The 57671-nt window shown below is 78.0% G+C and carries 44 protein-coding genes (1 of these 44 running past the window's edge); 31 read left to right on the top strand and 13 right to left on the bottom strand.

The features are described from left to right. Positions 1-596 carry the 5' portion of a glycosyltransferase family 2 protein gene (locus tag ACRYR7_RS04955; protein ID WP_432570960.1) on the bottom strand. Its footprint begins 52 nt before the window's first position, so the window shows 596 of its 648 coding nt (coding positions 1-596); its start codon is at positions 594-596; its stop codon lies beyond the left edge, outside the window. A 254-nt stretch (positions 597-850) separates the two neighbouring features. On the opposite strand from ACRYR7_RS04955, the gene ACRYR7_RS04950 reads away from it, so the two are divergent. The 16 genes from ACRYR7_RS04950 to ACRYR7_RS04875 all read left to right on the top strand — a co-directional run bounded on the left by ACRYR7_RS04950 (position 851) and on the right by ACRYR7_RS04875 (position 23997). Beyond that, positions 851-2653, top strand: coding sequence for an ATP-binding cassette domain-containing protein (locus ACRYR7_RS04950; RefSeq protein ID WP_432570954.1), 1803 nt, complete (start codon positions 851-853; stop codon positions 2651-2653). Between the two features lie 56 nt (positions 2654-2709). Beyond that, on the top strand, positions 2710-3885 hold the full coding sequence (locus tag ACRYR7_RS04945; protein WP_432570953.1) for a glycosyltransferase: 1176 nt from the start codon (positions 2710-2712) through the stop codon (positions 3883-3885). A gap of 35 nt (positions 3886-3920) precedes the next feature. Further along, entirely contained in the window at positions 3921-5837 is a 1917-nt protein-coding gene (locus ACRYR7_RS04940) for a glycosyltransferase (RefSeq protein ID WP_432570952.1), read from the top strand. After that, positions 5834-7843 (top strand): DUF6541 family protein, encoded by a 2010-nt coding sequence (locus tag ACRYR7_RS04935; RefSeq protein WP_432570951.1) that lies wholly within the window; start codon positions 5834-5836, stop codon positions 7841-7843. Before ACRYR7_RS04940 ends, ACRYR7_RS04935 begins: the two co-directional genes overlap by 4 nt. A 252-nt stretch (positions 7844-8095) precedes the next feature. Then, a complete protein-coding gene (gene glf, locus ACRYR7_RS04930; protein WP_432570949.1) occupies positions 8096-9280 on the top strand; it encodes a UDP-galactopyranose mutase in 1185 nt (394 codons plus the stop codon). Further along, a complete protein-coding gene (locus ACRYR7_RS04925; RefSeq protein WP_432570948.1) occupies positions 9277-11388 on the top strand; it encodes a glycosyltransferase in 2112 nt (703 codons plus the stop codon). The genes glf and ACRYR7_RS04925 overlap by 4 nt, the downstream gene beginning before the upstream one ends. Positions 11389-11480: 92 nt before the next feature. Beyond that, a complete protein-coding gene (locus ACRYR7_RS04920) occupies positions 11481-12305 on the top strand; it encodes an ABC transporter permease (RefSeq protein WP_432570959.1) in 825 nt (274 codons plus the stop codon). Between the two features lie 3 nt (positions 12306-12308). Beyond that, positions 12309-13046, top strand: a complete 738-nt coding sequence (locus tag ACRYR7_RS04915) for an ABC transporter ATP-binding protein (protein ID WP_432570947.1) — start codon at positions 12309-12311, stop codon at positions 13044-13046. A gap of 8 nt (positions 13047-13054) precedes the next feature. Further along, positions 13055-13639, top strand: coding sequence for a phosphatase PAP2 family protein (locus tag ACRYR7_RS04910; RefSeq protein WP_432570946.1), 585 nt, complete (start codon positions 13055-13057; stop codon positions 13637-13639). Then, positions 13636-14505 carry a decaprenyl-phosphate phosphoribosyltransferase gene (locus ACRYR7_RS04905; protein WP_432570945.1) on the top strand — a complete coding sequence of 290 codons (870 nt, stop codon included), beginning with the start codon at positions 13636-13638 and terminating at the stop codon, positions 14503-14505. Before ACRYR7_RS04910 ends, ACRYR7_RS04905 begins: the two co-directional genes overlap by 4 nt. Continuing rightward, the gene (locus ACRYR7_RS04900) at positions 14502-14978 is read left to right on the top strand and encodes a GtrA family protein (RefSeq protein WP_432570944.1); all 477 of its coding nucleotides are present in this window, start codon (positions 14502-14504) and stop codon (positions 14976-14978) included. Before ACRYR7_RS04905 ends, ACRYR7_RS04900 begins: the two co-directional genes overlap by 4 nt. Further along, positions 14975-16207, top strand: coding sequence for a glycosyltransferase 87 family protein (locus ACRYR7_RS04895; RefSeq protein ID WP_432570943.1), 1233 nt, complete (start codon positions 14975-14977; stop codon positions 16205-16207). The genes ACRYR7_RS04900 and ACRYR7_RS04895 overlap by 4 nt, the downstream gene beginning before the upstream one ends. A gap of 33 nt (positions 16208-16240) precedes the next feature. After that, positions 16241-18094 (top strand): SpoIID/LytB domain-containing protein, encoded by a 1854-nt coding sequence (locus tag ACRYR7_RS04890; RefSeq protein ID WP_432570942.1) that lies wholly within the window; start codon positions 16241-16243, stop codon positions 18092-18094. A gap of 136 nt (positions 18095-18230) precedes the next feature. Next, the gene (locus ACRYR7_RS04885) at positions 18231-20354 is read left to right on the top strand and encodes an arabinofuranosyltransferase (protein WP_432570941.1); all 2124 of its coding nucleotides are present in this window, start codon (positions 18231-18233) and stop codon (positions 20352-20354) included. A gap of 6 nt (positions 20355-20360) precedes the next feature. Further along, complete coding sequence (locus tag ACRYR7_RS04880; RefSeq protein ID WP_432570940.1) at positions 20361-23564, top strand: arabinosyltransferase domain-containing protein; 3204 nt, start codon at positions 20361-20363, stop codon at positions 23562-23564. Between the two features lie 85 nt (positions 23565-23649). Next, entirely contained in the window at positions 23650-23997 is a 348-nt protein-coding gene (locus tag ACRYR7_RS04875; protein ID WP_432570939.1) for a hypothetical protein, read from the top strand. Between the two features lie 194 nt (positions 23998-24191). On the opposite strand, the gene ACRYR7_RS04870 is transcribed toward ACRYR7_RS04875, so the two are convergent. The 5 genes from ACRYR7_RS04870 to ACRYR7_RS04850 form a co-directional block, all read right to left on the bottom strand. Beyond that, the gene (locus ACRYR7_RS04870) at positions 24192-25982 is read right to left on the bottom strand and encodes a family 43 glycosylhydrolase (RefSeq protein WP_432570938.1); all 1791 of its coding nucleotides are present in this window, start codon (positions 25980-25982) and stop codon (positions 24192-24194) included. Between the two features lie 252 nt (positions 25983-26234). Beyond that, the gene (locus tag ACRYR7_RS04865) at positions 26235-28238 is read right to left on the bottom strand and encodes an N-acetylmuramoyl-L-alanine amidase (RefSeq protein WP_432570937.1); all 2004 of its coding nucleotides are present in this window, start codon (positions 28236-28238) and stop codon (positions 26235-26237) included. Positions 28239-28574: 336 nt separating this feature from the next. Next, entirely contained in the window at positions 28575-30368 is a 1794-nt protein-coding gene (locus tag ACRYR7_RS04860) for an N-acetylmuramoyl-L-alanine amidase (protein WP_432570936.1), read from the bottom strand. Between the two features lie 263 nt (positions 30369-30631). Further along, entirely contained in the window at positions 30632-32344 is a 1713-nt protein-coding gene (locus tag ACRYR7_RS04855; RefSeq protein WP_432570935.1) for a hypothetical protein, read from the bottom strand. 31 nt (positions 32345-32375) lie between these two features. Beyond that, positions 32376-33131 (bottom strand): decaprenylphospho-beta-D-erythro-pentofuranosid-2-ulose 2-reductase, encoded by a 756-nt coding sequence (locus ACRYR7_RS04850; protein ID WP_432570934.1) that lies wholly within the window; start codon positions 33129-33131, stop codon positions 32376-32378. A 196-nt stretch (positions 33132-33327) separates the two neighbouring features. Here ACRYR7_RS04850 and ACRYR7_RS04845 point away from each other — a divergent pair, with 196 nt between their 5' ends. Continuing rightward, complete coding sequence (locus ACRYR7_RS04845; protein ID WP_432570933.1) at positions 33328-34278, top strand: AEC family transporter; 951 nt, start codon at positions 33328-33330, stop codon at positions 34276-34278. A 50-nt stretch (positions 34279-34328) separates the two neighbouring features. Here the strand turns inward: ACRYR7_RS04845 and galE are convergent, their stop codons facing one another. Next, positions 34329-35303, bottom strand: a complete 975-nt coding sequence (gene galE / locus ACRYR7_RS04840; RefSeq protein ID WP_432570932.1) for a UDP-glucose 4-epimerase GalE — start codon at positions 35301-35303, stop codon at positions 34329-34331. Between the two features lie 92 nt (positions 35304-35395). Between galE and manA the strand changes: the two genes are divergently transcribed. After that, the gene (manA, locus tag ACRYR7_RS04835) at positions 35396-36601 is read left to right on the top strand and encodes a mannose-6-phosphate isomerase, class I (protein ID WP_432570931.1); all 1206 of its coding nucleotides are present in this window, start codon (positions 35396-35398) and stop codon (positions 36599-36601) included. On the opposite strand, the gene ACRYR7_RS04830 is transcribed toward manA, so the two are convergent. Beyond that, entirely contained in the window at positions 36555-37655 is a 1101-nt protein-coding gene (locus ACRYR7_RS04830; protein ID WP_432570930.1) for an AbrB family transcriptional regulator, read from the bottom strand. The two genes, manA and ACRYR7_RS04830, sit on opposite strands and share 47 nt — an antisense overlap. An 8-nt stretch (positions 37656-37663) precedes the next feature. After that, positions 37664-38392, bottom strand: coding sequence for a TIGR03089 family protein (locus ACRYR7_RS04825; RefSeq protein WP_432570929.1), 729 nt, complete (start codon positions 38390-38392; stop codon positions 37664-37666). A gap of 71 nt (positions 38393-38463) precedes the next feature. Here ACRYR7_RS04825 and ACRYR7_RS04820 point away from each other — a divergent pair, with 71 nt between their 5' ends. Next, on the top strand, positions 38464-40644 hold the full coding sequence (locus ACRYR7_RS04820) for a hypothetical protein (RefSeq protein WP_432570928.1): 2181 nt from the start codon (positions 38464-38466) through the stop codon (positions 40642-40644). A 43-nt stretch (positions 40645-40687) separates the two neighbouring features. On the opposite strand, the gene ACRYR7_RS04815 is transcribed toward ACRYR7_RS04820, so the two are convergent. Then, positions 40688-41446, bottom strand: coding sequence for a class I SAM-dependent methyltransferase (locus ACRYR7_RS04815; protein ID WP_432570927.1), 759 nt, complete (start codon positions 41444-41446; stop codon positions 40688-40690). Positions 41447-41523: 77 nt separating this feature from the next. Here ACRYR7_RS04815 and ACRYR7_RS04810 point away from each other — a divergent pair, with 77 nt between their 5' ends. The 8 genes from ACRYR7_RS04810 (at position 41524) to ACRYR7_RS04775 (ending at position 51255) form a co-directional block, all read left to right on the top strand. Continuing rightward, positions 41524-42525 (top strand): glycosyltransferase family 2 protein, encoded by a 1002-nt coding sequence (locus tag ACRYR7_RS04810; protein WP_432570926.1) that lies wholly within the window; start codon positions 41524-41526, stop codon positions 42523-42525. Continuing rightward, positions 42522-44555, top strand: a complete 2034-nt coding sequence (locus tag ACRYR7_RS04805; RefSeq protein WP_432570925.1) for a glycosyltransferase — start codon at positions 42522-42524, stop codon at positions 44553-44555. Before ACRYR7_RS04810 ends, ACRYR7_RS04805 begins: the two co-directional genes overlap by 4 nt. A 5-nt stretch (positions 44556-44560) precedes the next feature. Beyond that, positions 44561-45523, top strand: coding sequence for a lysylphosphatidylglycerol synthase domain-containing protein (locus ACRYR7_RS04800; RefSeq protein WP_432570924.1), 963 nt, complete (start codon positions 44561-44563; stop codon positions 45521-45523). Positions 45524-45709: 186 nt separating this feature from the next. Beyond that, the gene (locus ACRYR7_RS04795) at positions 45710-47239 is read left to right on the top strand and encodes an ABC transporter substrate-binding protein (protein WP_432570923.1); all 1530 of its coding nucleotides are present in this window, start codon (positions 45710-45712) and stop codon (positions 47237-47239) included. Continuing rightward, positions 47236-48177, top strand: coding sequence for an ABC transporter permease (locus ACRYR7_RS04790; RefSeq protein WP_432570922.1), 942 nt, complete (start codon positions 47236-47238; stop codon positions 48175-48177). Before ACRYR7_RS04795 ends, ACRYR7_RS04790 begins: the two co-directional genes overlap by 4 nt. Positions 48178-48230: 53 nt before the next feature. Then, positions 48231-49118, top strand: a complete 888-nt coding sequence (locus ACRYR7_RS04785; protein WP_432570958.1) for an ABC transporter permease — start codon at positions 48231-48233, stop codon at positions 49116-49118. Positions 49119-49168: 50 nt separating this feature from the next. Beyond that, the gene (locus ACRYR7_RS04780; RefSeq protein WP_432570957.1) at positions 49169-50164 is read left to right on the top strand and encodes an ABC transporter ATP-binding protein; all 996 of its coding nucleotides are present in this window, start codon (positions 49169-49171) and stop codon (positions 50162-50164) included. A 29-nt stretch (positions 50165-50193) separates the two neighbouring features. Further along, positions 50194-51255, top strand: coding sequence for an ABC transporter ATP-binding protein (locus ACRYR7_RS04775; protein ID WP_432570956.1), 1062 nt, complete (start codon positions 50194-50196; stop codon positions 51253-51255). 55 nt (positions 51256-51310) lie between these two features. Here ACRYR7_RS04775 and ACRYR7_RS04770 read toward each other — a convergent pair whose 3' ends face one another. Then, positions 51311-51676 carry a GNAT family N-acetyltransferase gene (locus ACRYR7_RS04770; RefSeq protein ID WP_432570921.1) on the bottom strand — a complete coding sequence of 122 codons (366 nt, stop codon included), beginning with the start codon at positions 51674-51676 and terminating at the stop codon, positions 51311-51313. Between the two features lie 100 nt (positions 51677-51776). Next, positions 51777-52736, bottom strand: coding sequence for a LysR substrate-binding domain-containing protein (locus tag ACRYR7_RS04765; protein ID WP_432570920.1), 960 nt, complete (start codon positions 52734-52736; stop codon positions 51777-51779). Between the two features lie 49 nt (positions 52737-52785). Here ACRYR7_RS04765 and ACRYR7_RS04760 point away from each other — a divergent pair, with 49 nt between their 5' ends. From ACRYR7_RS04760 to ACRYR7_RS04745, 4 genes are read left to right on the top strand one after another with little or no spacing between them, the layout of a single operon-like run. Next, complete coding sequence (locus ACRYR7_RS04760; protein ID WP_432570919.1) at positions 52786-53697, top strand: DMT family transporter; 912 nt, start codon at positions 52786-52788, stop codon at positions 53695-53697. Positions 53698-53739: 42 nt separating this feature from the next. Then, positions 53740-54789 carry a DNA-3-methyladenine glycosylase family protein gene (locus ACRYR7_RS04755; protein ID WP_432570918.1) on the top strand — a complete coding sequence of 350 codons (1050 nt, stop codon included), beginning with the start codon at positions 53740-53742 and terminating at the stop codon, positions 54787-54789. 17 nt (positions 54790-54806) lie between these two features. Next, positions 54807-55745: a polysaccharide pyruvyl transferase family protein gene (locus ACRYR7_RS04750; RefSeq protein WP_432570917.1), complete on the top strand. Its 939-nt coding sequence runs from the start codon at positions 54807-54809 to the stop codon at positions 55743-55745. Between the two features lie 25 nt (positions 55746-55770). Further along, the gene (locus ACRYR7_RS04745; RefSeq protein WP_432570916.1) at positions 55771-56550 is read left to right on the top strand and encodes a class I SAM-dependent methyltransferase; all 780 of its coding nucleotides are present in this window, start codon (positions 55771-55773) and stop codon (positions 56548-56550) included. On the opposite strand, the gene cofE is transcribed toward ACRYR7_RS04745, so the two are convergent. Next, positions 56510-57634, bottom strand: coding sequence for a coenzyme F420-0:L-glutamate ligase (gene cofE, locus ACRYR7_RS04740; protein ID WP_432570915.1), 1125 nt, complete (start codon positions 57632-57634; stop codon positions 56510-56512). The genes ACRYR7_RS04745 and cofE overlap by 41 nt on opposite strands. Positions 57635-57671: the final 37 nt, after the last annotated feature.

Below are 57671 nucleotides of genomic sequence, written 5' to 3'. Positions count from 1 at the left end.
CCCTTGGAGCGGGAGTAGTCGGTGTACAGCACCTGCACCGGGTGCTCCGCCCACCGCAGCCGCGCCCGCCCGACCTGGGCGACGATCTCGCTGGCGTGCGCCATCCGGTTGTGCGTGATGCGCAGCTCCCGCGCGCCGCGGCGCGAGAGCACCCGCAGGCCGTTGTGCGCGTCCGTCAGCCGCACCCCGGTGGAGCGGTTGGTGTAGACCACCGCCGCCCGCAGCACCGCCCGGCGCAGCGGGTCCAGCTCGGTGCGCTCGTCCAGGAAGCGCGAGCCGAACACCACGTCCAGGTCCTCGGCGTGCAGGCGCCGCACCATCGCGGCGGCGTCCTCCACGCGGTGCTGGCCGTCGGCGTCGAAGGTGACGACCGAGTCGGTGCGCTCGTCGCGCAGCGCGTACGCCAGCCCCGTCTGCAGCGCCGCGCCCTGCCCGAGGTTCACCGCGTGGCGCACCACCACCGCGCCCGCCGCCTCCGCCGCCTCCGCCGAGCCGTCCCGGCTGCCGTCGTCGACGCACACCACGTTGGCGAAGGTGCCCAGCAGGTCGGCCACGACGCCGCCGACCACCCGCGCCTCCCGGTACAGGGGCACCACGACCCAGGTGCCCGGGTGGCGCGCGGCGGCGGGTGCGGGCTCGGGGGCGCGCCCGGGCGTGCGCTCAGGCGTGCGCTCGGGGGCGCGCTCGGGCGCCGCGGCGGGCGCGTCGGCGCGGGGCGGGTGCAGGCTCAACGTCTCTCGGCTCTCGGGCGGCGGCTGACGCCCCCCATGATGACGCGCGCCGGCGCGCGGCGGGCACGACCGGCCGCACCGGGCGCGTCGGGGAGGATGGCGCGCGTGGAGACCCGCGCGTGAAGGACCTGCTCAAGACGGTGCGCGACCTGCTCGCGCTGCTGCCCGCGGGCAGCTCCCGCTTCGTCGTCGCCTACTGCGCGGCCCAGGCCCTGCTGTCGGTGCTCGACGTGCTGGCCCTGGGCCTGCTGGCGGTGCTGCTGCCCGCCGCGGTCGCCGGCGGCGGGCGCCTGGGCGTGGCGCTGCCCGGCGTCGGCGCCGAGGTCGGGCCCGCCCAGCTCGTCGCGCTGATCTGCGTGGCCAGCGCGCTGCTGGTGCTCAAGAGCGTCGCGCAGCTGTTCCTGGTGCGCTGGGGCGTGGTGCGCTTCGCCCGGCACGAGGTCGACGTCGCCGACCGGCTGGTGCGCGCCTACCTGTCCGCCTCCTGGGCGTACCGGCTGCGGGCCAGCTCCGCGCGCGCGGTGCGCACCGTCGACGAGTCCCTCAACCAGTCCTTCAACGGCTTCCTCATGCCGTTCTCCAGCCTGGTCGCCGAGGTCGCCACCCTCGCCGCGGTGGGGGCCGTCGTCCTCGTCGCCGCCTGGCAGACCGCGCTGGTGGCGGCCGTCTACTTCGGGCTGGTGGCGGTGCTGCTGTACTCCGTCATCGCCCGCCGCGCCGCCGCCGCCGGGCGCACCGCCACCTCCGCCAGCGTGGAGACGATCCGCCTGGTGCAGGAGTCCTTCGCCGCCGCCAAGGAGATCGCCCTGCGCGGGCGCGGCGAGCAGCTCGCCGGCGTGGCCCGCGACGTGCGCACCCGCAGCGCCCGCGCCCGCGGGATGGCGTTCTTCTACTCCGTCGGCCCGCGCTTCGTGCTCGAGGCGGCGCTGCTCGGCGGCTTCCTCGTCGTCGGCGGGGTGGCGGTGCTCACCCAGGGCGTCACCGAGGCCGTCTCCGCGATCGGGCTGTTCGCCGTCGCCGGCTTCCGCGTCGTGCCGTGCCTGACGCGCCTGCAGTCGGTGTTCGCCACCATGCACGCCCACGAGCCCAACGCCCACGAGGTGCTCGAGGCGCTGCGCGACACCGGCGCCACCGCCGCCGACCCGCCCGCGCTGCCCGGCCCGGTGCCCGAGCGCGACCCCGGCGCCGGCCCCGTCGCCGTGGACGTGCGCGGCGTGAGCTTCACCTACCCCGGCGCCGCGCGCCCCGCCCTGGACGGGGTGTCCCTGCACGTGCCGGCCGGGGCGCGGGTGGCCGTCGTGGGGCGCTCCGGCTCGGGCAAGTCCACCCTCGTCGACGTCGTCCTGGGCCTGCTCGTCCCGCAGTCCGGCGAGCTGCTCGTCGACGGCGAGGCCGTGCGCGGGCCCGCCGGCGGCTGGCGCGGCCGGGCCGGCTACGTGCCCCAGGACGTCGCGCTGCTCGACGCCGACGTCGCCCGCAACGTGGCCCTGAGCTGGCGCGACGAGGACGTCGACGAGCCGCGGGTGCGCGAGGCGCTGGCCGCCGCGCAGCTCGCGCAGGTCGTGCAGGACCTGCCCGACGGGGTGCGCACCCCCGTGGGGGAGCGGGGCCTGCGCCTGTCCGGCGGGCAGCGCCAGCGCCTGGGCATCGCCCGCGCCCTGTACGCGCGCCCGCAGGTGCTCGTGCTCGACGAGGCCACCAGCGCGCTGGACGCGGCCACCGAGGCCGCGGTGACCTCCACCGTGGCGGGCCTGCGCGACGTCACCGTCCTCGTCGTGGCGCACCGGCTGGCGACCGTACGCGACTGCGACGCCGTGGTCCTGCTGGAGGACGGGCGCGTGGCCGCCGTCGGCTCCTTCGAGGAGGTCGTCGCCGCCGTGCCCGACTTCGCCGTGCAGGCGCAGCTGTCCGGGCTGGCCTGAGCGCACCGGGGCGCGCCGGGCCGGGCGGGCCCGCCCGGCCGGTAGGGTCGCGCTCCGTGTCGCCCCTGGTCCGCATCGCCACGCGGACGTACGCGCCGGACGTGGGGGCCGCGCCGTTCCGGCTGCGCGCCCTGGCCCGCGCGCTCGTCGCCGCCGGCTGCGAGGTGGAGGTCCTCACCGCCGCGCCCCGCGGTCCCGTCCCGCCCGAGGACCCCGGCGTGCGCACCCGCCGCGCGCCGGTGCTGCGCGACGCCGACGGCGCCGTGCGCGGCTACCTGCCCTACCTCAGCTTCGACGTGCCGCTGACCGGCCGGCTGCTGCTGGGCCGGCGCCCCGACGTCGTCGTGCACGAGCCCCCGCCCACCACCGGACTGGCCACCCGCCTGGCGGGCCTGGCCCGCCGGGTGCCGTACGTGTCCTACGTGCCGGACGTGTGGTCGCTGGGCGCGGTGGCCGCCGGCGCGCCGCGGCCGGTGCTGGCGGCGCTGCGCACCGCCGAGGCCACCGCCCTGCGCGGGGCGGCGGCCGTGCTGGCCGTCACCGCCGGCATGGCCGAGGAGGTCGTGCGCGCCGGGGTGCCGCGCGGGCGCGTGCACGTGGTCGGCAACGGCGTGGACGTGGAGGTCTTCCGGCCCGCGCCCGCGCTCGCCGCCGAGCCCGCGGCGCCCGCGGCGCCCGGTCTGCGCGCCGTCTACAGCGGCACGATGTCCGAGTGGCAGGGCGCGGAGGTGTTCGTGCGCGCCTTCGCCGAGCTGACCCGCACCGACCCCGCCGCCCGCCTGGTCATGGTCGGCGGCGGCGTGGACGCCCCCCGGCTGCGCGCGCTGGCCGCGCGGCTGGCGCCCGGCGCGGTGGAGCTGCCCGGCACCGTGCCCCCGGAGCGGGCCGCCCGCCTGCTCGGCGAGGCCGACGTGGCGCTGGCGTCCCTGGTGCCCGGCAGCGGCTACGACCTCATGGCGCCCACGAAGGTGGCCGCCGCCGCGGCCTGCGGCACCCCGGTGCTCTTCGCCGGCACCGGCAGCGGCGCCGAGGTCGTGCGCGGGCACGACCTGGGCGCCGTCGTCGCCCACGACCCGGCGGCCGTGGCGGCCGCGCTGCGCACCTGGCCGCGCCCGGACGCCGCCCGGCGGGCGCGGCTGCGCGCCTGGGCCGAGGAGCACGGCTCGCTGGCCGCGGCGGCCGAGCGCGCCGCCGCCGTCGTGCTGCGCGCCGCCGGGGCGGGCGGGGCGTGAGCGGCGGCGCCGCGCGCGCCTGGGAAGCTGGCGCCGTGCCCGACGCCGACGAGCCCGCCGAGGACCGCGAGACCCCCGCCGGCGGGGTGGTGGCCGTGGTCGTCGCGCACCAGCGGCGCGAGCTGCTGCTGGCCGCGCTGGCCGCGCTGGCCGCGCAGACCCGCCGCCCCGACGCGGTCGTGGTGGTGGACAACGCCTCCACCGACGGCACTTCCGCCGCCGTGGGCGCCTTCGCCGCCGGGCCGGGCGCGGGCCTGCGCGTGGACCTGGTGCGCCTGGAGCGCAACACCGGCGGCGCCGGCGGCTTCGCGGCCGGGCTGGCGCGCGCCCTGCGCCGGCACGCCGCGGAGCTGGTGTGGCTCATGGACGACGACACCGTCCCGCGCCCCGGCGCGCTGGCCGCCGCGCTGGCCGCGCGCGAGCGCACCGGCGCCGTCCTCGTCGCCAGCCGCGTGGTGTGGAGCGACGGGCGCGACCACCCGATGAACACCCCCCGCCCGCGCCCGGGCGCCTCGCGCGCCGAGCGCGCCGCGGCCGCCGCGGCCGGGTGCGTGCCGATCCGCTCCGCCTCCTTCGTGGCGCTGCTCGTGGAGGCGGCGGCGGTGCGCGCCTCCGGGCTGCCGCGCGCGGCGTTCTTCCTGTGGAACGACGACTTCGAGTTCACCACCCGCCTGCTGCGCCGCGCCCGCGGCGTCTACGCGCCCGCCAGCGTCGTGGAGCACCGCACCCGCGCCTTCGGCGGCACCGACGCCGACCCCGGCGAGCGCTTCCGCTTCGAGGTGCGCAACAAGGCGTGGCTGTTCACCCGGTACCGCACCCTGGGCCCGGGCGAGGCCGTGCTGTACGGCGGCGCGACGCTGCTGCGCTGGGCGCGCACCGCGCGCGGCTCCTCCGCGCGCGCGGTGCTGGCCCGGGGCCTGGTGCGCGGGCTGGCCGAGGCCGTGCGCGCGCCGGCGCCGACCGCCGAGGTGCTGGCGGGGCTGGGCCCGGTGAGCGAGGACGTGGCCGCCGTGGAGGCCGCCGCGCACCGGGCCGTGTCCGCCGCCGCGCGCCCGGCCGGGCGCGTGCAGCCGGCCGCGCCGCTGCCGGAGGGCCGGCTGCCCGCGTTCTCGGTGCTGCTGCCGGTGTGGGCCGGCGACGAGCCGGCGCAGGTGCGCCGCGCGGTGCGCAGCGTCACCGCCGACCAGCGGCTGCGCCCGGACGAGCTCGTGGTCGTGCGCGACGGGCCGGTGCCGGCGCCGCTGCAGGCGCTGCTGGACGAGCTGGCCGCCGGCGGCGCGCACGGCGTGCCGGTGCGCCCGGTCCCGCTGGAGCGCAACGTCGGCCTGGCCCGCGCCCTGGAGGCCGGCCTGGCCGCCTGCGCGCACGACGTGGTGGCCCGCATGGACGCCGACGACGTCAGCCTGCCCGAGCGCTTCGCCCGCCAGCTGCCCGTGGTGGCCGCCGGCGCCGACCTGGTGGGCACCGGCCTGTGGGAGATCGGCGCCGACGAGGACGACGTGGTGGGCCGGCGCACCCCGCCGACGGGGGAGCGCATCGCCGCCTACGCCCGCTTCCACGACCCGTTCAACCACCCCAGCGTGGTCTACCGCCGCTCGGCGGTCGCGGCGGCCGGCGGCTACCGCGACCTGCCGCTGATGGAGGACTACTGGCTGTTCGCGCGGATGATCGCCGCGGGGGCGCGCTGCGAGAACCTGCCCGAGCCGCTGGTGAAGTACCGCGTGGGCGCCGACGCCGCGGCCGGCTCCTACGCGCGCCGCGGGGGGCTGCGGCTGTGGCGCTCGGAGCTGGCGCTGCAGCGCCACCTGCGCGCCGAGGGCTTCACCACGCCCGCGCAGGCCGTGCGCAACGTGCTCGTGCGCGGCGGCTACCGCTTCGTGCCGGCCCGGGTGCGCACCCTGGCCTACCGCCGCTTCATCGCCCGCTCGCGCCCGGAGCAGCTGCCCCGGTGAGCGCCGCGACCACCGCGGGCCCGGGGGAGTGGGCCGCCGCCGCGCCCGTGCTGGCCCTGGCCGTCGCCGTGCTCGTGCTGCCCGGCCTGCTGGTGGGGTGGGCGCTGCGGCTGCGCGGGGTGCTGCTGGCGGCCTGCTCCCCGGCGCTGACGCTGGCCGTGCTGGCCCCCGCCGCGCTGGCCGCGCCCGCCGCCGGGCTGCGCTGGGGCCCGGCGACGGCGGCGGCGGCCACCGCGGCGGCGGCGGCGCTGGCCGCGCTCGCCGGGCGCGCCGCCCCGCGCGCGCTGCGCCGCCGGACCCCCGCACCGGCTCGGGACCGGGCGGCGGGGCGGGACCGGGCGGCGGGGCAGGGCCGGGCGGTGGCCGCGCTGGTGGCCGGCGCGCTCGCCGGCACCGCGCTGGCGACGGCGACGGCGGTGCGCGCGCTGGGCCGCCCGGACGTCGTCTCCCAGGGCTTCGACACGATCTTCCACCTCAACGCGGTGCGCTGGGTGCTGGACACCGGCAGCGCCTCCCCGTTCGACGTGGTGCGCCTGACCGACCGCGAGGTCGGCGGCTTCTACCCCTCGGCCTGGCACGGCCTGGCCGCCCTGGTGGCCGGGCCCACCTCCCCGGTGCTGGCCGCGAACGCGCTGGTCGTGGCCGTGCCCGGGGTGGTGTGGTCGCTGTCGGCGGGGCTGCTGGTGCGCGCGCTGCTGGGCCCGCGCCCGCTGCCGCTGCTGCTGGCGCCCGTGCTCGCGCAGGGGTTCGTCGCCTTCCCCTGGTACGTCGACCGCGGCGGGCTGTGGCCGTTCGTGCTGGGCACCGCGCTGGTGCCGGCGGTGCTCGGCGCGCTGGCGCTGGCCGCCGGGGCGCGCGGCGCGCCGGGGGAGGCGCTGCCCGGCGAGCGCCCGCGCGCGCTGCTCGTGGCGGCCGCGGCCACCGGCGCCTGCGGGCTGGCGCACCCCGGCGCCTTCTTCGTCGCACTGCTGCTGGCGGTGGTGCTGGCCCTGGTCTCGGCGCTGCCGGGGCTGCTCTCGCCCTGGCGCGGGGACGGCGAGCAGCGCGCGGTGCTGCTGGTGACGGCGCTGGCGGTGGCGGCGGTGGCCACCGCCGTGGTGGTGGCCTGGCCCTCGCTGCGCGGCATGGCCGCGGCGGACTGGCCGGCCACCCGCAGCACGGCGCGCGCGCTGGGCGAGGCGGTGCGCGGGGCGCCGGCGGGCTCGGGGGCGAGCTGGCTGGTGGGGGCGCTGGTGCTGGTGGGCGCGGTGCGCGCGGCGACCCGGCGGCGCTGGCGCTGGCTGCTGGTGGGCCACGTCGTCGTCGGCGCGCTGGACGTGCTGGCCGCCTCGGTGGACTCGCCGCTGTCCTCCCTGCTCACCGGCGCCTGGTACAACGACCGCGGCCGGCTGGCCGCGAGCCTGCCGGTGACCGGCACCGCCCTGGCCGTGCTGGGCACCTGCTGGGTGGCCGCCGCGGCCTCCCGCGCCGCGCGCTCGCCGGCGCGCGCGCGCCGCGCCACCGCCGGGCTCGCCGCGCTGGTGGCCCTGCTCGCGGCGGTGCCGCAGGTGCGCGGCAACGCCGCCCAGCTGGCCAAGTCCAACGTCGAGGCCGCCGAGGACCCGCGCAGCTCCCTGGTCACCCTGGCCGAGCAGCGCTTCCTGGAGGACCTGCGCCGCTGGGTGCCCGAGGGCGACGTGGTCGCCGGCACCCCGTGGGACGGCAGCGGCTTCGCGTACGCGCTCTCGGGCGTGGAGGTGCTCTACCCGCACCTGCGCGGCAAGTACCCCGCCGACTGGGTCTTCCTGGCCGACCACCTGCAGGACGCCGGGGTGGACCCGGCGGTGTGCCCGGCGCTGCAGCGGCACCGCGTGCGCTGGGTGCTCGACGACGGTCAGCTGTGGCGCCCGCCGCGCCTGGAGCCGGCCGGGTACACCGCCTTCCGGCTCTTCCAGGGCCGGCCCGGCTTCGAGGAGGTCGCCTCCGGCGGCGGGGCGGTGCTGTACCGGATCACCGCCTGCGGCTGAGCGCGCCGCGCCGACCGCCGCGACCGCCGCCGGGACCGCCGCCTGACCCGCCGCCGCGCCCGCGCCGGTCCCCACCGCGCCGCCACGGGACCGTCACCGGACCGCCACGCTTCGCCCCCGCGCGGCGGCGGCGGGCTGGCGAGCCTTGCCGTGGCCCCGGCGGCGGCCCGTTACCCTGAGCGGCATCATGCCTAGGTACAGCTCGTCGCAGCAGCACGCCCCCGCCCCCTCGCGCGGACGTCGGGAGGCGCGGTGAACGTCGACCTGGTCGTCGTCGGGTCCGGCTTCTACGGCCTGACCGTCGCGCGGCGGTGCGCCGAGGAGCTCGGCCTGAAGGTGCTCGTGCTCGAGCGCCGCGCGCACATCGGCGGCAACGCCTACTCCGAGGCCGAGCCGACCACCGGCATCGAGGTGCACCGCTACGGCGCGCACCTGTTCCACACCTCCAACGAGCGCGTGTGGGAGTACTGCAACCGGTTCACCCGGTTCACGAACTACGTGCACCGCGTGTACTCCACGTACCGCGGCGAGGTCTACCCGATGCCGGTGAGCCTGGCCACGATCAACCAGTACTTCCGCAAGGCCATGTCCCCGGCCGAGGCGCGCGCCCTGGTGGCCGAGCAGGCCGGCGAGGTCGACACCGCCGGCGCCGACAACTTCGAGGACAAGGCGATCTCGCTGATCGGGCGCCCGCTGTACGAGGCGTTCTTCCGCGGCTACACCGCCAAGCAGTGGCAGACCGACCCGCGCGAGCTGCCCGGGGAGACGGTCACCCGCCTGCCCGTGCGCTACACGTACGACAACCGGTACTTCAACGACACGTACGAGGGCCTGCCGGTGGACGGCTACACCGCGTGGCTGGAGCGGCTGGCCGACCACCCGGGCATCGAGGTGCGCCTGGAGACCGACTTCCTGCGCGACGGCGACTTCTCCCGCGACGCCGTCGTCGGGCGGGTGCCGGTGGTCTACACCGGCCCGGTCGACGAGTACTTCGGCAACGCCGAGGGCGAGCTGACCTGGCGCACGCTCGACTTCGAGCAGGAGGTGCTGCCGGTGGGCGATTTCCAGGGCACCCCGGTGATGAACTACGCCGACGAGGACGTGCCCTACACGCGCATCCACGAGTTCCGGCACTTCCACCCCGAGCGCGACTACACGCGCGACGCCACCGTGGTCGTCAAGGAGTACTCCCGCTTCGCGCAGCGCGGCGACGAGCCCTACTACCCGGTGAACACCCCCGCGGACCGCCGGCGCCTGCTGGCCTACCGGGACCTGGCCCGGGGCGAGGACGGCGTGCTCTTCGGCGGCCGCCTGGGCACCTACAAGTACCTCGACATGCACATGGCGATCGGCGCCGCGCTGTCGACGGTGGACAACAAGCTGGCCCCGCACTTCGGCGGGAGCTCGAAGCTGACGAGCGGCGGGGTGGACGCGTGAGCACGACGCTGGTGGAGCTGCCGGGCGCGACCTGGCGCACGGTGCACCGGGTGGTCCTCCCGGTGGACGCCGACGCCGACGACCTGGCGCTGTACGTCGACTACGACTCGGCGGTCTCCACGCCGGGCGCGGTCGGCGGCGGGCGCCCCGGCGACGACGCGGACTCCCTGGGCGCGGCCCCCGCTGCCGCCGGGAGCGGGCCCTCGGCGCTGGCGGTGCGCACCGAGGGGCGCGCGGAGAACGTGCGCGGCCGCCGCGGCCTCGTCGTCGACGCGCGCACCCGCGTGTCCTTCGGCACCTACTTCAACGCCTTCCCCGCCAGCTACTGGCGCCGCTGGACCACCGCGAGCGCGGTGCGCCTGCGGGTGGAGCTGGCGGCCCCCGGCACCGTGACGGTCTACCGCTCCAACGCGCGCGGCCTGCGCCAGCGCGTCTCGGCCGCCACCGTGGCGCCCGGGCGGCCCCTGGTGGCGGACCTGTCGCTGGCCGCCTTCGGCGACGGCGGCTGGTACTGGTTCGACGTGGCGGCCGGCGCCTCCGACACCGCGCTGGTGAGCGCGGAGTGGCAGGTGGCCGAGGAGGTCCCGGCGCCGGCGTCGACGCTGTCGATCGCCGTGACGACCTACAACCGCCCCGACTACTGCCTGGAGCTGCTGCGCACCCTGGCGGCGGCCGAGGACGTGCGGGCCGTGCTCGACCACGTCTACGTCATGGACCAGGGCACCCAGCTCGTCGCCGACGAGCCCGGCTTCGCCGAGGTCGCCGCCGCGCTGGGCGACCAGCTGCGCATCGTCCGCCAGGGCAACCTCGGCGGCTCCGGCGGGTTCTCCCGCGGCATGCGCGAGACGCTGCGCGCCGGCGTCAGCGACCACGTCCTGCTCCTGGACGACGACATCGTCCTGGAGCCGGAGGGCGTGCTGCGCGCCCTGCAGTTCGCGCAGGCGTGCCGCACTCCCACCGTGGTCGGCGGGCACATGTTCGACATGTTCGACCGCAGCGTCATGCACTCCTTCGGCGAGCGCATCGACAAGTACCGCTTCTTCTGGGGCTCGGTGCCCGGCGTGTACGAGCGGCACGACCTGTCCGCGCAGAACCTGCGGGCCACGCCGTGGATGCACAAGCGCGTCGACGTGGACTACAACGGCTGGTGGATGTGCCTGATCCCCGTGGCGGTGCTGCGCGAGGTGGGCCTGTCGCTGCCGGTGTTCATCAAGTGGGACGACGCCGAGTTCGGCCTGCGCGCCGGCGAGGCCGGGTTCCCCACGGTCAGCCTGCCCGGCGCGGCCGTGTGGCACGTGTCCTGGACGGACAAGGACGACGGCACCGACTGGCAGGCGTACTTCCACGAGCGCAACCGCCTCGTGGCCGCGCTGCTGCACTCGCCGTACCCGCGCGGCGGGCGCATCTTCCGCGAGTCCGTCTTCACGGACGTCAAGCACCTGATCTCCATGCAGTACTCCACCGAGGTGCTGCGGCTGATGGCCCTGCAGGACGTGCTCTCCGGGCCGGAGCACCTGCTGGCCACGCTGCCCACCCGCACCGCGGAGGTGCGCCAGGCGCGCAAGGCGTACCCGGACGCGCGCACCTCCACCGACGTGGAGGCGTTCCCGCGGGCGCACCAGCGCAAGCCCCCGCGCAAGGGCAAGGAGCCCACCTCCCCGAACCGCTACACGCTGCTGCCGTGGGCGGCGGCCGTCGTGGCGCGCCACCTGACCGCACCGGCCCCCGAGGCGCTGGAGCGCCCGGAGAAGCAGGTCGCGGCGATGGACTCCACCTGGTGGCGCCTGGCGCACTACGACTCCGCCGTGGTCTCCACCGCCGACGGCACCGCCGCGGCCTGGTACAAGCGCGACCCGCGCGAGTTCCGCAGGCTGCTGGCGCGCAGCGCCGAGGCGCACCGCCAGCTGTGGGCGCGCTGGGACGAGCTGGCCGCGGCGTACCGCGGGGCGATGCCGCGCTTCACCTCCCCGCAGGCGTGGGACGGCGTGTTCGAGGCGAGCACCGTCCCCGCGCCGCAGGCGCAGCCGGCGACCGGTAGCGCCGCCGGGCAGGACGCGGGCCGGGCCGCCGGGGAGGCCGCGCTGTCGGGCGCGGGCGAGGAGCGCTGAGCGGGGTGGTCGCGGGCTCGCCGGGGGCGGCCGGGCACCGCGCGGGCGAGGACGACCTCGAGGGCTTCACCGTCCCCGGCCGCGGGCGCGGGCTGCTCGACGTCCTGGAGCGGCGCTACCTGCTGAAGCTGCTGGTCCGCAAGGAGCTGCGGGTGCGCTACCAGGGCTCGTTCCTGGGGCTGCTGTGGAGCTACGTCAAGCCCGCCGTGCAGTTCTGCGTCTTCTACTTCGCCCTGGGCGTGTTCCTGCGCCAGGGCGACGCCATCCAGGACTACGCGGTCTACCTCTTCTCCGGCATCGTCGTCATCAACTTCTTCTCCGAGACGTTCGGCAACGCCACGCGCTCGGTGGTGGGCAACGCGCCGCTGGTGAAGAAGATCTACCTGCCGCGCGAGCTGTTCCCCGTCTCCAGCGCGTGGGTGGCCGCGGTGCACTTCCTGCCGCAGCTGGTGATCCTGCTCATCGGCACGCTGGTCTCCGGCTGGCGGCCCACGGTGACGCAGCTGCTCGGCGGGGTGCTCGGCTTCGCGACGATCGCGCTGCTGGCGGTGGGCCTGGGGCTGTTCTTCGGCGCCGTCAACGTCCTCTTCCGCGACTTCGAGAACATCGTCGACCTCATGCTGCTGGTGGTCACCTGGACCTCCCCGGTGCTCTACCAGTGGAGCCAGGTGCAGCAGCAGGTGCCCGGCTGGCTGTGGGAGGTGTACCAGCTCAACCCGGTGACCACCGCGGTGGAGCTGTTCCACTTCGCCTTCTGGTTCGGGGCCACCGAGGACCGCCCCGGGCTGCCGGTGGCGACCATGCCCCCGCACGTGCTCTGGTACGGCCTGCTGGGCCTGGCCGTCTCCCTCGTCGTGCTGGCCGTGGGCCAGTTCACCTTCCGGCGGCTCGAGGGCCGCTTCGCGCAGGAGCTCTGAGGCGTGGGCACGACCACCGGGACCCGCAGCACCGTGCGGGTGGAGGGCGTCAGCAAGCTCTTCCACCTGCGCCACGACCGCAGCCTGAAGCAGCTGGCGATGTCCGCCGTGCGCGGCAAGGACCTCGGCAACACCTTCTCCGCCCTGGACGACGTGAGCCTGCGCGTGCACGAGGGGGAGGCCGTGGCCCTGCTGGGCCTGAACGGCTCGGGCAAGTCCACGCTGCTCAAGCTCGTCTCCGGCGTCATGAGCCCCGACTCCGGCCGGGTGCTCGTGCGCGGGCGCATCGCCGGGCTCATCGAGGTCGGCGCCGGCTTCCACCCGGACCTGACGGGCCGGGAGAACGTCTACCTCAACGCCGCGATCCTCGGGATGGACGAGGCCACCACCGCGCGGCGCTTCGACGACATCGTGGCGTTCAGCGAGATCGAGCGCTTCATCGACACCGAGGTGAAGTTCTACTCCTCCGGGATGTTCCTGCGGCTGGCCTTCGCCGTCGCGGTGCACACCGACCCGGAGATCTTCCTCATCGACGAGATCCTCGCGGTGGGCGACGCCCCGTTCCAGCAGAAGTGCCTGGCGCGCGTGCGCGAGCTGCGCGACGAGGGCCGCACCCTCGTCATCGTCAGCCACGACCTGGACATGGTCGAGAAGCTGTGCGAGCGCGGCGTCGTGCTGGAGCGCGGCCGGGTGGTCGCCGACGAGGACATCCACTCAGCCGTGGGACGGCTGCGGACGTGAAGGGACCCATGGACCAGCAGCAGGAGGAGCGCGCGGCCGTGGCCGGCGCGGACGGGCCCCCCGAGGGCCCGGTGCCGACGACCGCCGAGCTGCGCCTGATGATCGCCGCGCAGCGGGCGCTGTCGCAGCCGGCCACGGTGCGCACCGCGCAGCTGATGAGCCTGGCCGGCGAGCACGCCGCGGTGTGGATCGCCGGCGGCGCGCTGGGCGCGCTCGTCGACGCCCCGCGCCGGCGGCGCTGGGTGGCGGCCACCGCGACCGTCGTGGCCGCGCACGGCGCCAGCGTGGTGGTCAAGCGCCTGACCCGCCGGGTGCGGCCCTCGCACCCCGACGTCACCGTGCGCGCCGGCACGCCCAGCCGCTGGAGCCTGCCGAGCTCGCACGCCACCTCCACCGCGGCCGCCGCCGTGGCCTTCGGCACCCTGGTCGGCCGCGGCCGCCTGGCGCCGCTGGTGCCGGCGATGGCCCTGTCGCGCATCGTCGTGGGCGTGCACTACCCCAGCGACGTCGCGGCCGGTTCCGCGCTGGGCGCGACCGTGGCCCTGCTGGGGCAGCCGGTGGCCGAGCGGCTGCTCGGGGAGCGGCGCGCGTGAACGCGGCCACCGGGCTGCTGAGGACCGCGCGCCCGCGCCAGTGGGTCAAGAACGTCCTCGTCGTCGCCCCGCTGCTGCCCGCGGGCGCCGCGCAGCTCGACGCGCACGCCTTCACCGGCGCGGCCATCGCCTTCGCCGCCTTCTGCGTGGTGGCCAGCGCGGTGTACCTGGTCAACGACGCCAAGGACGTCGAGGCCGACCGCGCCCACCCCAAGAAGCGCTTCCGGCCCATCGCCGCCGGCGTGGTCTCCCCGGGCACCGCGTACGCGGTGGCCGTGGCGCTCTTCGCCGTGGGCCTGGCCGGCTCGGCGCTGTGGGACTGGGACCTGTTCACCGTCATGGCCGTGTACGCCGCGATCCAGCTCGCGTACTGCTTCGGCATGAAGCACGAGCCGGTCGTGGAGCTGGCCAGCGTGGCCTCCGGCTTCCTGCTGCGCGCCCTGGCCGGCGGCGTGGCCGCCGGCATCCCGCTGTCGTCGTGGTTCCTGCTGACCACCGCGTTCGGCTCGCTGTTCATGGCCGCCGGCAAGCGCTACGCCGAGGCGCGCCAGGGCGAGGCGACCGGGCGGCAGGTGCGCCGGGTCGTGCAGAAGTACACCCAGACGTACCTGCGCTTCGTGTGGACGCTGTCCGCCACGGTGCTGGTGACGGCCTACTCGCTGTGGGCGTTCACGGTGCTGGAGGAGAACAGCCCGCGCTGGGCGGTGGTCTCGGTGGTGCCGTTCGTGCTGGCGGTGCTGCGCTACGCGGTGGACGTGGACCGCGGCGAGGCGGAGGAGCCGGAGGAGCTGGCGCTGCACGACCGCGTGCTGCTGGTGCTGGCGCTGGCGTGGGTCGCCGTGCTGCTGCTGGCGGTGTACGCGTGAGCGGGGAGCCGATCGCGGAGGGGCAGCCGGGCGCGGGCGGCACCGGCCGCCTGGGCGCGCTGCTGCGCCACCACCGGGTGCAGGAGGTGCTGCGCTTCCTCGTCACCGGCGGCGCCGCGTACCTCGTCGACGTGGCCGTCTTCAACCTGCTGCTGCTCGGCTTCGGCGTGGACTCGGTGTGGGCCAAGGTCGTCTCCAGCGTCTTCGCCATCGCCGTGGCCTTCCTCGGCAGCCGCTACTACACCTGGCGCGACCGCCGCTCGGAGCACCCGGTGCGCGAGTACGCGGTCTTCGTCGTGCTCAGCGTGATCGCCGCCCTGCTGCAGGTGGGGTGCCTGTGGGTCTCGCACCACCTGATGGGGCTGACCTCCCCGCTGGCGGACAACATCTCCTCCAACGTGGTCGGCATGGCGCTGGCGACGGTCTTCCGCTTCCTGACGTTCCGCTCGCTCGTCTTCCCCGACCGCTCGTGAGGCGCGGGGCGGCCCGGTCCGCCCTGCGCTGGGCACCCCTGGGCCTCGCGCTGGCCTGGTCCGCCGTCGTGCTGGCGACCGGGGTGGGCACCGAGGCGTGGCAGCCCGGGTACGACCTGGCCGTCTACCGCGACGGCGCCGCCGACCTGCTGGCCGGGCGCGACCCCTACGCCCGCACCACCGGGCGCGGGCACTTCTTCGTCTACCCGCCGGTGGCGGCCGTGCTGTTCCTGCCGCTGCTGCTCGTACCGCCCGGGGCCGGCCTGCTGCTGTGGGACGCGCTCCTCGTGCTGGCGCTGGTGGCCGGCGGGCGCCGGCTGCTGCGCGCCGCGGGCGCGCCGGCGGCGCTGGTGCCGGCGGCGCTGGCGCTGGTCGTGGTGAGCGACCCGTTCCGCGAGGCCCTGGTGCTCGGGCAGGTCAGCCCCCTGGTGGTGCTGGCGCTGGTCGGCGGGACCGCGCTGGCGCGGCGCTCGCCGGGGGTCGGCGGGGCGCTGACCGGGGCGGCCGCGGCGGTGAAGGTCACCCCGGCGCTGGTGCTGCTGCTGGCCGCGGCGCGCCCGTGGCGCAGCTTCGCGCTGCGCGTCGCGCTCGCCGGCGCCGCGCTGACCGCCGTCGGCGCGCTGGCCGCCCCGGCCTCCTGGCGCAGCTACTTCCTGGACCTGCTGTGGCGCTCGGGGCGGGTGGCGCCGGCGGGCACGACGAGCAACAACTCCCTCGCCGGGGCGCTGGCCCACGCCGGGGTGCCCGCCGGCGCGGCCGCGCCGGCCGGCACGGCGGCCGGGCTGGTGCTGGTGGCCGCCGTGCTGGTCGTCCTGCTGCGCCGCGCGCGCGCGGACGAGCTCGCGGACGGGCCCGCGGGCGCGCGGGCCCCGGGCGCGGGGGAGGCGCTGCGCTGGGGGCTGGTGGTGAGCCTGCTCAGCTGCCTGGTCAGCCCCGTGACGTGGAGCCACCACGCGCTGGCGGCCCCGCTGGCCGCCGTCGCGCTGGCGGCGGCCTCCTCCTCCGGGGCGGTGCGGGCGGTGGCGCTGGCGGCGCTGGTGCCGTGGCTGCTGCCGGTGCTGCAGTGGGCGGCGGCCGCCGGCGGGGCGGGCACCGCGGCGGGGGTGCTCACCGCGCTGACCCGGCCGCTCTCGGCGCTGGTGCTGGTGGGGCTGCTGCTGCCGCGCGGACGGGGCGGCCCCGGCGGGGCGGCCGTCACGGGAGGGTCACGAGTGGCCGGAAGCGCTTGACGGTGCGTCATCACTGACCAACGATCGGTTGTCGTGCGACGTCGACGCCTCCTGCCCGCCGCCCTGAGCGCGGGCATCCTGCTCACCGCCCTGCCCGTGGCCACCGCGACCACCGCCCAGGCCGCCGAGACCTTCCCCGCCCCCGCCTCCGGCTCCTGGACGATCACCGGCCGCGGCTACGGGCACGGCTGGGGGATGTCCCAGTGGGGCGCGCAGTCCCGCGCCGTCGCCGGGCAGGGCTACCGGCAGGTCCTGGAGGCGTACTACCCGGGCACCACCGCCGCCACCCGCGCCGACCGCTCGGTGCGCGTGCAGCTCTCGCGCTTCTCCGGCCCCGAGGTGTTCCTGGAGACCCGCACCGCCAGCCCGCTGCAGGTCGGTGCCCGCACCGTGCCGCAGGGCCAGCGCCTGCGCGTGACCTGGGACGGCACCGCCCTGGTGGGCACCGCGTTCGCGCCGGGCTGGCAGGAGGTGTGGACCGAGCGCTGGAGCGCCCCGCCCGTCGTCAGCGGCGGCGACGGCGTGTGGGTCGAGCGCCTGGACGGCTCCGGCAACCGCTACGCCGGCACGATCACCTTCCCGCTGTCCGGGCCCGTCACCCCGATCAACGTCCTGGGCCTGGAGGACTACCTGCTGGGCGTGGTGCCGCGCGAGTCGCCCGCCTGGTTCGCCCCCGAGGCCCTCAAGGCCCAGGCCGTCGCCGCCCGCAGCTACGCGCTGTCCACCCTGCGCCCGGCGGGCTCGGCCTACGACATCTGCGACACCGAGGCCTGCCAGGTCTACCAGGGCTCCGCCTCCCGCACCGCCGACGGCACCCTCACCGACCTGCAGCCCGCCGCCACCACCGCCGCCGTGCGCGCCACCGCCGGGGAGATCCGCCAGTTCGAGGGCGCCGCCGCCTTCACCCAGTTCTCCTCCAGCAACGGCGGCTGGTCGGCCACCGGCAGCAAGCCGTACCTGCGCGCGGCCGAGGACCCGTTCTCCGCGCCCGCGGGCAAGGTCCCGCAGGACACCGTGGCCGGCTGGACCGCGCAGCTGCCCGTGGCCACCGTCGCGCGCGCCTGCCCCGGCGGCGGGCAGCCGCTGGCGCTGTCGGTCACCCGCCGCGACGGCAACGGCCAGTGGGGCGGGCGCATCACCGACCTGCTGGTGCGCTGCACCACCGGCGACGCGCCCCTGTCCGGCTCCGCCGTCGCCCGCTTCTCCGGCGCCCTGCGCTCGAGCTGGTGGACGGTCGTGCCCGGCGGCACCGCGCAGATCGACGCCGCCTGGCGCGCCCTGGGCGGCGACGCCGGCGTCCTGGGCCTGCCCACCTCCCCGGTGTGGGGGCTGCCGCAGGTGGAGGGCTCCTACCAGCTCTTCCAGCGCGGCTCGGTGTACTGGTCCCCGGCCACCGGCGCGCACGCGGTGCGCGGGGCGATCCGCGACCGCTGGGGCGCGCTGGGCTGGGAGAACGGCTGGCTCGGCTTCCCCGCCACCGGGGAGCTCGCCCTGCGCGGCGGCGCCTTCACCGCCTTCCAGGGCGGGTCCGTCTACTGGTCCCCGGCCACCGGGGCGCACGCGGTGCGCGGGGCGATCCGCGACCGCTGGGGCGCGCTGGGCTGGGAGGACGGCTGGCTCGGGTACCCCACCACCGACGAGGTCGCGCTGCGCGGGGGCGCCTTCACGCACTTCCGGGGCGGGTCGGTCTACTGGTCCCCGGCCACCGGCGCGCACGCGGTGCGCGGCGCGATCCGCGACGCCTGGGCCCGGCAGGGTTGGGAGACCGGCCGGCTGGGCTACCCGACCAGCAGCGAGTACGACGTGCCCGGCGGCAAGCGCAGCGACTTCCAGGGCGGCTCGATCACCTGGACGCCGGCGGGCGGCGCGGTCGTCACCGTGCGCTGAGCCCGCCGCGGCCCCGCCCCGAGCGCCCGGTCGCGCCCCGGGCCCCGCGCGGCGCTGACGGGGGCCGCGCGGCCCGTGGCCTACCCTCGGGTACCGCCCGGTCACCGCGGCCGGCGCTCGAGGTGGTGGGTGACGGGTGACGCAGGTGGCTGGCGCGAGCGGGGACCTCACGGGGTCCGGGACCGGCACCGGGGCCACCGCCCCCGGGACCCCGCGGCCCGCGGACGGCGCCCGCGACGCCGTGGTGCGCGGCGGGTTCGCGCGGCTGGGCGCCGTGCTGCTGGCCGGCGCCGTCGTCGCCGGCCTGGTCAGCCTCGCCGTCCAGCGCGTGGCCACCGCCGTGGCCGTGCGCGTCAGCGGGCAGCGCGCGGCCGACGGCTCGGCCGCCTACAGCGCGGTCACCCCCTCCTTCGCCGGCACCGCGCTGGTGACCGCGCTGGTCGTCGTGGCCGTCGCGGCGGTCCTGACCGTCTGCGCGCGCCGCCGCTGGTGGCGCGGCACCGAGGCCGCCGGGGTCGTCGTGCTGTCCGCGCTGGCCACGTGCCTGCTCTCGGTGCCGCTGGCCGGCACCCGCTTCTACCTCGGCGGCAACACCGGCGACCAGCTCTTCCGCACCCAGTTCCTCGGCCGCCTCGCCGACGACTGGCACCTGGCGGACATGAACTACGCCGACCTGCCCTCCTTCTACCCCAGCGGGTGGTTCTGGCTGGCCGGCCGCTTCGCCGCCCTCACCGGCACCCCGGCGTGGGAGGCCTTCAAGCCCGCCGCCGTGGCCACCTCCGCGATCGTGCCCGTCCTGGCGGCCCTGGCCTGGTCGCGCCTGGTGGGACCGCGCCGCGGCCTGCTCGCCGGCCTGGCCACCGCGGCCGTGGGGGTGTACCCCGCGCTGGCCGGGCCGTTCGTGGACGAGCCGTACTCCTGGTGCCTGGCGGCGTTCGTGCCCGTCGTGGCGGTCGTCGCCTGGCGCGCCTTCGGCGACGTGCCCGCCCGCAGCCGGGCCGCCGCGGCCGTCTCCACCGGCGTCGTCCTGGGCCTGGGCGCGATGACCTACACCCTCTACGCCGGCTTCGCCGCGCTGGTGGTGACCCTGGCCTGCGCGCTGCGCTGCGCCGCCGCCTGGCGCGCCGGGGCCGGGCCGGCGGTGCTGCGCACCCGCGTGCCCGCCCTCGTCCTGGCCGGCGCCGTCTCCGCCGTGCTCGCGCTGCTGGTGTGGGCGCCGTACGTGGTGGAGGTCCTCACCGCCGGCGGCGGGCGCGCCGCCGCCCAGCACTTCCTGCCGCTGATCTCCGCGCAGCTGCCCGCCCCGATGCTCGCCCCCACCCCGTGGGGGGCGTTCCTGCTGCTGGGCTGCGCCTGGCTGGTGCTGGCCGCGCGCCGCGACCGCAGCGCCGCCCCGCTGCTGCTCGTCGTCCTCGTCGGCTACGCCTGGTACCTGCTGTCCACCGCCGCCCTGCTGGGCCGCACCACCCTGCTGGCCTTCCGCATGGAGGCCGTGCTCGTGGAGACGATGGCGGTGGCCGGCGCGCTGGGCGCGGCCGCGCTGTGGCGGGCGCTGCCCGCCGCGCCGGCCCTGCTGCGCAGCGGGCGGCTTCCCGAGGCCCGCGCCCTCGTCGCCCTCGCCGGCCTGGCCGCGTTCGTGGTGCCGCTGCAGGCCACCGGCCAGAACCTCAGCCCGCAGATCACCAAGGCCTACACCGACTACGGCGCCGCCGGCGTCAACGCCCTCGGCCAGCGCGACGAGGACCTCGACGGCGCCTGGACCGACGAGGTCCTCGCCGCCGTCGACGGCGCCGCCGCCGCCCACGGCCTGGCGCCGGGGCGGGCCGTGGTGCTCAGCACGTTCTACGAGGTCTTCTCCTTCCGGCCCTACCGCGGCTTCCAGCAGATCACCGCCCACTACGCCAACCCGCTGGCCCGCTTCGACGAGCGCCGCGACGAGGTGGGCTCCTGGGCGGCGGCCACCGGCCCGGCCGACCTGCTGCGCCGGATGGCCGACGGCCCCTTCGCCGCCCCGGACGTGCTGGTGCTGCGCCGCGCCGCCGAGGGCTGGCAGGTGGGGCTGACCCGCGACACCTTCCCCGCCGAGCCCAACGTGCTCTGGACGACGGTGACGTTCGACCCGGCCCTGTTCGACGACCCGGCCTTCACCACCACCGACGTCGGCCCGTTCGTCGTCGTGGGCGTGGACCCCGACGCGCTGGCCGCCGCCGCCACCGGCACCCCGACCGGCACCCCCACCACCGAGACCGCGGCAGGCTGACGACCCTTGCGCTCCACCGCCCCCGCGCGGGGCCCCCTGCCCCTGCTCGCCCTCCTGCTCGGCGCCCTGACCTGCCTGCTGTCGGCGGCGGTGCCGCTGGCGCCCGTCGTCGTCAGCACCCCGGAGGTGAGCTGGCCGAGCGCCGGGCAGCCGGCCACCGGCACCACGGCGCTGTTCATGCCGTACCGGCCGCTGGACATCGCCGCGCAGGTGCCGTGCGCCACCGTCGCCGCGGCCGCCGCCGGCACCGCGCCGGGCGAGCGCACCGTCCTGGTCGCCACCGCCCCCGACGCCTCCGAGCGCGGCCGGACGCGCTCGCTGAGCGTGGAGGTCGCCGGCGGGCGGGTGCTGGTGCGCTCCTCCGGGCGCGACCTGCTCGACGCCGCCGCCGACGACGCCCGCCTGGGCGGCCCCGGCTGCGCGCTGCGGGTGGACGCCGGGCAGGGCGGCACCGTCGTCAGCGCCACCGGTGCCGGTACTCGTGCCGGTGCCGCTGCCGGTGCCGGTGCCGGTGCGGTGGAGCTGGCCCGCGCCGACGGCCTGCCCGTGCCGGAGGTCAGCGCCTTCACCACGGACCTGACCGGCGCGGCCGCCGCCCCCGGCGCGGCGCCGGGCGTGGTGGCGCACCCCGACGCCCGCTTCGAGAGCCGGCCCGGCCCGCTCAAGCTCGCGGTGCTCGGCGCGCACGCCCTGCTCGCGCTGGCCGCCCTCCTCCTGCTGCTGCTGACCGCCGGGCCCGCCCCGCGCCGCGCCCGCGCCACCGCGGGCGCCGCCGCGCGCGCCCGGCCCGTCGCCCTGGACCCCTCCGGGCGGCGCTGGTGGCGCCGCGCCGTCGTGCTCGCCTGCGACGCGGCCGTGGCCGTCGCCCTGGTGGTGTGGGCCGGCGTCGGGCCGCTGCACACGGACGACTTCTACTACGTGCTGGAGGCGCGCAGCCTCGGCGACGGCGGGTACGTCGGCAACGTCGTGCGGTACTTCGACGTGCCGGAGATCCCCTTCACGCTGCAGCAGCTCCTGCTGGCGCTGGTCGTGCAGGTCTCCACGGCGCCGTGGGCGGTGCGCCTGCCCGCCGCGCTGTGCGGCGTGGGCACCTGGCTGCTGCTGACCCGGGTGGTGCTGCCGCGGCTGGTGCAGGCGCCGCCGGTGTGGACGCGGCCGCTGACCGCGGTGGTCCTGCTGGCCTGGTGGCTGCCGCTGAACACCTCCGCGCGCCCGGAGAGCCTGGTGGTGCTGGTCACCACCACCACCCTGGCGCTGGTGCTGGAGGCCGTGGCCCGCCGCCGGGTGTGGCTGCTGGGCCTGGCCGCCGCCACCGCCGGGGTCGCGGTGGGCGTCACGGCCTCGGCGCTGCTGTCCGCGGCGCTGCTGCTCGTGCTGGCCCCGCGCTGGTGGCCGCTGCTGCGCGCCTCGCGCCTCGGGGCGCTGCCCACCGCGGGGCTGCTGCTGGCCTGCGCCAGCGTCGCCTCCCCGGTCGTCTTCGCCGACGCCACCCTGGCCGGGGCCCTGACGGCGCTGCGCGTGCACGACGAGGTCGGACCGAACCTGTCGTGGTGGGAGGAGGCGCAGCGCTACGCGGCCCTGACCGTCGGGGTGGACCCCAACCAGCGCGCGTACTCCCGCCAGGTCGTCGTCCTGCTCACCCTCGTGGTGCTCGTCGGGGTCACCGCCGCGCTGCTGCGCACCACCCGCACCCGCGGCCCGCGCGTGGCGTGGGTGGTGCCCGTGGCCGCGGCCCTGACCGGCTTCGCCGTCCTGGCGTTCTCGCCGACGAAGTGGTCGCACCACTTCGGCGCGCTGGCCGGAGTGGGCACCCTGCTCGCCGTCACCGGGGCCGTGGCCCTGGTGCGCCGCCGGCCCACCCGGTGGGCGTCGCTGGCGCTGTGGGTGGCGGTCGTGGCCGTCGCCGGCGCCGCCTTCCACGGCCCGGACGCGCAGGTGGAGTACTCCGCCTACGGCGTGGAGCCGGAGCTGCCCGAGCTGCTGGGCCAGCCGCTGCTGTGGGCGGCGCTGTCCGGGCTGCTCGCGCTGCCGGTGCTGCTGCACCGCCGCCGGCGCGCGCGGCGGGACGCGGGGGACGGCGCGCGGGACGGCGCGGAAGTCGGCGCGCGGGACGGCGCGGGGCAGGGCCCGGTGCGCGACGCGTGGCCGGAGCTGCCCGTCGCCGCGCTCGCGGTCGTGCTCGCCGCCTCGGTGCTCGCGCAGGTCGCGAGCGTGGCCGTCGCGGCGCGCCAGCTGCGCGGGAGCTGGTCGGTGGCCGCCGACGCGTGGCCGGCGCTGACCGGGGGCTCCTGCGGCTTCCCCGACGCGGCCGTCGCCCTGACCGGGCAGGAGCCCCTGCGGGTGCTGCCCGGCGCCCCCGGTGCCGCGGCCCCGGCCGCGCCCGCCGCGGACGCCGGGCAGGTCGCGGACCTGCCGGGCACCGTGCCCGCCGGTGCGGGCGCCTTCTCCGGCGCGCCCGGCGCGGAGGTGGTCACCCCCTGGGTGGCCCTGGGCGAGCGCAGCACCGCGGACACCCTCGCCTTCGACGTCCTCGGCGCCCCGGCGGCGGTGACGGTGGAGTTCGCCGACGCGGACGGCGCCCCGCTGCCGGTGCCCGCGGTGCTGCCGCCCGGCGACGGCTGGCGCCGGGTGGGCTTCGGCCCCGTCGCCGACGCCCCCGCCGCGGCCGTGGCGGCGCGGGTGCGCCTGCGCGCGGACGCCGCGCAGGAGGCGGACGGGACGGGCGGCGCGGACGGCGCGGCCGCGACGGCCACCGCCGCGGTGCCCGCGGTGACGGGGCTGTACCGCCGCACCGGCGAGCCCGTCTCGGAGGTCGTCGCCCCGGGCAGCACCGTCCTGCTGGACTGGCCGATCGGCCTGCACTTCCCCTGCTACGTCCCGCCCGTCGTGGGCGGCGGGGTGGTGCAGCCCGTGGAGTGGTTCGTGCGCAGCGCCACCTTCGAGGGCACCCCGCCGCTGACGTTCATCGACGGCGGCGGCGCGTACTCCACGCTGCCGGAGGTGGCGACCCTCACCCCGTACCGGGGCTTCCTGCCCGGCGCGCGCTACCGCGAGTGGGGCGACCTGGTGCGCGTGGAGTACGCGCTGCCGCCGGGCCGCTACGACGTGGCGGCCGGGGAGCGCACCGTGCCCGGCTGGGGCTGGTGGGACGGCACCGGGCCCGGCCCCAGCCCGCAGCCGTACCTGGACGGGACCGCGGTGCGGGACTGAGCGGCTGCGCCGACCGGGTGCCCGCGCGGTGCAGGATGGTCACCCGCCGGGAGCCGCCCGGCGCGGGGACGGGGAGGGGACCGGGGTGCCGCGCTACGACCGCGACGAGGTGGCCCGCCGGGCGGGGTACGCCTCGTGGCAGGAGGCCGTCGGCGCCACCGCCGGCCTCGGCCAGCAGGAGGCCGGCCGGCTGCTCGGGGTGAGCCACCCCACGGTGCGCGCGTGGCGCGCGGAGCTGGGCGTCGGCGTCGCCGCCGCGCGCCCGTCGGGCGAGCAGCTCAAGGAGGCCTTCCGCGCCGACCCCGCCGACGAGCGGCACGGCTCGGCCAACGGCTACCGCAACCTCGGCTGCCGGTGCGAGCGGTGCACCGCGGCGTGGACGCGGTACCAGCGCGAGCGCCGCACGGGCGCCGGCGCGCAGCCGCCGGCCTGAGACCGCGGCCGGGTTCGACCCCGCCGGGCTGCGCGCCGGGTACCACCCCGGCCTGCCGCGGACCACCGGCTACACGTACGAGGGGCGGCTGCGGGTCCCCGCCTGAGCCCCCGGAGCACCCGGGCGCCCCTCGCCGGGCGCACGGAGGGGCCCCGGCACCCGAGGGGGTGCCGGGGCCCGAGGGTCCGTGCGCGTCAGCGGAGGGTGACCACCGCGCCGCGCGCCGGGGTCCAGGTGATCGAGCCGCCCTGGAAGTCGGTGCGCTTGCCGCCGGCGACGTCGTACTCGTCGGAGGTGGGGTAGCCCAGCCGGCCGGTCTCCCAGCCCTGGCGCGCCCAGGCGTCACGGATCAGGCCGCGCACCACGCGGGCGCCGGTGGCGGGGGAGAAGTACACCGACCCGCCCTGGAAGTGGTTGAACGCCCCGCCGCCGCGCAGCGCCGCCTCACCGGTGGTCGGGTAGCCCAGGAAGCCGGTCTCCCAGCCGACCGAGGCCCACTTGTCGCGGATCAGGCCCTTGACGACGTGGGCGCCGGCGGCCGCGGACCAGTAGATCGAGCCGCCCTGGAAGTGGTTGAAGGCACCGCCGCGCAGGGGGGTCTCGTCGTTGACGGGGAAGCCCAGCGGGGAGTTCTCCCAGCCCGTCGAGGCCCAGCGGTCCCGGATCAGCCCGCGCACGATGTGCGAGCCGGTCGCGGGCGAGAAGTACACCGAGCCGCCCTGGAAGTGCTGGTAGTAGCCGGACTTCACCGGCGTGGGCAGGATCGCGGTGGTGGGGTTGCCCAGGAAGCCGCCGGCGCCGCCGACGGAGCTCCACTTGGTGGCGATGTCCGGGGTCCCGGAGATCGGGGCGCCCTCCACGCGCAGGGTGCCGTCGCCGTTGCGCACCAGGGTGGCGATGCTCATGCGGCGCGGGTGCGGCACGGGACCGCCGACGTTCTCGCCCAGGCGGAACGTCGCGTACGCCATGCGCAGCCGGCCGTTCGCGTCGACGAAGCCGGAGGAGCCGCCCGGGCCCTGCGCCACGCCGGCGCTGGCGAGCAGCGGCACGGAGGAGACGCGGTGGCACGGCCCGGTCGGGCCCGCGGGGCAGACCGCGTACCCGGAGGCGTAGCTGCTGTGGCCCTGCGCGTCCAGCGGGTCGGACAGGTTGCCGGAGTAGAACAGGTAGGTGGTGCCGCCGAAGCGCACCATCGAGGGGTTCTCGATGGTGTCGCCCTCCCACGAGTTCGGGGCGGTCTCCAGCAGCTTCACCACGGGCGCGCCGGGGCGCGGGAACCCGTTGTCCGCCAGCTCCACCGACTTGATCGACGAGGGGTGGTGGTCGATCTTGCCGGAGGACTTCCACAGCAGGTAGTTGCGGCCGGTGGTCTCGTCGCGGTACGGCATCGGGTCGATGGACCCGCCCGGGTCGACGTTGACGTCCTCGCACTGGATCGGGCCGCCGCCGCTGATGTCGCGGAACGGGCCCAGCGGCGAGGGCGCGGAGGCCACGGTGAGGCAGAAGCGCGAGGGCGAGACGCGCACGGGCGAGTACGCGAACCACGTGGCGCCGATGTTGAACACGCCCGGCGCCCAGTAGTCGCGGTTGATCCACGGGCCCTGCTGGTGCACCAGGCCCCAGGAGGCGGGGCGCACGAGGGCGTCGTTGGTGTCGTACTTGCCCCAGTCGTCCATCGGGGCGGCCTTGATCTCCGCGGGGATCTTCGGGTCGGCGGCCACCGAGTAGCCGCGGCGGCCGGGCGGACCGTCGTCGGAGTAGCGGGCGCGGACCTTCCACGTCGTCAGGTCGGTGCTCGTCAGGACGGGCAGGACTCGCCCGCCGACGGGGGAGGCGTAGGCGTAGTAGGTGTTCCCGGAGCGGACGACGGTCGGGTCGCCGAAGTCGCCGGTCCAGGTGGCGCCGGGCTCGAACCAGGTGGGCTCGGCCGCGGCGGCGGTGTCGATCGCCGGGGAGAGCACGCAGGCGGCCATGCCTGCGGTCACGCCTGCGGCGACTCCGGCGAGGAGCCGGCGCAGTCGGGACGTGGGACGCACGGGGTGTACCTCCGGGTCGGTGCGTGGGGGCCTCGTGCGAGGTATCGGCACGTCGGCGGCCGACCTTGAGCAGGCCTTGGGCCACATGGTGCGTGAAGGCCTGCCGTGATCGGCAGTGCGGACCGTGACGAATGCGTCACACCCCCGCCCGGGGACCGGACGGGGGTGCGGCGGGGACCCGCGCGGCGGGTCAGCGGCAGGTCAGCGGTAGGTGACGACGGCGCCCCTCGCGGGCGTCCAGGTGATCGAGCCGCCCTGGAAGTCGCTGCGCTTGCCGCCGGCGACGTCGTACTCGTCGGAGGTGGGGTAGCCCAGCCGGCCGGTCTCCCAGCCCTGGCGCGCCCAGGCGTCGCGGATCAGGCCGCGCACCACGCGGGCGCCGGTGGCCGGGGACCAGTAGATCGAGCCGCCCTGGAAGTGCGTGAAGGCGCCGCCGGGCAGCGGGTTCTCGTCGGTGGTCGGGTAGCCCAGGAAGCCGGTCTCCCAGCCGACCGAGGCCCACTTGTCCCGGATCGCCCCGCGCACGGCGCGGGCGCCGGTGGCCGGGGACCAGTAGATCGAGCCGCCCTGGAAGTGGTTGAAGGCCCCGCCGCGCAGGGCGACCTCGTCGGTGGTGGGGAAGCCCAGGAAGGAGCCCTCCCAGCCCATCGCCCTCCACTTGTCCCGGATCAGGCCCTTGACGAAGCGGGCGCCGGTGGCGGGCAGGAAGTAGATCGAGCCGATCGCGTAGTGGCGGTAGCGCCCGCCGTTCTTGGCGGGGCCCTCGTCGCCGGTGGGGGCGCCGAGCACGCCCGCGCCGACCGCCGCGTACTTGGCGGCGACCTGCGAGACCGTGCCGCCGCCGCCCGCGGCGAGGATCTGCGCGACGCGGTCGCGGATGGCGTCCATCTTCGTGAAGCCGACGTTGCCCGGGCAGGCGGTGAAGCCCACGTCGCGGTGCGCGTTGATCGTGCGCAGCGTCACCGTGGTGCCCGCGGCGTAGCGGGCGGTGCCGCCGCCGGCGCTGGTCAGCACGGCGCTGCCCCTGGCCGGCAGGCCGTGCAGGGAGAACTTCCAGGCGATGACCTGCGCGACGGACTCCAGGCAGGCGGCCGGCGGGGCCACGGAGGTGAAGTCGCCCATCATCGACACCCCGAAGGTGTCGGTGTTGAAGCCGCCGGCGTGCGCGCCGACCACGAGGCGGGTGATGCCGCCGGCGCGGCCCTCCCAGATGCCGCCGAAGCGGTCCACGACGAAGTTGTAGCCCAGGTCCGACCAGCCCAGCGTGACGGTGTGGTACCGGTACATCCCCCGGATCACCGAGGGGACCTCGGCCAGGGAGTACGAGCCGGGGTCGGCGGTGTGGTGCACCACGGTGGCGCGCAGGGTGCCGCTGTAGGAGACGCCCGAGGAGCGCAGGTTCTCGTCCGCGCCCCAGTCGGCGCGCGAGCGGATCACCGGCTGGGCCAGCGCCAGGGTGCGCCGCTCCGGCTCGGTGCCGCCGGCGGCGTCGGGGGAGGCCCCGCCCGCCAGGGCCGGCGCGCCGGTGCGCCCGGGCAGCGCCGCGGCGGCCGCGACGGCGGCCTCGGCCGCGGCGGCGTCGCCGGCCAGGGAGCCGGGGTCCACCAGGTGCAGCTCGGCGTGGGCGACGTCGGCGGCGGGCAGGCGGACCTCGACGGTGGAGCTGCCGCCGAGGGCGCCCACCCACAGCGGGTCGGTGCCCTGCACCTGGCGGCGGGCCTCCGCGGTGCCGGGGTCGGCCTCGTTGTCGTTCAGGGGCAGCGCGGTCCACGCGGACCAGGTGCCGCCGGTGCGGGTGCGCACCTCGACCCCGGCGGCGCTCGTGCCGCGCGGGAAGGTCACCCCGAGCATGCGCCCGCCGTCGACCTGCACGCTCACGACGGACAGCTCGGCGGCGCCGGCCGCGGGGGCGCCCAGCAGCGAGCGGGTGCCGCCGGCCGCGACGGTGCCGCGCCCGGCCGCGGCGCTGGGGTGCTGCGCCAGCGGGTAGGTCGTGGTGGAGCCGCTCGCGCGCAGCCCGTCCCCGGAGAGGACGGAGGGGGCGGCGGCGGCGGGCCGGGCGCCGGTGGCGCCCAGGCAGGCCAGCAGGGACAGCGCGCCGCCGCCGCCGGCGGCGCGCAGGAGGGCTCGACGGGACAGTGCCGCGTCCCCGGGCGCGCCGGGACGGGCCCCGGGGGCCTGCTGGGCAGTCGCGGTCCACCGCATGGCAGCTCGGTCCTTCGCTCGACGACAGGGGAGGTCGCACCCACACGGGTCAACGCTCGTCACGGGCATCGGCACGCAGCGCGACGAGCTTGAGCGGTGCCCGGGACTCCTCCGCCACCCTGACCGAGCGCCTCGTGGTGCTCAAGGGGCGTGAGAGCACGACTAGGTAACAACGTGCCAATCATCCCTCCACTCTGAGTGACATGCGTCCCACCTGTCGCGCCGGCCGCAGGCACGTGCGGGCACCGCCCCGGACCCTCGCAGCGCTCACGCGGAGTGACTGGAGCGGGCGCCCAGCGGCCGTCCAGGTGACACCCGGGAGGGCCGCCGGGCCCCTCAGCCGCCGCGCTGGACGGTCAGCCGCCCGTCCTGCGCGCGCCAGGTGATGCTGCCGCCGCTGAAGCGGCTGCGCCGCCCGCCGGGCACGTCGTGCTCGTCGGTGGTCGGGTAGCCCAGGAACCCGGTCTCCCAGCCCAGCCGCGCCCACTCGTCGCGGATCGCGCCCAGGACCACCTGCGCCCCGGTGCGCGGGGACCAGTAGATCGAGCCGCCCTCGAAGTGGTTGAACGCCCCGCCCGGCAGCGCCACCTCGTCGGTGAGCGGGTAGCCCAGGAAGGAGTTCTCCCAGCCCAGCCCCGCCCACCGGTCGCGGATGAGGCCCTTGACGAAGTGCGTGCCCGTCACCGGGTGCGAGTACACCGAGCCGATCGTGTAGTGGCGGTAGCGCCCGCCGGCGCGCGCCGGGCCCTCCGGGCGGGTGGGCGCCCCCAGCACCCGGGTGCCGCCCGAGGCGGCGTGCTTGGCGTCCACCGCGGACGCGACCCCGCCGCCGGCGTCCACGATCTGCGCCACCCGCGCGCGGAGGGCGTCCATCCTCGTGAAGCCGACGTTGCCCGGGCAGGCGGTGAAGCCCACGTCGCGGTGCGCGTTGATCGTGCGCAGCGTCACCGCGGTGCCCGCGGGGTAGCGCGCGGTGCCGCCGCCGGCGCTCGTGAAGGTCGCCGTCCCGCGCGGGTCCACCCCGTGCAGGGAGAACTTCCAGGCGATGACCTGCGCCACGGACTCCAGGCACTCCGCCGACGGCGCCCGGGAGGTGAAGTCGCCCATCATCGACACCCCGAAGGTGTCGGTGTTGAAGCCGCCGGCGTGCGCGCCGACCACCGGCAGCGTCACGCCGCCGGCCCGCCCCTCCCAGATGCCGCCGAAGCGGTCCACGACGAAGTTGTAGCCCAGGTCCGCCCAGCCCAGCGTGACGGTGTGGTACCGGTACATCCCGCGGATCACCGAGGGCACCTCGGCCCGCGAGTACGAGCCGGGGTCGGCGGTGTGGTGCACCACCACCGCGCGCACCGCGCCCGCGTACGCCGGCCCGTCCGGGGCGCGCAGGCCCTCGTCGGCGCCCCAGTCCGCCCGGGAGCGGATGGCCGGGGCGGCCACCGCGCTGAGCTGGACCGCCTGCGCGTCCAGCAGCGCGTGCGCCGGCTCCCCGGAGGTGCTGCTCAGCCGGCGCGCACCGGCCGCCGCGGTGGCGTCCCCGGCCCAGCGGCCCGGGTCCACGACCTCCAGGCGCGCGGCGGGCAGGTCCGCGACGCGCAGCCGCACCCCCACCTGCGCCGCGCCCAGCTCGCCGGTCCACAGCGGCTCGGTGGCCACCGCGCCGGCCTCGCCCGTGCCCGGGTCCGGCGCGCTGTCCACCGGCGACAGCTCCGTCCACGCGCCCCAGTCCCCGCCGGCGCGGCGCACCCGCACGGCCACCGGGCCCGGCGCGCTGCCGGCGGCGAAGACCACGCCGAGCACGCTGCCGCCGGGGACCTCGACGGTGACCTCCGTGGTGCCCGCCGCCTCCGCGAGCCGCTCCACGGCCCCCCCGGCGGCGTCCCCGGCGGCCTCTCCGGCGGCCTCGGCCGCCCGGCGCAGCACCTCGCCCGCCCGCCCCGCCGCGGCCAGCGGCAGCGAGCGGGTGGAGCCGGAGACCGGCAGCGGCAGCACCGCGGAGCTCGCCGCGCCGGGGGTGAGCACCCCGGGCGCCGCGGGGACCGCGGTGCCCGCGGCGGCGGCGCGCGCGGCGGGCGCCGCGAGCAGCGCCAGCAGGCCCGCGCCCGTGCCCGCCAGGGCGGTCCGCCTGCCCACCGCGGCGCCGGTGCGGCGCGCTCCCGGTGTCGTCGTTCGGCTCAGCGGGTCAGGGGTCATCGCCGGGGCGCTCCGTCCGTCGTCCAGGGGCCGCCGGACGGCGACGCTCCACCAGGGACGAAAGCTAGAGGACGGTGCAGGCATTGTGAACGGTGCGCGTGCGACCGGCGGGTCACGACGCGCCGCTGACGTGCGGCGCCGCGGCGGACGCGTCAGGGACCTGGGCAGGTCCCTGACACGGTCGTCGGCCGGTCGGCGACCGGTCAGCGGCCGGTGCCCGCCGCGTCCGCGGGCCCCGGCACCGCCTCGTACAGCTTCACGCCGAAGGCGCGGAAGTCGCGCTCGTCCACCAGGCGGAAGCCCTCGCGCAGCAGCCGCGCCGTCTCGCGGTCCTGGGCGCTGGCCGTCACCAGCGCCCCGGTGCCGCCGACCACCCACACCCGCCGCGTGCCGGCCAGCGCCCCCGCCAGCCGCTCCGGCGGCAGGGTCGTGCCCACCAGCGTCGCCGACTCCGCGGCCGGCCGGTCCAGGGCCAGGTCGCGCAGCCCGGCGAAGGCGCCGGGGTACAGCTGGGTCAGCACCCGGTAGCGGTACTCGCCGTCCGGGACGAACAGCAGCCCGTCGCCGGGGCGGGCCTGCGCGGCCAGGTGCGCGGCGGTGCCGCGCAGGTCCTCGGCGTGACCCAGCTCCGGGTCGCGGAAGACGAGCTGCATGCGCAGGCCCGCCACCGCCACGGACGCCACCAGCGCCACGGCGAGCACCGCCGGGCCGTGCCGGCGCCACCCGCGCAGCCGCCCCGCGAGCAGCCGGCCGGCGCGCGAGCGGACCGCGCGCAGCCGCCACCCGCGCAGCCGGGCGCCGCCGCGCCGGCGCACCGGCCCGGCCAGCGTCACCGCCGACGCCAGCAGCAGGCACGTGCCCGGGGCGACGACCACCAGGTAGCGCGTCGTCCACAGCGGGTGCACCTGCGACAGCGCCCACAGCAGCGGCACGGGCGCGGCGCCCCACAGCAGGCCCGCGGCCAGCAGCCGGCGCGCCCGCGCCCGCCACAGGGCGGTGGCGACCGCGAGCGCGGCCACCGCCACCGCCGCCGGCGAGCCCAGCGCGAAGACGACGTGGGCGCCCAGCTCGCGCAGCGGCGGCGGGCGCAGGAACGCCACCTGCGCCTGCTGGGTGCTCTGCGCCCACAGCAGCGGCAGCGCCAGCGCCAGCCCCGCCCCGGCGGCCGCGGCCCCGCGCCGGCGCGCCGCCGGCGCCGCGCGCAGCAGCAGCGCCAGCTGCGCCGGCAGCACCATCAGCGCCAGGGTGTTCAGCGCCACCAGCAGCGGCAGGGTCAGCGCGTAGCCGGCCCACCAGCCGGTCCGCCAGCCGGCCCGCGCGGGTGAGGAGCGCGCGCGCACCAGCAGGTACGTCGAGGCCGTGGCCACCAGCGCCGCCAGCGCGTACGGGCGCGCCTCCTGCGCGTAGCGGGAGACGAACGGGGTGAGCACCCACAGCCCCGCCGCCGCGGCCCCGGCCCAGCGGGCGGCGCGCGCCCCGGCACCCGGCAGCGCCAGGCGCCGGCCCAGCCCGTACAGCAGCGGGCCGGTGGCCGCCGCGGCCAGCACCGAGGGCCAGCGCGCCTCCACCACCGTCACCGACGGCCCGAACAGCGCGTGCACGAGGAAGTAGAACGGCGCGTGGACGAGGTCCACGTGCTGCACCAGGCGCCACACCTGCTCGGCGGAGCGGCCGGCGACGGCCACCGTCACCGCCTCGTCGCGCCACGGGCTCGGCGTGCCCAGCCGCCAGGAGAACACCGCCAGGCCCGCCAGCGCCGCCAGCAGCCCGGCCAGCACGTCCACCCGCCGGCGGGCGCGGCGCAGCACCACCGGCGGGCGCGGCGCGGGCGCGGGCGCCCCGCGGCGCGCGCCGGGCAGGCGGGGGACCTCCCGCTGCGCGTCCGCGTGCGTGCTCAGACCGACCTCGCTCGTCACCGCTGCTGCGGCTGCCCCCCGGGGTGCGTCGTCACAGCGGCAGCCTGCGGAACACGGGCGCCGGGACGTGGCGCAGGGCCGACATCACCCAGCGCATCGGCTCGGGAGCCCACACGGTCTCCTTGCCGGTGCGCACGGCGTCGACGGCGACCTCCGCCACCTGCTCCGCGGACACGGACAGCGGGGCCGCCTTCAGCCCCTCGGTCATCTTCGTGGTGACGAAGCCGGGGCGCACCACGACGACCCGCACCCCCGCCGGGCGCAGCGCCTCGCGCAGGCCCGTGAAGAAGGCGTCGAAGCCCGCCTTGGAGGAGCCGTAGACGAAGTTGGAGCGGCGCGCGCGCTCGCCGGCCACCGACGACAGCGCCACCAGCACCCCGTGGCCCTGCTGGCGCAGCCGCTGCGCCAGCAGCACGCCCAGGCGCACCGGGGCGGTGTAGTTCACCGTCGCCACCAGCTCCGCGGCGTCCGCGTCCTGCCAGGACTCCTCGTTGTCGCCCAGCACCCCGAAGGCCAGCACGGTCACGTCCACGTCGCCGGCGGCGAACGCCTCGGCGACGACGCGCTCGTGGCCGGCGGTGTCGGTGGCCTCGAAGTCCACGGTGCGCACCGCGTGCCCGCGCCGGTGCAGGCGCTCCACGGCCGCGTCGCGCCGCTCGCCGGGGCGGGCGGCCAGCGTCACCTCCACCGGCCGCTGCGGGCTCAGCCGCTCCACCACGGCCAGGCCGATGTCGGAGGTGCCGCCGAGCAGCAGCACGGAGCGGGGGTTGCCGAGGGCGTCGATCACGGGGCGTCTCCAGGCCGGGTCGGGGAGGGCGGGGCCGTCCCGGCGGACCGGCCCGACCCCGCCGGCCCGTCGGGGTCCGGACGCCCGGACGAGCCGTCCGACCCTAGCAACGCCCCCGCACCGCCCCGGCGCCCGCGGGTGCGGGCGGGCCCTAGCCTGCACGGGTGCCGACCCCGCCCCAGCCGCCCCGCCCCGCGTGAGCGGTGTCCTCACCGGCTTCGTCGTCGTCGCCGCCGTGGTCGCCGTCGGCTACGCGCTGGGCCGCACCGGCGTCCTGGGCCCGGGGGCGCAGACCGTCGTCTCGCGGCTGGTGTTCTTCGTCGGCACCCCCGCGCTGCTGGTGCGGACCCTGGCCGGCACCGAGCCCGCCGAGCTGCTGTCCGCGCAGGTGGGCGTCACCGCCGCCGGCGTGGCCGCCTGCGCGCTGCTGTGGTGGCCGGTGGCGCGCTGGTGGCTGCGCCTGGGCGCGCGCGAGCTCGTCGTCGGCGCGCTGGGCTCCTCCTACGTCAACGCCGTCAACATCGGCCTGCCGGTGGCCGCCTACGTCCTGGGCGACCTGACGGCGGTGCTGCCGGCGCTGCTGCTGCAGCTGGTCGTGCTCACCCCCGTGGCCCTGGCCGTGCTCGACGTGCTCCAGCCGCCCCCGGCGGGCGCGCCGGGGGCACCCGCGCGGCGCGGCGCGCGGGCGCGGCGGCTGCTGGCGCCCCTGGCCAACCCGGTGCTGCTGGCCAGCGCCGCCGGCCTGGCGCTGACCCTCACCGGCACCTCGCTGCCCACCGCCCTGGACCGGCCGCTGGAGCTGCTCGCCGGGCTGTCCGTGCCCGGCGCGCTGCTGGCGTTCGGCATGTCGCTGCACGGGCGGGTGGCCACCGGCCTGGCCCGCCGCGACGTGCTGCTGGCCACGGGGCTGAAGTCGCTCGTGCAGCCGGCGGCCACGTACGCCGCGGCGCGCTGGGGCTTCGGCCTGGACGCCGCCGCGGTGCACGCCGCGACCGTGGTGGCCGCCCTGCCCACCGCCCAGAACGTCTTCACCTTCGCCGTGCGCTACGACGCCGGCCGGGAGCTGGCCCGCGACACCGTGCTGCTGACCACGGTGCTGTGCGTGCCCGTGGTGCTGCTGGTGGGCGTCCTGGTTCCCGGCGGCTGAGCGCCCGGGCGCCCGGGCGCCCGGGCGCCATGGACGCCCGGGCGGCCCGCTCAGCGCGCCGCGCGCCAGGCCTCCCACGCGGAGGCGACGGTGTCGCGCAGGTCCTTGGAGGCCGTCCAGCCCAGCTCCTCGCGGATGCGGGTGACGTCGGCGACGAGCTGCGGCGGGTCGCCGGCGCGGCGCTCGCGCACCTCCGGCTCCACCTGCACGCCGGTGACCTCGCGCACCACGCGCAGCACCTCCAGCACGGAGGCGCCGGTGCCGGTGCCGACGTTGAAGACGTCGTGGCCCTCCCCGGCGGCGTCGCCCGCCAGGTGGTCCAGGGCCGCCAGGTGCGCCTCGGCCAGGTCCAGCACGTGCACGTAGTCGCGGATGCAGCTGCCGTCCGGGGTGGGGTAGTCCCCGCCGAGGACGACCGGCGCGCGCCCGGCGTCCAGCGCCGTGAAGACGATGGGGACGAGGTTCATCACGACCGAGTCGCCCAGGTCCGGCCAGCCGGCGCCGGCGACGTTGAAGTAGCGCAGGTTCGCCGAGCGCAGCCCCCACGCCACCCCGGCGGCGCGGTTCATCCACTCGCCCACGAGCTTGGTCTGCCCGTAGGGGTTGATCGGCTCGGCGGGGCCGTCCTCGCGCACGACCGGCACCCGCGGGGCGCCGTAGGTCGCCGCGGAGGAGGAGAACACCAGCCGGCCCACGCCGGCGTCCTGCATGGCCTGCAGCAGGTTCGCCTGACCGCCGACGTTCTGCTGCCAGTACCAGGCGGGCTTGGCCACGGACTCGCCGACCTGCTTGCGCGCCGCGAAGTGCACCACCGCGTCCACCGAGCGCTCCGCGAAGGTGCGGCGCAGCACCTCCTGCGCGCCCTCGGCGGCCAGGTCCAGCTGCACCAGGGGCGAGTCGCCCACCCGCTCGGTGCGGCCGTTGGACAGGTCGTCGACGACCACGACCTCCTCGCCGCGCTGCTGCAGCAGCCGGACCACGTGGGAGCCGATGAAGCCCGCGCCACCCGTCACCAGAACGCTCATGGGCGTGATCGTAGTCACGCGGGGTGCCCGCGGGGCCCGCGCGGGCGGGCGTTCACCCGCACGGGGCCGGACCGTTCCCTAGGCTGCCCGGCGTGTTCCTCCTCGAGAACCGCGTCCAGCCGTACGCGTGGGGCACCGCGCACGCCATCCCCGAGCTGCTCGGCGTCCAGCCCGACGGGACGCCGCAGGCGGAGCTGTGGATCGGCGCCCACCCCGCGGCCCCCTCCACCGCCGCCCCCGCCGGCGGCGGCCCGGCCCGCCCGCTGGACGAGGTGGTGGCCGCCGACCCCGCCGCCGCCCTGGGCCCGCACCGGCGCGGGGACCGGCTCGGGTTCCTGCTCAAGGTGCTCTCCGCCGCCGCCCCGCTGTCGCTGCAGGCGCACCCGGACCGCGCCACCGCGCAGCGCCGCTTCGCCGAGGAGGAGGCCGCCGGCGTCCCGCTGGACGCCCCGCACCGCCTCTACCGCGACGACGAGCACAAGCCGGAGCTGCTGTACGCGCTGGAGCCGTTCGCGGCGATGGCCGGCTTCCGCTCGCCCGCCGCCGCCCGCGACCTGCTCGCCGGCCTGGCGCTGCCGGACCTGCCCGCCGCCTCCGCCGCCCTGCTCGCCGGGCTGCTCGAGGACCTCGCCGGGCAGGACGACACCGCCGCCCTGCGCGCGGCCACCGCCCGGCTGCTCACCGCCGCCGGGCGGGACGCCGCCCCGCTGGTGGGGGCCGTGGCCGCCGCCTGCCGCGGGGTGGACGACGACTCCGCCCGCTGCGTGGCCGACCTGGCCGAGCACCACCCCGGCGACCCCGGCGTGCTGGTCTCCGCGATGCTCAACCAGGTGCGCCTGGCCGCCGGGGAGGCGCTGTACCTGCCGGCGGGCAACGTGCACGCCTACCTCTCGGGCACCGGCGTGGAGCTCATGGCCAGCTCCGACAACGTGCTGCGCGGCGGGCTGACGCCCAAGCACGTCGACGTCGACGAGCTGCTGCGGGTGCTGGACTTCCGGGTGCTGCCGCCGCCGCTGCTGGCGCCGCGGCGCGTGTCCGAGCACGAGGTCCTCTTCGCCCCCGGCGACGTCGACGACTTCGCCCTGACCGTCCTGGACGTGCTCCCGGGGGCCGCCACGACGTGGGAGCGGCCCGCGCCGCGCTCGCTGCTGTGCCTGGAGGGGGAGGTGCGGGTGGCCTCGGCGACCTCCGAGGTGGTCCTGGCGCGCGGGCGCTCGGCGTTCGCCACGGCCGCCGAGCACCCGCTGCGCGTCACCGGCTCGGGCCGGCTGGCGGCGGCGGCCCCCGGCGGCGCCTGAGCCCGCCGCCGGCCAGCGCCCGCGCCAGCACCGGCGCGGCCAGCAGCATCACCAGCAGCCGCAGCACCTGCACGCTGAGCACGAAGGTGGCGTCGGCCCCGGAGCCCACCGCGGCCGCCAGCACCGCGTACAGCCCGCCGGGGGTGGTCGCCAGGTAGGTGTCCAGCAGCGGCAGGCCCGTGGCGGCCGACAGCAGCACCGCCAGGCCGGCGCTGCCCAGCACGCCCACGACGATGAGCGCCAGCGCCGCCGGCAGCACCCGCGCCACGCTCGCCAGGCTGGCGCGGGTGAAGCGCAGCCCCACCTGCAGGCCGATGAGCGCGTACGCCAGCGCCTCCAGCGGGGCCGGCACCCGCGCCTGCCCGGCCAGCCCGCTCAGCGACAGCGCCGCCGCCAGCAGCAGCGGCCCCAGCAGCGAGGCGGCCGGCAGGTGCGCGGCCCGGCCCAGCCGGCGCCCGGCCACCCCGCAGCCGGCGACCAGCAGCAGGCCCGCCCACGCCGGGCCGCCGGCGGTCGCGCCCGCCGCCGCGTGCCCGCGCACGCCGAAGGCCACGTGCAGCACCACCGGCAGCGAGAGCACCACCACCAGCACCCGCACGTACTGCACCACCGCCACCACGCGCTCGTCGGCGCCGAGCTGGCGGGCGATGACGACCAGGCCGCTGGCCCCGCCGGCCACCAGCGCGAACGCGCCGGTGACGGCGTCGACGTCGCGGTGCCGGCCCAGCAGGGCGCCGGTGCCCAGGCTCAGCGCCAGCGTGCCCAGGGTCACCAGCAGCACCGGCAGCCAGTGCTCGCCCAGCGCGCGCAGCGTGGACAGCTGCACGAGCGTGCCGATCGTCACGCCCACCACGGCCTGCGCGGCCGTGCCGGTGCCGCGCGGCAGCGACGGCGGGCGGCGCACCAGCAGCGCGTCGGCCAGGCCGGTCAGCAGCCCGGCGAACAGGGTGGGGGAGGGCAGGCCCGCGGCGCCGAGCAGCGCCGCGGCGGCGGCGGTGGCGGCGGCCAGGGCCGCGGCGTGCGCGAGCGCGCGGCCCGCCGGGCGGGGCGGCACGGGCGCGCTCAGCCGCGCGGCAGCCGGGCGTCCACCCGCTCCTGCGCGGCGACCTGCTCCGGCAGCGCCGCCAGGTCCGGGGCGAGCACGACGGAGCCGGCGCGGCACCACGCCGCCAGCGGCCCGCGCACGGCGTCGGCGGGGCCGACGTCGGTGAGCAGGCGCACCCCCACCGGCCAGGCGGCGCCGGCCGCGGCGGCCTCGGCCAGCAGCGAGCCGTGCGCCAGGGAGTCCAGCGCCCCGTCGCCGGGGGCGGGCTCGGCCACCGGGGCGTGCACGTCGCCGTAGCCGGTGACCACGCGCGCGTAGTCCAGCGCCCCGGCGGGCAGCCCCTCGCCGAAGGAGGTGGCCAGCGGGGCCAGGGAGACGGCCACCCGGTCCGGGGCCGCGGAGGCGGCGAGCGCCGCGGCGTCGGCGCAGACGAGCACGTCGGCGTCCTCGTGCGCGCCGGTCAGGGCGTGCGCGCCGGTGGCCAGCACGGCGAGCTGCCACACCAGGGTGCGCCAGTGCGCGGGCAGGTCCAGCGCGACGCGGGTGCCCGGGCCGGCGTCGAACTCCTCCTCCAGCAGGTTGGCCGTCTTGGCGACCCAGTTCGCCAGCACGCGCGCGGACAGCTCCACCCGCTCGCCGGTCTCGGCGTACCGCTCGCCGTAGAACGTCAGGCGCGGGGCGGTGGGGTCGCCGGCGACGAGGGTCTGCAGCAGCGCGGTCACCGAGCGGGGCGTGGAGGGCGGCACGCCCCCACGCTACGTCCGGCGCGCCGCCCGCTCCCGCCCGGGACGTCGCCGGCACCCGCTAGCGTCCCGCCGTGCTCGCCACCGCTCCCGCCGACGCCCCCCGGGCCGGCTCGCCCCGCCCCGACGGGCCCGCGTGGGCGGGGGCGCTGCTGACCCGCGCACCCGTCGCGCTGGCCGCCGCCGTCGCGGCCGTCACCGCCGTCGCCGTGCCGCTGGTGCTGCTGGACCTGTGGACGCCGTGGGTGGCGGTGCCGGTGTGCGCGGTCGCGGCCGTCCTGGCCGGGCGAGCGGCGTGGGCGGTGCCCGCGGTGCCCGCGCCGGCGTGGGCGGCGCTGGGCTGCACCGCGGTCGCCCTGGGCGGCGGGCTGTGGGCCGCCCTGACCCGCGCCGAGCACGTCGTGCTGCGCCGCGACGCCGGCTCGCAGGCCCTGTACGCGCACCACCTGGCCACCCGCCACGGCCTGCCGGTGGACCCCTCCCTGGCCGCCCTGGGCGGGCCGGAGGTGCTGGCCGACCCGGGCGTGACGCTGGCCAGCCCGGCGTTCTACGAGGTCGGCAGCCACGTGGTGCCGCAGTTCCTGCTCGGCGCCCCCGCGCTGTACTCGCTGGGGGAGTGGGCCGGCGGCTGGCAGGGGCTGCTGCTGGCGCCGGCGGTGGTGGCCGCGGCCGCGCTGCTGGCCGTGGCCGGCCTGGCCGCGCGCCTGCTCGGGGCGCGCTGGGCGCTGCCGGCCGTCGCCGCGTTCGCGCTGGCCCAGCCGGTGCTGCACGTGAACCGCTCGACGTACTCGGAGGTGCCGGCGCTGCTGGTGCTGGCCGGGGCCGCCTCGCTGCTGGTGGCGGCCACCGCCGCGCCCGCCCGCGCGGGCGCGTCGGGCGCCACGGCCGCCGCGCGCCTGGGCGGCGGCGCGGGCCTGCTGCTGGGCGCCTGCGGGTTCGTGCGCATCGACTTCCTGCGCGAGGTGGCGCTGCTGCTGCCGGTGGCCGCGGCGCTGGCGGCGCTGCGCCACCCCGCGGCCCGCGCGCTGCTGGCGGGCACCGCGCTGAGCACCGTCCTGGCCGCGGCGGCGGCCGTGACGTACTCGCGCCCCTACCTGGGCACGATCGCCGGCTCGCTGCTGCCGCTGGTGGCGGCGCTGCTCGCGCTGGGGGCGGCCTCCTGGGCGGGCCTGCGGCTGGCGCGCTCGGGCCGGCTGGCGCGGGTGCGGGCGCTGACGAGCCCGCGGCTGGGCCCGGTGCTGGCGGCGGCGCTGGCGGCGGTGCTGCTGGCGCTGGCCTCCCGCCCGCTGTGGCTGGTGGTGCGCCAGGACCCCGAGGACCCCGGCAGCAGGCTGGTGGCCGGCCTGCAGCTCGCGCAGGGCCTGCCGGTGGACGGCGGGCGCACCTACGCGGAGCACTCCGTGGACTGGCTGGCCTGGTACCTGGGCTGGCCGGCCGTGGCCGCCGCGGGCGCCGCGGCCGTGGTGCTGCTGGCGCGCCTGGTGCCGGCGCTGCAGGGGCGCGCACCGCTGCCGGCGTGGACGGTGCCGTTCGTCGTGGCCGTCGGCTCCACGCTGCTGACGCTGTACCGCCCCGGCATCACCCCGGACCACCCGTGGGCCGACCGGCGCTCGGTGCCGCTGGTGCTGCCGGCGGTGGTGCTGCTGGCCACCGCCGCGCTGGCGTGGGCGGTGCGCGAGCTGCCCGCGCGCCTGGCGCGGCTGCTGCCCGGGCGCACCGGGGGCACCGGGCCCGCCGCCGCGCTCGCCGCGCTGGGCGCGGTGCTCCTGCTGGTGCCGGCGGCCCTGGCGACCGCGCCGCTGGCCGGGCAGCGCACCGAGCGCGGGCAGCTGGCCGCGGTCGCCGACGCGTGCGCGTCCTTCGCCGCCGGCGACGTGGCGCTGGCGGTGGACGCCCGCGCCCGCAACGAGTGGCCGCAGGTGCTGCGCGGCACGTGCGGGGTGCCGGCGGCCTCGCTGGTGGTGGCCACCGCCCAGGGCCGCCCGGGCACCCCCGAGCACCTGGAAGCCCTGCGGGCGGTGGTGCAGCGGCAGGCCGCGCGGGTGCGCGCGGCGGGCGGGCGGCCGGTGCTGGTGGCCGCCGGCGGGGAGCTCGCCCCGGCGGAGGCGCTGCGCGCGCTGGGCGTGGCCGAGCCGGTGACGGTGGCGCGGGTGCGCACCGTGGAGGACGAGCGCGTCCTCACCGAGCGCCCCGACGCCGGGCAGGCCATCACCGTCGAGCTCGTCACCGGCGTGGCCCCCGAGCCCGCCGGCTGACGCCCCCGCCCCCTGCTCCACGGGGCCCGGCGGGGCCGGGCGGTCAGGGCAGGCGGGCCCGCGAGCAGCGCGTCACGTACGGCAGCACCAGCTCGCCGGCGGCGGCCAGGCGCTCCTCGGCCTGCCGGCGCACGTCCTCGAGCACCTCGCGGCGCCGCTCCTCCCCCAGGGTGATGACCCAGCTGCGCGAGCGCGTCAGGTCCAGCAGCCCGTCCACGCTCGTGGGCTGCGACCAGCGCACGTCGTAGCGCTCCACCGGCCCGAACGGCGCGCCGACGCGCGGGGCCAGGCTGCCCAGCTGCTCCTCGCCGGGGCCGGGCAGCGTGCGGTCCAGCCGCGCGACCCAGTCCACGGAGGGGTCGCGCACGTTCCACAGCAGCCCCAGCCACCCGCCCGGGCGCAGCACCCGCGCCACCTCCGGCGCGGCCCGGTCCGGGTCCACCCAGTGCCAGGACTGCCCCGCGACGACGGCGTCGACGCTGCCGTCGTCCAGCGGCAGGTCCTCGCCGGTGCCGTCGAGCACCGGCACGCCCGGCAGCACCGCGGCGAACTGCTCGCGCATACCGGGGGTGGGCTCGACGGCGACGACCTCCAGGCCGCGGGCGGTGAGCAGGCGGGTCAGCTTGCCGGTGCCGGCGCCCAGGTCGAGCACGCGGCGCGCGCCGGGCGGCAGCACCCAGTCCAGCGCCTCGGCCGGGTAGGTCGGCCGCGCGCGCTCGTACACGTCGGCGGCCGCGCCGAAGGAGCGGGCCTGGGCGGCGCGGCGCGCCCTGCGCTGGTCGGGGTCCACGGGCAGGTCCACGCCGCACATGCTGCACGCCCGCGCGGGGTGCTCGGCGCCGGGATCCCCCGGACGGGCTGGGTAAGCTCCCCTGCGCCATGGCTCCCGAACTCCCCGCCGACGCCGCGCCGCGCACCGCGGCCCCGCCCGCCCCGCCGGCCGCTGCCGCCGCCGCCCCCGAGCCGCTGCCGCCGCCGCTCGAGGAGCCGGCCGCACCCGTCGCCACGATCGTGCTGCCCTGCTACAACGAGGAGGCGCACGTCCTGCTGGAGATCCAGCGGATCACGGCGGCGATGGACGCCGACGGCATGCCGTACGAGCTGCTCGCCGTGGACGACGCCTCCACCGACGACACCCTGGCGGTGCTGCGCCAGGCGGAGGAGCGCTACCCGCACCTGCGGGTGGTGGGCTTCCGCCGCAACGGCGGCTCGGGCACGGTGCGGCGCATCGGCACCCAGATGGCCCGCGGCGAGATCGTCGTGTGGACCGACGCGGACATGACGTACGAGAACGAGCGCATCCCCGAGCTGGTGCGGGTGCTGCTCGAGGACGACTCCTACGACCAGGTGGTCGGGGCCCGCACCACCGAGGAGGGCACCCACAAGGTGCTGCGGGTGCCGGCGAAGTTCGTCATCCGCAAGGTCGCCGAGGTGCTGGCCAAGCAGCGCATCCCGGACCTGAACTCCGGCCTGCGCGCGTTCCGCAAGTCGGTCTCGCTGCCGTACCTGCGGCTGCTGCCGCCCGGTTTCAGCTGCGTCACGACGATCACGCTGGCGTTCCTGTGCAACCAGCACGACATCAAGTACGTGCCCACCTCGTACGCCAAGCGGGCGGGCACCTCGAAGTTCCACTTCGTCAAGGACGCCTACCGCTACATCCTGCAGGTGCTGCGGATGGTCATGTACTTCGAGCCGCTGCGGGTGCTCATGCCGCTGGCGCTGTTCCTCTTCGGCCTGGGGTTCGTCAAGGCGGTCACCGACATGTTCCGGCACGCCTTCTACTTCCCCGCCAACACGGTGCTGCTGCTGGTCTCCGGGCTGCTCATCGGCTCGGTGGCCCTGCTGGCCGACCTCGTGGTGCGCTCGCGGGACTCCGCGTGAGCGCCGGCATGGGCGCCGGCCCGCACGCCGCCCCCGTGCACGAGCCGCGCCACGAGGCGCCGGCGCGCCGGGTGGTCGTCGTGGGTCCCGCGCACCCGGCCAAGGGCGGCACCGCGCTGCACACCACGGAGCTGGCCCGGCACCTGGCGGCCGCGCCGGACTCGGAGGTCAAGCTCGTCTCGTGGGCGCGGCAGTACCCCGCGGCGCTGTACCCGGGGCGCCCGGAGGTGCCCGACGGGGTGCCGGAGGTGCCGGGGTTCACCCCCACGGTGCGCTCGCTGGCGTGGAGCTCGCCGGCCTCGTGGGTGCGCACCGGCCGGCGCCTCGCCGCCGCGGACCTGGTGGTCCTCACCCACGTGGTGCCGGTGCAGGTGCCGGCGCTGCTGGGGGTCCTGGCGGGGTTGCGCTCGACGCGCTCGCGCGCGCGCACCGTGGTGGTGGCGCACAACGTGCTGCCGCACGAGGCGCGCCCGGGCGACGCGCTGCTGGTGCGCCGGCTGCTCTCCGGCGTGGACGGCGTGCTGGTGCACACCGACGAGCAGGCCGAGCTGGCCCGCGCGCACGGCGCGGCCCGCGTGGAGGTCGCCGACCTGCCCCCGCACCTGCCCGGCGGCGCGCCGCTGCCGGGCCCGGCGGGCTCGCGGGTGCCGCGCGACGGGGCGCTGCGGCTGCTGAGCCTGGGCGCGGTGCGCGAGTACAAGGGCGTGGACCTGCTGCTGGAGGCGCTGCGCTCGGTGCCGGCGGCGCGGCTGACGGTCGCCGGGGAGCTGTGGGGCCGGGCCGGGCGCGCCGTGCGCGAGCTGGCCGCGGACCCGGAGCTGCGCGAGCGGGTGGAGCTGCGCGAGGGGTACGTGCCCGCCGCGGAGCTGCCGGCGCTGCTGGCCGCCCACGACGCGCTGGTGCTGCCGTACCGCTCGGCGACCGCCTCGCAGAACGCGCTGCTGGCCTTCGCGCACGGCCTGCCGGTGCTGGCCACCCGCACCGGCTCCTTCCCCGCGCAGGTGCGCGACGGCGTCGACGGCGTGCTCGTCGAGCCCGGCAGCGCGCCCGCGCTGGTGCAGGGGCTGCTGCGCCTGACCGGCGGCGGCCTGCAGCGGCTGCGCGAGGGCGTGCAGGCCCCCGACCTGGAGGAGCCGTGGTTCGCCTACCTGGCCGCGCTGCGCCGCGCCGCCCGCGGCGGCACGGCCGCCGCCCCGCCCGGCGGGCCGCTGCTGGCCGTCGCCAAGCGCGGCGCCGAGCACGCCCTGTGGACGCGGGTGCGGGTGCAGCGCCGGGTGGGCGAGCAGCTCGCCGCCCGCGCGCTGGCCGCCCCGCCGGCGCGCCGGCCGGTGCCCAGCGGGGTGCCGCGCACCGGCGTGCTGCAGGACGCCGCCGAGGTCGCCGACGCGCTCGCCCAGGCCCGGCGCCTGCACCTGCCCGCGCACCCGGACGCCCCGAAGAACTGGGACGCCCTGGGCGCGGTGGCCGCGGTGCTGACCCTGGCCGACGACGGCTCGCGCTCGGCGCGCGTGCTCGACGCCGGCAGCGCCCGCTACTCGCCCGTGCTGCCGTGGCTGCGGCTGTACGGCTTCGGCGCCGAGCGCGGCGCGCTGGCCGGCATCAACCTGGAGTTCGGCGCGCCCGTGCACCGCGACGGGGTGGAGTTCCGCCACGGCGACGTCACCGATACCGGCCTGCCGGACGCCTCGCTGGACGCGGTGACGTGCATGTCCGTCATCGAGCACGGGGTGCCGGTGCCGGAGTTCCTCGCCGAGACCGCGCGCGTGCTGCGCCCGGGCGGGGTGCTGTGCCTGTCCACCGACTACGACGCCGACCCGCCGGACACCTCGGGCGTGAGCGCCTACGGCGCCCCGGTGCGCATCTTCTCCCCGGCCGACGTGCGCGAGCTGGTCGCGCAGGCGGACGGGGTGGGCCTGGAGCTGCTGGGGGAGCTGAGCGAGCAGGTGCTGGCCCACCCGGAGCGCCCCGTGCACTGGGCGCGCACGGGGCTGGACTACACGTTCGTGCTGCTGACGTTCCGCCGGCGCTGAGCGGCGTGCTGAGCCGTCTGCTGGGCCTGCTGCGCTCGCCGTGGGTGCGCGGCGGCTTCCTCGTCGTGGCGCTGGGCCTGGCGGTGGCGTACGTGGTGCGCGACCGCGCCGCGATCGCGGACGCCTGGGCGCGCCTGGACGCGGGCGCGGTGCTGGCGGCGCTGGCGCTGTCGGTGGCCAACGTGGCGCTGGCGGGGGCCTCGTGGCGCGCGGTGCTGGCGGACCTGGGCTCGCCGCTGCCGTGGCGGGGCGCGGCCCGGGTCTTCTTCGTCGGTCAGCTGGGCCGCTACGTGCCGGGCACGGTGTTCCAGTTCGTGGCGCAGGCGGAGCTGGCCCGCGACCTGGGGGTGCCGCGCCGGCGCACCGGCTCGGCGCTGGCGGTGGCGCTGCTGGTGTCGATGACGACGGCGGGCCTGCTGGTGACGGGGGTGCTGCCGCTGGCGCTGGGCGGCGGCTCCCCGGCCGCGGGGGTGCCCGCCTGGGCGGGGTGGGTCGGCTGGGCCGCGCCGCTGCTGCTGGTGCTGCTGGTGCCGGCGGTGCTCAACCGGCTGCTGGCGGTGCTGCTGCGCCTGGCGCGCCAGGAGCCGCTGGAGCATCCGCTGACCGCGCGCGGGCTGCTGGCCTCGGCGGGCTGGGCGCTGGCCTCGTGGGCGGCGGTGGGCCTGCAGGTGTTCGTGCTGGCGCACGCGCTGGGCAGCGGCTGGCCGGCCGGGCGGCTGCTGGCGCTGGCGCTGGGCGGGTACGCCCTGGCGTGGGTGGTGGGCTTCCTGGTGGTCCTGGCCCCGGCGGGGGCGGGCGCGCGCGAGCTGGTGCTGGCGGCCGTGGTGGCGCTGGCCGTGGGCGGCGGCGGGGCGGCCGTGGTGGTGCTGGGCTCGCGCGTGCTGCTGACGGCGGCGGACCTGCTGCTGGCCCTGGGGGCGCTGGCGACCGCGCCGGGCACCCTGGCCCGCCTGCGCCGCGCCCGCTGACCGCGCCCGCGGGCCCGCGCGCCCGGCCGCGCCGGCAGGTTGCGATCGTGTGACGAAACCACCGCGCACCGTGGTCCCGGTTGGTGCGACCGGGTGATCGGCGGCAGGGTGTGTCGGCGCGGCCCCCCTGGCCGGTGCGGACCGGTGGGGAGCCCGACAGAGCGCCGTCGACCGCGGAGGGAACCCATGCGCCGCCGCACCATCATCACCTCGCTCGCCGCCTCGCCGCTGGTGGTGGCCGGGTGCAGCACCGGCGAGGGCGTCGACGCCCCCGGGACGAGCGGCGGGGGCGCGCAGGGCGGTGGTTTCGTCGCCGCCACCAGCGCCCAGCCGGACCAGTTCGACCCGCACAAGACGACCGCGTACGCCAGCTTCCAGGTGCTGGAGAACGTCTACGACACCCTCGTCGAGCCCAGCGTGGACGGCGAGGAGATGGAGCCGTCGCTGGCGACGGGGTGGACCACCAGCCCCGACGGGCTGACCTGGACGTTCACGCTGCGCGAGGGCGTGACCTTCCACGACGGGTCCCCGTTCGACGCCGAGGACGTCGTCTTCTCCTTCCGGCGCATCATCGACCAGCAGTTGGCCAACGCCTACCGCCTGGCCACCGTCACCGACGTGCGCGCGCAGGACCCGCGCACCGTCGTGTTCACCCTCTCCGAGCCCACGCCCGCGCTGCTCAGCCAGGTCGGCGGGTTCAAGGGCCTGGCGATCGTGCCGGCCGGCGTGGACGAGGCGTCCCTGACGACGAGCGCCGTGGGCACCGGGCCCTTCACCTTCGATAGCTCCTCCGCCAGCGAGGTCTCCCTGAGCCGCTACGACGGCTACTGGGGCGAGGCGCCGGGGGTCGAGGGGGTGACGTTCCGGTTCATCACCGAGCCCGCCGCGGCGATGACGGCGCTGACCGGCGACCAGGTGCAGTGGACGGACAACGTGCCGCCGCAGCAGGTCTCCGACCTCGCCGGGGACGAGCAGGTCGAGCTCGGGCAGGTCGCCAGCGTGGACTACTGGTACCTGGCGATGAACTGCGCCAAGGCGCCCTTCTCGAACCGGGACGTGCGCCGCGCGATCGCCACCGCGGTGGACCGCGCGGCCGTGACCACCGCCGCGCGCTACGAGGCCGCGCGCCCCAACCAGACGGCGGTGCCCGAGGACAGCTTCTGGTACCACGAGTACGCGCCGTTCGCCGTGGACGCCGACGAGGCGCAGCGGCTGCTGGAGGGCGCCGGCGTCACCGGCCCGCTGACGATGGGGCTGATGGTGACCTCGGAGTACCCCGAGACGGTCACCGCCGCGCAGGTGATCGCCAGCCAGCTCGAACCGCTCGGCATCACCGTGGAGATCCAGACCGAGGACTTCGCCACCTGGCTGGACCGGCAGGGCCGCGGCGACTTCGACGCGTTCGTGCTGGGCTGGCTGGGCAACCTGGACCCGTTCGACTACTACGACGGCCAGCACCGCACCGGCGGGTCGAACAACTACCACGGCTACTCCAACCCCGCCGTGGACGACCTGCTGGACCGCGCCGCCGTGGCCGTCGACCGGGACGAGCGCAAGGCGCTGTACGACCGGGCGGCCGAGCTCATCGTCGACGACGTGTCCTACCTGTACCTGTACAACCCCGACGTGGTCCAGGCCTGGACGCCGGGCCTGAGCGGGTACGAGGTGCGCCCCGACAAGGCCGTGGACTTCGACTCGGTCGCCCTGCCCTCGTGACGGGGTTCGCCCTGCGGCGGACCCTGCAGTCCGTCGTGGTGCTGCTCGGGGTGAGCGTCGCGGTGTTCGCGCTGGTGCACCTGGTCGACGGCGACCCGGTGCGCCTGGCGCTGGGCACCCGGTTCGACCAGGCGACCTACGACGCGCTGCGCGAGCGCTCCGGGCTGGACCAGCCCCTGGCCGTGCAGTACCTGCAGTGGGTCTCCAGCGCGGTGACCGGCGACCTCGGGGTGAGCTTCCGCTCCGGGGACCCGGTGACGGTGCTCATCCTGGAGCGCCTGCCCGCCACGCTGTCCCTGGCCGGCGCCGCGATCCTCGTGGCGCTGCTCATCGCGCTGCCGCTGGGCACCGTCTCCGCGCTGCGGCCGCGCTCGTTCCTCGACGGGGTCGGCACGGTCGTCAGCCAGATCGGCATCTCGGTGCCGGAGTTCTGGATGGGCATCATGCTCATCCTGCTGTTCGCCGGGACGCTGGGCTGGTTCCCCGCCAGCGGGTACGTGCCGCTGAGCGAGGATCCGCTGGGCTGGCTGCGCTGCCTGGTGCTGCCCGCGGTGACCACGGGCCTGGTCTCGGGCAGCGTGCTCACCCGGTTCACCCGCTCCAGCGTCCTGGAGGCGCTGGGCGCCGAGCACGTGCGCACCGCCCGCGCCAAGGGCCTGGGCCCGCGCGCGGTGCTGAACTGGCACGTGCTGCGCAACGCGCTGCTGCCGCTGGTGACGGTGACCGGCGTGCAGCTGGCGTACCTGCTCTCCGGCGTGGTCGTCGTGGAGATCGTCTTCGCCTGGCCGGGCCTGGGGCAGCTGGCGCTGCAGGCGGTGCAGGCCCGCGACTACCCCGTGCTGCAGGGCGCGGTGCTGCTGTTCGCGTTCGTGTTCCTCCTGCTGAACCTGGTGGTGGACCTGCTGTACACCAAGCTCGACCCGAGGATCAGCGCGTGAGCGCCGCGGCCACCCCGGCCGGGGCGGTGCGGGTGCGCCCGCCGCGCGGGCGCCTGGCCTCCTCGCTGCGGCTGCTGCTGTCCTCCCCGCGCACCCTGTTCGCCCTCGTGGTGGTCGTGGGGGTGGTGCTGCTGGCGCTGTTCGACGAGCAGGTGGCGCCCACCGGGTACAACGAGGTGGACGTCCCGCGGCGGCTGCTGGCGCCCGGTGCGGGGCACTGGTTCGGCACCGACGACCTGGGCCGCGACGTGCTCAGCCGCGTGGTGCTCGGTGCGGCGGTCTCGCTGCAGGTGGGCGCCGTCGCGGTGGGTTTCTCCCTGGTGTGCGGCGTCACCGCCGGCCTGCTCGCCGGCTACTACGGCCGCTGGCTGGACACCGTGCTCATGCGGCTGATGGACGTGCTCTTCGCGTTCCCCGCGATGCTGCTGGCCATCGCCGTCATCGCGGTCCTGGGGCCCGGCACGACGAACGCGATGATCGCCATCGGCCTGACGTACACCCCGGTGTTCGCGCGGGTGACCCGCGCGGCGGTGCTGGGCGTGAAGGAGAGCGTGTACGTGCGCGCCTCGCGCTCCGTGGGCGCCTCGGACGCGCGGCTGCTGCTGCGCCACGTCCTGCCCAACGCCGCCCCGCCGATCATCGTGCAGACCTCGGTGAGCCTGGCGTTCGCGGTGCTGGCCGAGGCGGCGCTGTCCTTCGTGGGCCTGGGCACGCAGCCGCCCGCGCCGAGCTGGGGGCGGATGCTCTCCGAGGGCCGCGGCCACCTGGAGGACGCCTGGTGGATGGCGGTGTTCCCCGGCCTGGCGATCGTGCTGCTGGTGCTGGCGTTCAACCTGCTCGGCGACGGCCTGCGCGACGTGCTGGACCCGCAGCAGCGCAGCGCGCTGGAGGCGGCCCGCTCCCGCTCGCGCCGCGCGCGCCGGCGCGGGGGGCGCTCGTGAGCGCCGCGGCCGCCCAGCCGGTGCTGCAGGTGCAGGACCTGCGGGTGCGGATGGACACCCCGCGCGGGCCGGCCTCCATCGTCAACGGCCTGGACTACACCGTCTCGGCCGGCGAGACGGTCGCCGTCGTGGGCGAGTCCGGCAGCGGCAAGAGCGTGTCGGTGCTGGCGCTGCTGGGGCTGCTGCCGCGGCACGCGCGGGTCAGCGGCCGCGCGCTCTTCCGCGGCCGGGACCTGCTGACCATGGGCGAGGCCGAGCTGCGCCGGGTGCGCGGCGACGGCATCGGCATGGTGTTCCAGGACCCGATGACCTCGCTGAACCCGGTCCTGACGGTGGGCCGGCAGATCACCGAGGGCCTGCTCGCGCACGGCGGGGTCTCCGGCAAGCGCGAGGCGCGCGAGCGCGCGGCGCAGCTGCTGGCCGACGTGGGCCTGCCCGACCCGCGCGCGGCGCTGGGCCGCTTCCCGCACGAGCTGTCCGGCGGGATGCGCCAGCGCGTCGTCATCGCCATCGCCCTGTCCGGGGACCCGGCGCTGCTCGTGGCCGACGAGGCCACCACCGCCCTGGACGTCACCGTGCAGGCGCAGGTCCTGGAGCTGGTCGACGGCCTGCGCGCCGAGCACGGCACCGCCGTGGTGTGGATCACCCACGACCTCGGCGTCGTGGCCGGCACGGCCGACCGGGTGCTCGTGATGTACGGCGGGCGGTGCGTGGAGGACGGCACCGTCGACGACGTCTTCGAGCGCCCCGCGCACCCCTACACGCAGGGCCTGCTCGGCTCCCTGCCGCAGCTGCACGACGACGGGCCCGGCGGGCGCCGGCGCGACCTGGTGGCGATCGCCGGCACCCCGCCGCCGCCCACCGACCTGCCGCCGGGCTGCGTGTTCTGGCCGCGCTGCCCGGTGCGCGGCGACGAGCGCTGCGCCGGCGAGCAGCCGCCGCTGGTGCCCGTCGCGCTCGGCGCGCACCGCGACGGCACGGCGGTGCCGCACCGGGCGGCGACCTTCTACGACGCGGCGCGCGACGCCGGTGAGGTGGGCGCGTGAACGGCGACGGCGTGGACGCGGGCACGGGCCTGGGGACCGGCCGCGGGGCGGGCGCGGGCGGCGGGCCCGGCGGGGACGTGCTCGTGCGCGCCCGCGGCCTGCAGGTGCACTTCCCGGTGCGCGCGCAGGGGCTGCGGCGCCGGCGCTCCGGGGCGGTGCGGGCCGTGGACGGGGTGGACCTGGACATCCGGCGCGGGGAGACCCTGGGCCTGGTGGGGGAGTCCGGCTGCGGCAAGTCCACGCTGGGCAACGCGCTGCTGCGCCTGGTCGAGCCCACCGGCGGGAGCGTGGAGTTCGACGGCACCGACGTCACCGCGCTGCGCGCGCGCGAGCTGCGGGCGCTGCGCCGGCGCGCGGTGATGGTCTTCCAGGACCCCTACGCCTCGCTGGACCCGCGCACCACCGTCGGGCGCACGATCGCCGAGCCGCTGCAGGTGCACGGCCTGCACCCGGGCGCCGCCGCGCGCGCCGCGCGGGTGGCGGAGCTGCTGGAGCTGGTCGGCGTGGACCCCTCGGCGGCCTCGCGCTACCCGCACGAGTTCTCCGGCGGGCAGCGCCAGCGCGTGGGCATCGCGCGCGCCCTGGCCGGCGAGCCGGACTTCGTCGTGTGCGACGAGGCCGTGGCCTCCCTGGACGTCAGCGTGCAGGCGCAGGTGCTGAACCTGCTGCGCGACCTGCAGCGGCGCCTGGGGCTGACGTACCTGTTCGTCTCGCACGACCTGGCCGCGGTGCGGCACGTCAGCGACCGCATCGCCGTGATGTACCTGGGCCGCGTCGTGGAGGTCGGCGACGCCGGCGCGGTCAGCGCCCGCCCGCAGCACCCGTACTCCCAGGCGCTGCTGTCGGCGGTGCCGCTGCCGGACCCGGCCGCCGAGCGCCGCCGCGAGCGCATCGTGCTGCGCGGGGAGGTGCCCTCGGCGGCGCGGGTGCCCTCGGGGTGCCGCTTCCGCACCCGCTGCCCGCGCGCCTTCGCCCCGTGCCCGGACGTGGACCCGGCCCTGCAGGAGGCCGAGCCCGGGCACGCGGCGGCCTGCCACCTGCACGGCGTGGTGGGCGCGCCCGTGCCCGCCGGGCAGCGCGGCGCCGACTGAGGCGGCCCCGCCCGAGGAGGGCTCGCCCGAGCAGGGTCCGCCCCGCGCGCCCGCCTCAGTCCTCGTCGCGCGGCACCCGCGCGGCCGTGCGGTGCACCACGTCGGCGTACTCGGGGTGGCGCTGCAGCCAGCGGGCCACGAACGGGCACAGCGGCACCGCCGTCAGGCCGCGGGCGCGCACGTCGTCCAGCGCGTGGCGCACCACCGCCGAGGCGATGCCGCGGCCGGCGAAGCCGGGCAGGACCTCGGTGTGGGCGAAGACGAGGAAGCGCGGGGCGGGGGAGTAGACCGCCACGGCGGCCAGCTCCCCGCCGACCCGCCCCTCGTAGCGGGACAGCTCGGCGTTGTCCACCACGGTCAGCGCGTCCACCCCGGGCGCGGCGGTGGCGGTGGGGACGGTCTCGGGGGGCGTGGCGCTCACGGGGCCTCTCCTGTCGGTCGGTCGGGGCGTCAGCCGTTCACGAGCAGTGAACAGCCTCCGGCGCCCGGATGACAGGGGGGTGGCGACGGTGCGTCCGCTCTCACGCCCCTCCGGCGAGGGCCAGCACCGCGTCCGGGCGCTCGGCGGCCACCCGGCGCAGCTCCTGCACCACCGCCGCCGTGGGCGCCCCGGCCGTGCGCCCGGCCCGGGTGGCCACGTAGATCGAGCGCGCCGGCGCCTGCCCGGCCAGCGGCACCACCGCCAGCCCCGCGGGGCGCAGCGGGTGCGCCAGCCGCGGCACCAGCGCCACCCCCGCGCCGGCGGCCACCAGCGCCGCCACGGCGTCGAACTCGGTGCAGTGGTGGCGCACGTCGGGGGAGAAGCCCGCCGCCGCGCACGCCGCGGTGGTGATCTGCGCGCAGGCGTCGTCGGCGCTGGCCGCCACCCACTCCTCGCGCGCCAGCGCGGCCAGCGGCACCTCGCCCTCCCCGGCCAGCGGGTGGTCGGCCGGCAGCAGGACGTCCAGGACGTCGCGCAGCAGGTCCACCCGGTCGTAGCGGGCGTCCTCGTGCGCGGGGCCGCCGCGGTGCTCGACGGTGACGACGACGTCGAGCTGACCGGTGTCCAGGCCCGCCACGGCCTGCAGCGGCTCGCGCTCGCGCACCAGCAGCCGCAGCCCCGGCCGCTGCCGGCGCAGCGACCGCAGCGCCGGGCCCACCAGCGCGGCGATCGCGCTGGCCAGCGAGCCCACCCGCACCTCCCCGACCAGGCCGTCCTCGAAGCGGGCCAGGTCCGCGCGGGCCTTCTCCAGCTGCGCGGCCACCGCGTCGGCGTGGGCCAGCAGCACCCGCGCCTGCCCCGTCAGCCGCACGCCGCGGCCCTGCCGCTCCAGCAGCGGCACGTCCAGCTCGCGCGCCAGCCCCGCCAGCTGCTGCGAGACCGCCGAGGGGGTCAGGTGCAGCGCGGCGGCCGTGGCGCTGACCGTCCCGCGGCGCTCGACCTCCCGCAGCAGGCGCAGCCGCCGCAGGTCGATCGTGAAGTCCTCGCTGTCGAGTGCCATGAACGAACAATAGATGGACTGAAGGTTCGCCGGGCAGGACCATGGGGGCGTGACCCGCCGCGCCACCCTCCTCTTCACCGCCCTGGCCCTGGCCTGGGGCGTGCCGTACCTGCTCATCAAGGTCGCCGGGGCCGAGCTGGCGCCCTCGGTGCTCGTGCTGGCCCGCACCGGCCTGGCCGCCGCGCTGCTGCTGCCGCTCGTCCTGCTGCGCCCCGCCGTGCGCCGGCAGGTGCCCGCCGTGCTGCGCCGCTGGCCGGCGCTGACCGCCTACGCCGTCCTGGAGATCGTCGGGCCCTGGCTCTTCCTGGCCCGCGCCGAGCAGGAGCTGCCCAGCTCCACCGCCGCCCTGCTCATCTCCGCCGTGCCCGTCGTCGGCGTCCTCGTCGCACCCCTCTTCGGCCGCGCCGAGCGCCTGGGCGGGCGCGGCTGGGCCGGCCTGGCCCTGGGCACCGCCGGGGTGGCCACCCTCGTGGGCCTGGACGTGGCCGGCTCCGACCTCGGCGCCGTCGCCGAGGTGGGCGTCGTCGTCGTCGGCTACGCCCTGGGCCCGGCGGTGGTGCACCGCTGGCTGGGCGACCTGCCCGGCCTGCCGGTGGTCACCGCCAGCCTGGTGATCGCCGCCCTGGTCTACGTCCCGGTCGTCGCCCTGGGCCCCGGCCTGCCCGCCACGGCCCCCTCCGGCGCGGCGCTGGCCTCCGTCGCCGCGCTCGCCGTCGTCTGCACCGCCGCCGCGTTCCTGCTGCTGTTCGCCCTCGTCGGCGAGATCGGCCCGGTGCGCTCCACCGCCGTCGTCTACGTCAACCCCGTCGTGGCGGTGCTGGCCGGCGCGGTGCTCCTCGGCGAGCGCGTCACCGCCACCACCCTGGTCGGCTTCGCGCTCGTCCTGGCCGGCTCCGTGCTCGTCACCCGCCGCGCCCCCGAGCGCCGCCCGCTGCCGGAGGCCGCCCCGGCCGCGGCCTGAGGACCGCCCCGATCACGGCGCCCGCGTGGCTACCGTGTGCGGGTGAGCGTCCCCGTCCAGCGCGCCGCGCCCGAGCGAGCCGGGCGGGACGCCGAGCGCGCCCCCGCGGACGCCGGCGCGGACGCCGGCGCGGACGCCGGCGCGCCGCTGGTCAGCCGCTGGCGGCCCGGCTGGGACCTGGACCTGGCCTGCACCGTCTCGGTGCTGCGCCGCGGCGCGCACGACCCCACCTTCCGCCGCGAGCCCGACGGCAGCGTCCGGCGCGCCACCCGCACCCCCGGCGGGCCCGCGCAGCTGCACCTGGTGCCGCTGCGCGCCACCGGCGAGGTCGAGGCGCGCGCCTGGGGCCCCGGCGCGCCGTGGGCGCTGGAGGGCGTGCCGGACCTGCTCGGCGCCGGCGACACCACCCACGCCGAGTTCGAGCCGCGCCGCGAGCACACCGCCCTGCGCGACGCCTGGCGCGCCCACCCCTGCTGGCGCCAGCCGCGCACCCGCGCCGTCTTCGAGGCGCTGTCCGCCTCCGCGCTGGAGCAGGTCGTCACCACCCGCGAGGCCTTCGCCGGCTGGCGCCGCCTGGTGCTGCGCTTCGGCGAGCCCGCCCCCGGCCCGGCGGGGCTGTGGGTGCCGCCCGCCCCCGCGGACTGGCTCGAGGTGCCCTCCTGGGAGTGGCTGGCCGCCGGCGTGGAGCTGCGCCGGCGGAAGGTGACGATCCTGGCCGCCCCGCGCGCCGCCGCCCTGGAGCGCACCCTGGCGATGGACGAGGCCGGCGCCGACCGCGCCCTGCGCTCCCTGCCCGGCGTGGGCGTGTGGACCTCCGCGGAGGTGCGCGCCCGCGCCCACGGGCACCCCGACGCCTTCTCCTTCGGCGACCTGCACGTGGCCGCGAACGTCTCCTGGGCGCTGACCGGCGAGGTGCTCGACGACGCCGGGTGCGCGGAGGTCATCGAGTGCTACCGCGGGCACCGCTACCGCGTGCAGCGCCTGCTCGTGCTGGCCGGGGTCAGCCGCCCGCGCCGCGGCCCGCGCGCGAGCCTGCCCACCCACACCCCCAACCGCGCCCTGCGCGCGCACCGCCCCCGCCGCGGCGGCTGAACGGGGCGCCTGGTGGGATGCAGCACGTGCGCGTGCTCCTCATCGGCTGGTCCAGCGTCCTGCACGGCGAGGCCACCGCGGGCGACCTGCTGAGCACCGAGGCCGTCGCGCGGCGCCTGCGCGCCGACGGCGCCGAGGTCGACCTCGCCTACAGCCCCGCCGTGCTGCGCGCCCAGGGCCCGCGCGGCGGGCTGCTCTACGAGGACGAGCGGGAGGTCCTGCACGTGGACCCGGACGCCTACACGCACGTGGTGTGGGCGTGCGGGCCGCTGACCGGCCGGCCCGTGGAGCAGGTCCACGAGCGCTTCCCCGCCGCCCGGCGCCTGGCGGTGGGCGTCTCCGTGCTGGACCCCGCCGACCCGGCCGTCACCGGCTTCCACGCCGTCGTGGCGCGCGACGCCCCCGGCGCCGCCCCCCGCCGCGACCTCGCCGCCCGCCCCGCCGTCGAGGGGGTGCCCGTCGTGGGCGTCTACCTCACGCGCGGGCAGGGCGAGTACGGCGCGCGCCGCCGCCACGGCGCGGTCGCCGACGCCCTGACCGGCTGGCTCGGCGGCCTCGACGTCGCCCGCCTGGAGCTGGACACCCGCGTGGACCCGCGCGACTGGCGGTTGCCGGCCACCGCCGAGCAGGTCCTCGCCGTCCTCGCCCGCCTGGACGTCGTGGTCACCACCCGGCTGCACGGCCTGGTGCTGGCGCTGCGCGCCGGGGTGCCCGTGCTCGCGGTGGACCCCGTCGCCGGCGGCGGCAAGGTGAGCGACCAGGCGCGCGCCTGGGGCTGGCCCGGCCTGCTGGGCGCCGAGGAGGTCCTCGCCGGCGACGGGGCGCTCGCCCTGGACGAGCAGCTCGCCTGGTGCACCTCCGGCACCGGCCGCGCCGCCGCGGCGCGCGCGCGCGAGCAGGCGCCCGCCGCGGGCGGGGAGCAGCTCGACGCCCTGGCCGCGGCCCTGCGCGGCTGAGCCGGCCGGCAGTACCGTCCCGCGCATGGGCGCGAGGCAGCTGCTGTGGAGGGCGTGCTACGAGGCGATCGCCACCGGGGTGCGCGAGCCCGCGTGGTCCTTCATGGACTACGGCTACGCCCCGCCGGGCCCGCCGGGGCTGGAGCTGGAGCCCGGCGACGAGGCGGACCGGCTGTGCGTCCAGCTCTACGAGCACGTCGTGGCCGGCGACCTGCGCGGGCGCGACGTGCTGGAGGTCGGCAGCGGCCGCGGCGGCGGCGCCTCCTACCTCAGCCGCTACCGGCACCCGCGCAGCGTGGTCGGGGTGGACCTGTCCGCGCGGGCGGTGGCGCTGTCCCGGCGGCACCGGCGCGGGCCCGGCCTGTCCTTCGTCCAGGGCGACGCGCAGTCCCTGCCCTTCCCCGACGCCTCCTTCGACGTCGTGGTCAACGTGGAGTCCTCGCACTGCTACGCCAGCGTGCCCGCCTTCCTGGCGGAGGTGCGGCGCGTCCTGCGCCCCGGCGGCGAGCTGTTCTGGGCCGACCTGCGCCCCGCGCCGCGCGTGCAGCGGGTGCGCGCCGAGCTGGCCGCCAGCGGGCTGCGGGTGCGCGCCGAGGAGGACCTCACCGAGGGCGTGGTGCGCGCCCTGGAGCTGGACAGCGAGCGCAAGCTCGGCCTCATCCGGGCCTGGGTCCCGCGCCCGCTGCACCCGGCGTTCCGGGTGTTCGGCGGCGTGGAGGGCACCGCCAACCACCGCGGCCTGCGCAGCGGCGCCCAGCGCTACCTCAGCGCCCGGCTGGTGAAGGAGCCGCACCCGGCGGGGTGAGGACCGGCGCCACCCGCACCGCGGCGGCGCTCCAGCCGTCCCCGCCGTCCCCGGCACCGCCCCCGTCGCGCTCGTGCTCGCGCTCGACGGTGCCGGTGAGGTCCTCCGCCCACAGCGCCGCCAGCACCCGCTGGGCCAGGGCGCCCAGCTCGAAGGCGTCCGGGGCGCTCAGCCGCAGCAGCGGCCCGCCCCGGCCGCCCTCGTCGTGGTCGCCGTCCTCGACCGCGCACCGGCCCGCCCCGGTCGCGGTGGCGACCTGCGCGGCGCGGGCCAGCCGCTCGGCCCGCGGGCCCGGCACGACCGGCGGGGGCGGCACCGCGCCGGCGCCGATGGCGGCGCGCACGGCCTCCACGTGCCCCAGGCGGAACCAGTCCGAGGCCGCCGGGCGCAGCAGCGAGCGCGCCCCCGGCCCGTCGGCGGGGGAGACCCGCTCGGCCAGGCCGCGCACCAGCGCCGCCGGCACGCCGTCGGTCTTGCCCTTGACGAGGTCCGCGGTGGCGGCGACCTCGTCGGCGATGGCGCGCGCGGTGACGCTCATCGGCCGGCCGGAGGCGTCCAGCTCCCCGCGCAGGTCGTCCAGCACCGCCAGGCCCGCCACCCCCAGGGCGAAGTCGACCTGGCCCTCGCGCCAGGCGCGGCCCGCGGTGTCGGTGACGACGACGCCGACGTCCGCGCCGGTCAGCTCGCGCAGCCCCGCGCGCAGGGCGCGCGCCTCGGCGTCGGCGTCGGCGGGCAGCAGCAGCACCGTGCCCTCGGCGACGTTGGAGGCGTCCACGCCGGCGGCGGCCATGACGGGACCGGCGGCGGCCTCGACGATGCTGGCCAGCCCGGCGGGGGTGCGCCGCGCCGCGACGGTGCGCACCGACTGCGCGGCGATGACGGCCTCGCGCTCGTCCAGCGGGGCGGTCAGGCCCCGGGCCTTGGAGACCACCTTGCTGGACACCGCCAGCACGTCGCCGTCCACGAGGGAGGCGCGCTGGGCGTGCAGGGCGTCGACGAGGACGCGGGCCAGGTCGTCGCCGGCGACGACCACGCCCACCCCGGTGATGCCCACCCCCTGCACGCTCGGGGTGCTGCGCCTCACGCGGCGCCCACCCCCCCGGCGCCGAGCACGGCGGCGA

The organism is Kineococcus gurbantunggutensis, assembly GCF_050871925.1.
In the GTDB taxonomy this organism is placed as follows: Bacteria; Actinomycetota; Actinomycetes; order Actinomycetales; family Kineococcaceae; genus Kineococcus.
The sequence above is the reverse complement of the archived record's forward strand: the minus strand, read 5'-3'. Positions and strand labels throughout refer to the sequence as shown.

Coding starts and splice junctions, on each gene's coding strand:
- ACRYR7_RS04765 (WP_432570920.1), bottom strand. CDS start 52,736: ATGGCACTCGACAGCGAGGACTTCACGATCGACCTGCGGCGGCTGCGC.
- galE (WP_432570932.1), bottom strand. CDS start 35,303: ATGAGCGTTCTGGTGACGGGTGGCGCGGGCTTCATCGGCTCCCACGTG.
- ACRYR7_RS04810 (WP_432570926.1), top strand. CDS start 41,524: ATGGCTCCCGAACTCCCCGCCGACGCCGCGCCGCGCACCGCGGCCCCG.
- ACRYR7_RS04750 (WP_432570917.1), top strand. CDS start 54,807: ATGCAGCACGTGCGCGTGCTCCTCATCGGCTGGTCCAGCGTCCTGCAC.
- ACRYR7_RS04780 (WP_432570957.1), top strand. CDS start 49,169: ATGGACACCCCGCGCGGGCCGGCCTCCATCGTCAACGGCCTGGACTAC.
- ACRYR7_RS04910 (WP_432570946.1), top strand. CDS start 13,055: ATGGACCAGCAGCAGGAGGAGCGCGCGGCCGTGGCCGGCGCGGACGGG.
- ACRYR7_RS04865 (WP_432570937.1), bottom strand. CDS start 28,238: ATGCGGTGGACCGCGACTGCCCAGCAGGCCCCCGGGGCCCGTCCCGGC.
- ACRYR7_RS04795 (WP_432570923.1), top strand. CDS start 45,710: ATGCGCCGCCGCACCATCATCACCTCGCTCGCCGCCTCGCCGCTGGTG.
- ACRYR7_RS04745 (WP_432570916.1), top strand. CDS start 55,771: ATGGGCGCGAGGCAGCTGCTGTGGAGGGCGTGCTACGAGGCGATCGCC.